Here is a 57671-nt window from a genome sequence, read left to right on the forward strand (position 1 = left end):
GACAGTCCGGATGCCCAGCTCTTTACAGGCACGCAGAATTCGCAGGGCAATCTCGCCACGGTTTGCGATGACAATTTTTTCCAGCATCTTCGCCTCGTTATTCGATGATGACCAGCGGCTCGTCGAATTCGACAGGTTGACCGCTCTCGATCAGGATGGCTTTCACCACGCCCGCTTTATCAGCTTCGATCTGGTTCATCATTTTCATCGCTTCAACGATGCAGAGCGTGTCGCCCACGTTGACTTTCTGGCCCACTTCGCAGAATGCTTTCGCATCCGGGCTCGGGGTGCGGTAGAAAGTCCCGACCATCGGGGAACGTACGATGTGACCACTGATTTGTGCAGGTGCAGATTCCACTACTGCCGGAGCGGCAGACGCTACTGCGCCAGCAAGCGCAGGCGCTGGCTGCTGCATAACCGGTGCCGCATAAGCCTGCTGCATCATCGGATAAGCGGGTGCTACCGGTGCGCGGCTGATACGTACAGACTCTTCGCCTTCAGAAATTTCCAGTTCAGCGATGCCTGATTCTTCAACCAGTTCGATCAGTTTTTTAATCTTACGAATATCCATGAGTGGGTTCCGTACTCTTGTTTAGTTTGATTGTGACAGGCGTTTTACCGCCGTCTGTAACGCGTTTGAATAGCCGCAAGCGCCGGATATACAGGTGGCACTTACAGCGATACCGGAGAGAAGCATGGTGGCAGAGCGGGTGACAATACCGGTTGGCGTCAACGCGGCCGTATTGATCAGGGTAGAGTCGATACCATCTTTAGCCTGATGAATTCGGTCGATGAATACTTACCCGGTGTCGCCTTACCCATGCTTGCCCGTCCCTGACACAATAACGTCAGAAGGCAGGGACGTGCAATCAGCAATTTAGCCGACAACGTGCTGCTATCTCCTGCAAACTTCCGGTAAAATACAAAATATACCTAAGTTGCATGGTTGTCACTCATTCAGGGTCTTAAAAACCCTGACGGGAAAACCAAAGTCGCACATTATAACGATTTCGTAGCATTTGGCAGCTAAATACTGGTCTTATCAGGGAAGATTATCAACCGCCAGCATTACTCTGCCGGTTGAAGAGTACGCATTGAGGGGCCGTCATGCCCCGGCAGGATTATCGCCACCACTGGCGGAACTTCTTGTATCGCCACGCTAAAAGTACAACGGCGAAGGCAGCGTACAGAAGGGGCTGCGGGGATATTATCTTCACGGACCACAGGTAATGGATGGGGGCCAGGATCGCCACCAGATAAACGAAGTTATGCAATTGTTGCCAGCGTTTGCCTAATTTTCGCTGCGCCCATTGGGTTGAGGTGGCGGCTAAAGCAAGCAGTATAAGCCAACTGACAATCCCCAGCATCAGATAGGGTCGTGTGGTCAATTCCTGGGCTAACAGTGTCAGGTTACTGAGGCCAAGCTCAAGCAGAGCATAACTGGTCAGGTGCAGCGTGGCCCAGGCAAAACACCATAAACCGAGTAAACGGCGCGTGCGAATCAGGAGCGGTTGACGACCATAGCGCGCCAGTGGCGTAACCAGAAGCCCCGCAAGAAGAAACTTCAGCGCCATTCGCCCGGTAAAATGCTGAATATCTTTGGCAGGATCGGCACTGAAATAGCCCTGGGAGGCTGCCCAGAACAGCCAGACAACCGGCAGAAATCCCGCAAGATGCAGCGCCACTTTAAGGCAGGTGATGTGCTTCGCTGTTAATCGCACTCAGAAATTCTCCCGCAGATCCAGACCCCGGTAAAGTGAGGCCACTTCATCGGCATAGCCGTTAAACAACAGGGTGGGCTGACGTTTCACATCCAGCACGCCGCCTGAACCAATGAAACGCTCTGTCGCCTGCGACCAGCGAGGGTGATCAACATGCGGGTTTACGTTAGCGAAGAAGCCATATTCGTCAGGTGCCGCAAGATTCCATGTCGTCGGGGGCCGTTTACTGGTCAGTTTAATGCTCACGACAGATTTAATACCTTTAAAGCCATACTTCCAGGGGACCGTCAGACGAACAGGTGCGCCGTTTTGAGGCGGTAGTGCTTTGCCATAAACTCCGACCGATAGTAGCGTCAGAGGATGCATCGCTTCATCTATACGTAATCCTTCCACATACGGGTATTCAAGACCGCCGCCGATGAAACGATCTTTCTGACCGGGCATCACCTCCGGGGAGTACAACGTCTGAAAAGCCACATATTTAGCATTGCTGGTGGGTTCAACCAGTGCCAGCAGTTTGTGAAGCGGAAAACCTATCCAGGGAACGACCATCGACCAGGCCTCCACACAGCGCATCCGGTAGATACGTTCCTCAAGCGCAAAGCGCTTGGTTAAATCATCTTGATCAAGCGTTAAGGGTTTAGCCACCTCACCCTCAATCTTTAGGGTCCAGGGGGATGTTTTCAGGCTGCCCGCATTGGCGGCAGGATCGGCTTTATCCAGACCAAACTCATAAAAGTTGTTATAGCCCGTGACCTTATCTTCCGGCGTTAAGGTCAAGGCATTTTGCCACACCGGAGGTCTGGAGAACGTCAGAGGTTGGCCGGCAGGCGCTTTGGGTCGGTCATTGCCCTTAAACCAGTCCAGCAGATCGGCATGCGCACGGGGAGAGAGGCTGAGTGCCGCCGCTCCGATCCCCAGCGTCTTTAAGATCTGGCGGCGCCGGAGCATAAATACGGATTCCGCCGTTACGTCAGCTTCAGTGAGTTTTTTCTTTGGCATGTGCATGGTGTCCCCCTGTTTTTATTACTTGTAGCACGGGGTGGAGACATGCGGAGGAATATCACGAAAAATTGAACTCCTGATGCTGGTCACCTTCGCTCTTTCATCACTCGTACCGATGATTGGCAAAAATTTTCTGAAGGCTATACTCGCATAGGCGGTGGGAATAGCCATTGCCAGAAACGCTAACCCTGCTAGTATGCCGGGCTCGTTTTGCTCGTGAGCGCTTACTCAGTTTTCACCCGAATAAGTCGCGCCTCGTTCTTTCACACTACGGAGTTAACACAAGGATGCGATTAACGACGAAATTTTCAGCGTTTGTAACCCTACTGACAGGCCTGGCGATATTTGTCACCCTGCTTGGGAGCTCGCTCAGCTTTTATAACGCGATTCAGTCAAAGGTCGCTAATCGTGTGGAATCCGTCGCCGCCGTTGTTGACTCTCGTCTTATCTTTACCTCTCTCCCTGCGCTAAAACCTCAGCTTGATGAATTAATGGTGCCTATTGACATCGTGGGCATTGAGATTCGTCAGGGCAAAAAAACGGTACTTGAGCATACCCGCAAAAGCAGCTATCGCCCGGCGGGCAGCAATTATCAATACCGTGAGCTGAAGATTGGCTCGCTAAAAAATCCCGGTATGACCATTACTATGGTTTATCAGGATCCGATGGCGAACTACTTCCGCTCGCTACTGACCACGGTTCCGCTCACGGCGGCGATAGGCTTTATGGTGGTCATCATTTTCCTCTCCGTGCGTTGGCTACGTCGTCAGCTCGCCGGGCAGGAGCTGCTTGACATGCGCTCGGCGCGGATTCTGAACGGCGAACGGGGAGCAAAAGCGCGGGGGTCCGTTTATGAATGGCCGTCACGCGCCAGCAGCGCACTAGATATTCTGCTGGCTGAGATCCAGTTCGCCAGCGATCAGCGTAGCCATATTGATACCATGATCCGTTCGTACGCCGCCCAGGACACGAAAACCGGACTCAATAATCGTCTCTTTTTTGATAATCAACTGGCCACCTTGCTGGAGGATCAGGAAAAAGTGGGCGCCCACGGCGTAGTGATGTTAATACGTCTGCCTGATTTTGATTTACTCCGGGATAACTGGGGCAGGGCCGTTGTGGAAGAGCATCTGTTTATGCTCATCAACCTGCTCTCTACCTTTATTATGCGCTACCCGGGCTCCCTGCTTGCGCGCTATCACCGTAGCGATTTTGCGGTTCTGCTTCCTCATCGCACGTTAAAAGAAGCGGAGAGCATTGCGGGGCAGATTTTAAGAGCCCTTGACGGACTGCCGCGAAGCAAAATGCTCGACCAGGAGGACATGATGCACATCGGCGTCTGTGCCTGGCGCAGCGGACAATCAGCGGAACAGGTCATGGAACATGCGGAAGTGGCTACTCGCAATGCCGGTCTGCAGGGTGGTAACAGCTGGTCAGTATATGATGACTCGCTGCCGGAACAGGGGCGAGGCAATGTACGCTGGCGGACCCTCATTGAAAATATGCTTAGCCGTGGCGGGCCGCGGGTGTATCAGAAACCGGCGGTCAATCGCGATGGTCAGGTACACCATCGTGAGCTGATGTGCCGGATTTACGATGAGGATCAAGAGGTCATTTCTGCGGAATATATGCCCATGGTTTTACAGTTCGGATTATCAGAAGAGTATGACCGCTTACAGATCGGCCGACTCATTCCCTATCTGGGTTACTGGCCTGAAGAAAACCTCGCCATGCAGATTACCGTTGAGTCCCTTATTCGCCCGCGTTTTCAACGCTGGCTGCGTGACACCCTGATGCAATGTGAAAAATCACAACGAAAACGGATTATTTTTGAACTTGCAGAGGCAGATGTCTGTCAACATATCGGTCGCTTACAGCCCGTTGTACGGTTAGTTAACGCCCTGGGGGCGCGAATTGCTGTTACGCAAGCGGGTTTAACTCTGGTGAGCACCAGTTGGATTAAAGCCCTGGACGTGGAGTTATTGAAGCTTCATCCAGGGCTGGTAAGAAATATTGAAAAACGCACGGAAAATCAATTGCTGGTACAAAGCCTGGTGGAGGCCTGCAAAGGAACGCGTACACGCGTATTCGCCACCGGCGTTCGTTCACGTAGCGAGTGGCAGACATTGATTGAACGTGGGGTTTCAGGCGGTCAGGGCGATTTTATTGCCGCTTCTCAGCCCCTTGATACCAGTGTGAAAAAATATTCTCAAAGTTACTCGGTTTGAACTGCCGTTTAAGTCGTTTTCACGTAGAATAATGCGCGCTGTGTCCAATGGGGGTGTGCTTGCCTGCCCGCCAGAATGTTACAGCACAAACGCGAGTTTTAACCTTTGACAGGTTGCAATCATCGGGCATGGAGTGCTCCCGCTACTGGCAAACCCTGAAGGAGTCAGGTTGTTTGTAACAAAGGAAACAAACTGCACTAATTTTCACCGTAGCAGATGATTTTTGCGCCTTGTCGCTGCTACGTGTGGTTGGTAAAGTAAGCGGATTTTATTTTTCCGCCCCAGCTTTCAGGATTATCCCTTAGTATGTTGAAAAAATTTCGTGGCATGTTTTCCAATGACCTGTCCATTGACCTGGGTACTGCGAATACCCTGATTTATGTAAAAGGACAAGGCATCGTATTGAATGAGCCTTCAGTAGTGGCCATTCGTCAGGATCGTGCCGGCTCACCGAAAAGTGTCGCCGCTGTAGGTCATGACGCGAAGCAAATGCTTGGGCGTACTCCGGGCAATATCGCTGCTATTCGCCCGATGAAAGATGGTGTCATCGCCGACTTCTTCGTGACGGAAAAAATGCTGCAGCACTTTATTAAACAAGTCCACAGCAACAGCTTTATGCGCCCGAGCCCGCGCGTGCTGGTCTGTGTGCCGGTTGGTGCAACCCAGGTTGAACGTCGTGCGATTCGTGAATCTGCTCAGGGCGCAGGTGCCCGTGAAGTCTTCCTGATTGAAGAGCCGATGGCGGCCGCCATTGGTGCAGGCCTGCCGGTTTCTGAAGCAACCGGTTCTATGGTGGTCGATATTGGTGGCGGTACGACTGAAGTTGCCGTTATCTCCCTGAATGGCGTGGTTTACTCCTCCTCCGTGCGTATCGGCGGTGACCGTTTTGATGAAGCCATCATTAATTATGTCCGTCGTAACTACGGCTCTCTGATTGGTGAAGCGACCGCAGAGCGTATCAAGCACGAAATTGGTTCTGCCTATCCGGGCGATGAAGTGCGTGAAATCGAAGTGCGTGGGCGTAACCTGGCAGAAGGTGTTCCTCGCGGTTTCACCCTGAACTCCAATGAAATTCTGGAAGCGCTGCAAGAGCCATTGACGGGTATCGTGAGTGCCGTGATGGTGGCCCTGGAACAGTGTCCGCCAGAACTGGCTTCTGACATCTCCGAGCGCGGCATGGTTCTGACCGGTGGTGGTGCGCTGTTGCGTAACCTCGACCGCCTGTTAATGGAAGAGACAGGGATTCCTGTCGTAGTTGCAGAAGATCCACTGACTTGCGTAGCGCGTGGCGGCGGCAAGGCACTGGAAATGATCGATATGCACGGCGGCGATTTGTTCAGCGAAGAATAATCTGCGTCAGACTCGGGGCGTATCACGTCCCGGGTTTCCCTGGCCTGAGAATACGCAAAGCCTATGAAGCCAATTTTTAGCCGTGGCCCGTCGCTACAGATTCGCCTTTTTCTGGCGGTGATTGTGGCGCTGGGCGTTATCATTGCAGACAGCCGCCTCGGTACGTTCAGTCAGATTCGAACGTATATGGATACTGCCGTCAGCCCTTTCTATTTTATATCTAATGGTCCCCGCGAATTATTAGACAGCATGTCGCAAACGCTGTCCTCGCGCGATCAACTCGAACTGGAAAATCGGGCATTACGTCAGGAGCTACTGCTGAAAAACAGTGAGCTGTTGATGTTAGGTCAATACAAACAGGAGAACGCGCGACTGCGCGAGCTGCTGGGTTCGCCCCTGCGTCAGGACGAACAAAAAATGGTGACCCAGGTTATCTCCACGGTTAACGATCCTTACAGCGACCAGGTGGTGATTGACAAGGGCAGCGTCAACGGGGTGTATGAAGGCCAGCCCGTCATCAGTGATAAAGGCGTAGTCGGCCAGGTTGTTGCGGTGGCTAAGCTCACCAGTCGCGTTTTACTGATTTGCGATGCCACCCATGCGCTGCCTATTCAGGTGCTGCGTAATGATATTCGCGTCATTGCGGCGGGTAATGGCTGTACTGATGACCTGCAACTGGAACACCTGCCTGCCAATACGGATATCCGCGTCGGCGATGTGCTGGTTACCTCAGGGCTTGGCGGGCGTTTCCCGGAAGGCTACCCGGTGGGCGTTGTGTCATCCGTCAAACTGGATACGCAGCGTGCGTATACCGTTATACAGGCGCGTCCAACGGCGGGCTTGCAACGCCTGCGCTATTTGCTGTTGCTCTGGGGAGCCGACCGCAATGGTACCAATCCAATGACACCTGAAGATGTACATCGTGTGGCTAACGAACGCTTAATGCAGATGATGCCGCAGGTGCTTCCGTCTCCTGATGCAATGGGGCCACCGGCGCCGATGCCAGCACCGGCAACGGGTATTGCTGCACCGCCTGCTTCTGGTTCCGGGGGAGGGCAATAGTGGCAAGTTACCGTAGCCAGGGGCGCTGGGTTATCTGGCTCTCGTTTCTTATCGCACTGTTGCTTCAGATTATGCCCTGGCCGGACGACATTCTTGTCTACCGGCCTAACTGGGTCCTGCTGATCTTACTTTACTGGATTCTGGCACTGCCGCACCGCGTAAATGTGGGTACAGGTTTTGCCATGGGTGCCATACTGGATCTCATCAGCGGTTCCACGCTTGGCGTGCGTGCATTGTCTCTTAGCATCGTCGCCTATCTGGTCGCACTAAAATATCAGCTGTTTCGTAATCTGGCACTCTGGCAGCAGGCGTTGGTCGTCATGCTGCTGTCCTTAGCTACTGAAGTGGTGATCTTCTGGGCTGAGTTTTTAGTCATTAACGTCTCTTTTAAGCCCGATATTTTCTGGAGCAGTCTTGTTAATGGCGTGCTCTGGCCGTGGATATTCCTGTTGATGCGTAAGATTCGTCAGCAGTTTGCCGTGCAATAAGGTTTTATATGACAACTCTCTGGCTTGCCTCCGGTTCCCCACGTCGTCAGGAACTGCTCACCCAATTGGGGGTGAGTTTCGAACGTATCATCCCCGGTATTGAAGAGCAGCGTCGGGCGCAGGAGAGCGCCCACCATTACGTGCTTCGACTGGCCCGTGAAAAAGCGCAGGCAGGTGTTGCGATGGCCACGCGCGACCTGCCGGTTCTGGGGGCCGATACCATTGTGATATTTAATGGTGAAGTGCTTGAAAAACCGAATGACTCCTCGCATGCTGCTAAAATGTTACGACAACTCTCCGGTCAAACCCATCATGTGCTGACCGCGGTAGCGCTGGCGGATCGCCAGCATCTGCTGGATTGCCTCGTGGAAACGGAAGTGACTTTCCGTGCGTTATCTGACGATGACATCGCAAACTATGTGGCGAGTGGCGAGCCGCTGGATAAAGCCGGGGCATATGGAATCCAGGGGGCTGGTGGCTGTTTTGTCCGAAAAATTAATGGCAGTTACCATGCCGTCGTCGGTTTGCCGCTGGTGGAAACGTGGGAACTGTTGAGCAACTTTAACGCACTTCGCGAGGGAAAAAAGAATCATGACGGCTGAATTGTTAGTCAACGTAACGCCATCAGAAACACGCGTGGCTTATATCGATGGGGGGATCCTTCAGGAGATCCACATTGAACGTGAAGCGCGTCGCGGGATCGTAGGCAATATCTACAAGGGTCGGGTAAGTCGGGTACTTCCTGGAATGCAGGCGGCATTTGTAGATATTGGCCTGGATAAGGCGGCGTTTCTTCATGCCTCGGACATTATGCCCCATACCGAATGCGTGGCAGGCGAAGAGCAGAAGAACTTCACGGTGCGTGATATCTCTGAGCTGGTGCGTCAGGGCCAGGATCTCATGGTTCAGGTTGTCAAAGATCCGCTGGGGACCAAAGGCGCGCGCCTCACTACCGACATCACGCTTCCTTCCCGCTATCTGGTGTTTATGCCCGGCGCATCACACGTGGGTGTCTCTCAGCGTATTGAAAGTGAAGCCGAGCGTGAGAGGCTCAAGAGGGTCGTGGCGGAATATTGCGACGAGCAGGGGGGATTTATCATCCGTACCGCCGCCGAAGGCGTGTGTGAAGACGATCTCTCTTCGGATGCCGCCTACCTCAAGCGCGTCTGGACGAAGGTGATGGAGCGTAAAAAACGCAACCAGACACGCTACAAACTCTACGGTGAACTGGCGCTGGCGCAGCGTGTTTTGCGTGATTTTGCGGACGCCCAGCTTGACCGTATTCGTGTCGACTCCCGCCTGACCTATGACATGCTGCTGGAATTTACCGCCGAATATATGCCGGAAATGACCAATAAGATTGAGCATTACAGCGGCCGTCAGCCCATCTTTGATCTCTTTGACGTTGAAAATGAAATTCAGCGCGCGCTGGAAAGAAAGGTTGAGCTGAAGTCGGGCGGTTATCTGGTCATTGATCAAACGGAAGCCATGACCACGGTGGATATCAATACCGGTGCCTTTGTGGGGCATCGTAATCTTGACGACACCATTTTCAATACCAACATCGAAGCGACGCAGGCCATCGCCCGTCAGCTACGTTTACGTAATCTGGGCGGGATCATCATTATCGATTTCATTGATATGAATAATGAAGATCATCGTCGCCGCGTGCTGCACTCTCTTGAGCAGGCGCTCAGCAAGGACAGAGTAAAAACCAGCATCAACGGTTTCTCACAACTGGGCCTGGTTGAGATGACACGTAAACGCACGCGCGAAAGCGTTGAGCACGTGCTCTGCAATGAGTGTCCAACCTGCCACGGGCGCGGCACGGTGAAAACGGTCGAAACCGTCTGCTATGAAATCATGCGGGAGATTGTCCGTGTACACCACGCTTACGATTCCGATCGATTCCTGGTCTATGCTTCTCCTGCGGTGGCTGAAACCTTAAAAGGTGAAGAATCCCATGCGCTGGCTGAAGTTGAGATCTTTGTTGGCAAGCAGGTCAAAGTACAAATTGAACCGCTCTATAATCAGGAGCAGTTTGACGTGGTAATGATGTAAAACCCAAGACGGGTTTCAGACGTTTTGCTGACAAGGAGAGGTGCGTGAGGCGATTGCCGGGGATTTTGCTGCTTACAGGGGCAACGCTTATCGTTTTCGTGGCGCTGTTAGTCAGCGGCCTGCGTCTTGTGCTGCCTCATCTGGACAAATGGCGCCCTGAAATCCTTGCCAGAATCGAGGCGCAGGCCGGCGTTGCCGTAAAGGCGAATTATCTGCATGCCAGCTGGGAGAATTATGGCCCTAATCTGGAGGTGCGTGACGTCAGCGCCGCGCTGAAAGATGGGGGCAGTCTGTCGGTTAAACGCGTCACCCTGGCGCTGGATGTCTGGCAAAGCCTGCTGCATATGCGCTGGCAGTTTCGCGATCTCACCTTTTATCAACTGGCGGTGCGCACCAACACCCCTCTGCAACGTAACAACGACGGCGACAGCATTGAAACCAATCGCATCAGCGATCTCTTTCTTCGTCAGTTCGATCACTTTGATCTGCGCGACAGTAGCCTCAGCTTTCTCACCCTTTCAGGCCAACGGGCCGAGCTCTCAATTCCTCAACTGACGTGGCTTAACAGTAACGACAGACATCGTGCAGAGGGTCAGTTAAGTCTCTCCAGTTTGACCGGCCAGCATGGTCTGATGCAGGTTCGTATGGATCTGCGTGACGATAATGGCATTTTAAATAATGGCAGGTTGTGGCTGCAGGCCGATGACATTGATGTTAAACCCTGGCTGGGGAAATGGATGCAGGACAACGTGGCGCTGGACTCCGCCCGTTTCAGCCTGGAGGGGTGGCTGACCCTCAGCAAAGGAGATGTTGAGAGTGGCGATGTCTGGCTGAAAAAAGGCGGCGCCAGCTGGCAGGGCGATAAAAAGGTGCACCAGATGACGGTGGATAATCTCACTGCCCATATCTCGCGTCAGCAGCAGGGATGGCAGTTCGATATTCCACAAACCCGTATTACCCTGGACGATCGCCCCTGGCCTGAAGGGGCGCTGGCGTTTGCCTGGGTCCCGGCGCGAGAAGCCGGTGAGTCTGCCGGGAGCCGTAGTGATGAACTACGGGTACGCGCCAGCCGCCTTGAGCTCGACAGCCTGGAAGGCTTACTGCCGATTGCCGAAAAGATTTCACCGGAGCTGGGCAACATCTGGCGCACCATGACGCCATCTGGGATGCTGGAAAAACTGGCACTCGACATTCCGCTTCAGGCTACGGATAAAACACGTTTTCAGGCGAGCTGGAAAAACATCGCCTGGAAGCAGTGGCAACTCCTGCCTGGCGTTGAAAACCTCGCCGGTACGCTTTCCGGTAGTATGGAAAATGGTCGCGTAACGGTAGAGATAGCCCAGGCAAAAATGCCTTATGCCACGGTTTTTCGTGCCCCTCTGGAGATAGAAAAAGGTGTTGCCACGCTCAACTGGCAGCGAGATGCGCGCGGGCTGCAACTGGACGGGCGCAACATAGATGTTCAGGCCAATGCCCTTCGCGCTCGTGGTGACTTCCGCTATCTGCAACCGGCGGGTGATGAACCCTGGCTGGGTATTCTTGCCGGCATTAATGTCAGCGACGGGGGACAGGCGTGGCGCTATTTCCCGGAAAATCTGATGGGCAAGGCGCTGGTAGATTACCTGAGCGGCGCGATCCAGGGCGGGCAGGCGGAAAACGCGACCCTGGTATATAGCGGTAACCCGAAGCTGTTCCCGTATAAGCACAATGAAGGGCAGTTCGAAGTGCACGTGCCGCTGCGTAATGCGACCTTTGCTTTTCAGCCCGACTGGCCTGCACTGAAGCAGTTCGATATCGAGCTTGATTTCATCAATGATGGGCTGTGGATGAAGACGGACGATGTGGCGTTAGGAGGCGTAAAGGCCAGCAACCTGCGCGCGGTTATCCCGGACTATCTGAAAGAAAAATTGTTGATTGATGCCGATATCAAGGGGCCGGGTAAAGCCGTAGGACCTTATTTTAAAGAGACGCCGTTGAAAGACTCGCTGTCAGCGGCGCTCGATGAACTCCAACTCGATGGAGAGGTGAATGCTCGCTTACATCTCGATATTCCGCTTGATGGTGAAATAACCACCGCGAAAGGTGACGTCACGCTTAATCACAATAATCTGTTTATTAAACCCATTAACAGTACGGTTAACGATCTGCGCGGTAAATTTAGCTTTGTGAATGGCAACCTGAAAAGCGAGCCGCTGCAGGCTACCTGGTTTAACCAGCCGTTAAATATCGACTTTACGACCACTGAGGGCGAAAAGGCCTATCAGGTGGCGGTCAATTTAAATGGAAACTGGCAGCCAGCGCGGACCGGCGTATTACCGCAGCAGCTGAATGATGCGCTCCGCGGCAGCGTGGGCTGGAAGGGGAAGGTGGATATTGAACTGCCTTACCGCTCCGGGGCGCACTATGCCGTTGCGCTGGACGGTGATTTAACCAATTTAACCAGCACATTACCCTCACCGATGGATAAGCAGTCGGGCAAAGCCTTACCGGTGAAGCTTAAGGTTGATGGAAATTTGCACCGGTTTGACCTGACCGGTAACGCGGGAAGCAACAATCACTTCAACAGTCGATGGCTGCTGGGTAACAAGCTGACGCTCGATCGCGCTATCTGGACGTCGGACAGTCATACGGTTCCGCCTCTGCCTGATAAAGAAGGCGTGGAGCTTAACCTTCCCGCCCTGGACGGCGCACAATGGCTGGCGCTGTTTCGTCAGGGGGTCGCCAGCAACGTCAGTAACGCGACCTCATTCCCGTCAAGAATCGCCTTACGCACGCCGCTGCTCCTGCTGGGCGGCCAGCAGTGGAACAACCTTAGTCTGGTCTCGACACCTCAGCCTGACGGCTCGGTCATTGAAGCGCAAGGGCGCGAAATCAATGGTACGCTGACCATGCGCGATAACGCGCCCTGGCAGGCGGCGATCCGCTATCTCTATTACAACCCATCAGCAACGGCTGCGGGCGAGAATGACATTTCGTCACCCACTACCCTGTTACGCGATAATTCGCAGATAGATTTCACCAGCTGGCCTGATGTGCAACTTCGCTGCGCGGAGTGCTGGCTGTGGGGGCAGAAATATGGCCGTATCGATGGCGATGTCAATATCAAAGGAGACACCCTGAGCCTGACCAATGGTCTGGTGGACAGCGGTTTTGCTCGCCTGACGGCAAATGGAGAATGGGTGAACCGCACGGGGGCAGAGCGCACTTCTGTTAAAGGGACACTGAAGGGAGAGAAAATCGATGCGGCGATGAACTTCTTTGGTATCACCACCCCGATGCGAAACGCCTCATTTGATGTGGATTACGATTTACACTGGCGCAGCACCCCCTGGCAGCCGAAAGAGGAGTCTCTGAACGGGATCCTTCGTACCCGTTTGGGTAAAGGGGAGATTACAGATGTCAGTACCGGGCATGCAGGTCAATTGCTGCGCCTGTTCAGTGTCGATGCATTGCTGCGTAAACTGCGTTTTGACTTCAGCGATACCTTCAGTAATGAAGGGTTCTATTTTGATTCGATCCGAAGCGCGGCCTGGATTAAAGATGGCGTGCTGCACACGGATGACACGCTGGTCGACGGGCTTGAAGCGGATATCGCAATGAAAGGCTCCGTTGATTTGGTGCAGCGTCAGCTCAATATAGAAGCTGTCGTTGCGCCTGAGATCTCTGCAACCGTCGGCGTCGCGGCGGCCTTTGCGGTTAACCCTATTGTCGGGGCCGCCGTGTTTGCCGCCAGTAAGGTGCTGGGGCCACTCTGGAACAAAGTTTCCATTCTGCGCTATCAGATAACGGGCCCGGTAGACCGACCGCAGATCAATGAAGTGCTTCGTCAGACCCGCACTGAGAAAAAGCAATGATTTGACGGCATCTAAGAATTGCCTCAATCTTCTTATATGACATTTTACTGCCCCACGGGGCGGCAACAACGAGTAGCTAACGATGAGTCTGAACCTGGTAAGTGAACAATTACTGGCAGCAAATGGCCTGAGCCATCAGGATCTGTTTTCCATTCTCGGCCAGCTGACTGAACGTCGACTCGACTATGGCGATCTCTATTTTCAGTCGAGCTATCACGAGTCCTGGGTGTTAGAAGACAGCATCATTAAAGATGGCTCGTATAACATCGATCAGGGTGTTGGCGTGCGCGCCGTGAGCGGAGAAAAAACAGGCTTTGCCTACGCCGATCAAATCAGCTTGCTGGCGCTGGAGCAGAGCGCTCAGGCCGCACGCACCATCGTGCGTGATGCCGGTGACGGGCGTGTGCAGACACTGGGGGCGGTTGAACATAGCGGCCTCTACGCCAGTATTGATCCGTTACAGAGCATGAGCCGTGAAGAGAAGCTGGATATTCTGCGCCGGGTAGACAAGGTCGCTCGTGCGGCGGATAAACGTGTTCAGGAAGTGACCGCCAGTCTGACCGGCGTTTATGAACTGATTCTGGTTGCGGCAACTGACGGTACGCTGGCTGCCGATGTTCGCCCGCTGGTTCGGCTTTCAGTCAGTGTCCAGGTGGAAGAAGAGGGCAAACGCGAACGCGGCTCAAGCGGTGGCGGCGGACGTTTCGGCTACGACTGGTTCCTGAAGGACGAAGAGGGTGATGTGCGCGCCGATGTCTGGGCGAGAGAAGCCGTGCGTATGGCGCTGGTGAATCTTTCTGCGGTGGCCGCGCCTGCCGGTACTATGCCGGTGGTACTGGGTGCCGGTTGGCCTGGCGTGCTGCTGCATGAAGCGGTTGGACACGGGTTGGAAGGGGATTTTAACCGCCGCGGCACCTCTGTTTTCAGTGGTCAAATGGGCCAGTTGGTCGCCTCAGAACTTTGTACCATCGTGGACGATGGCACCATGGCCGATCGCCGTGGTTCCGTGTCTATTGATGATGAAGGCACGCCGGGCCAGTACAACACCTTGATTGAAAATGGCATTCTCAAAGGCTATATGCAGGATAAGTTAAACGCGCGTCTGATGGGCGTTGCGCCGACCGGTAACGGGCGTCGTGAATCTTATGCTCATCTGCCGATGCCGCGTATGACCAACACTTATATGCTGGCGGGTAAATCGACGCCGCAAGAGATTATCGAATCCGTTGAGTTTGGTATTTTTGCTCCCAACTTTGGCGGAGGCCAGGTGGATATCACTTCCGGCAAATTCGTCTTCTCTACCTCCGAGGCTTACCTCATCGAGAACGGCAAAGTCACCAAACCGGTGAAAGGGGCAACCCTGATCGGTTCCGGTATTGAAGCGATGCAACAGGTATCGATGGTAGGTAACGATCTGAAGCTGGATAAAGGTGTAGGCGTCTGCGGTAAAGAGGGCCAGAGCCTGCCGGTGGGCGTCGGTCAGCCGACGCTGAAAGTCGATAACCTGACCGTCGGTGGTACTGCCTGATTTTCGTTTTACATGCCCTCACCCTGTAGGCTGAGGGAGCCCCCACAAATTAATATGAGCACGGAAAGTCCCCTCTTTGGAGAGAGGGTGAGGGTGAGGGGGAACATGCGGCGCTGAGGGGTATTCCGTTCACCTTATGTTCCTTGCTTTTCTGTAGTGCCAGAACCCGTGAACGTGCCAGGGCGGTTCGCCGCCACCGCCCTGGCGACCCGGGCTCCCGGCCAGGAAAATCGCCGCTGACGCGGTCCACGCAGCTTCTCCTTCAGGCTTATCGGGGACGGGCGAAGGAAACGTCCCTGTAAAGTCGCCCTCGCCGCGCATCCCTGCGCGTCGCCCCGGCCTTACGGATACGCTTCGTCGATTTTCAGCCGGACCCTGTCATCGCTTTAACTGTTGTGTTCTCATTGCGCAGTGTTATCGCTGTAATACGTAATATTACTGGGGATTCCTCAGCCTGTAGGTGAGGGCATTACAGCCCACGCCCCTGCATTCCCTGATACAGCTTCGCCACCTCCACAAAATACTCCGTCAGATAGTTTATACAGACCTGTACCTTCAGCGGCAGCTTGTCCTTTTCAGTATAAAGCGCCCATACCGGACGTGGATCGGACTGGTAGCGGGTGAAAAGGATCTCAAGATTGCTTTTATTGATCTCTTCGATCACCCACATCAGCGGCACGTAGGCGATCCCTGCACCGGCAATCAGCCAGCGTGAAAGCGTCATGGGATCGTTGGTGACAAATCTCCCCTGCGGGATCAATCGCGTTGAGATGCCTTCCGGCGCAATCAGCTCAAATTCATTATCCGGGCGCACGCTGTATTCCAGCCATGAATGATTCACCAGATCGGCCGGTTTTTCAGGCACGCCATAGTGCGCCAGATAGCTTTTGGCCGCGCAGACGACCATCGGCATCGCCCCCAGCCGACGGGAAAAGAGGCTGGAGTCCTGCAATGCGCCCACGCGAATGACCACGTCCAGGCCATCGGCAATGAGATCCGGCGCCGGAATGCCTGTCACCAGGTTTATGGAAAGGCCGGGGTACTCTTTCAGCATCTCGGCGGTCATGTTGGCGAGAACATTTTGTGCCATGGTTGAAGAACAACCGATACGTAACGTCCCGATAGGGGTGTTATTAAACGCGTACAGTTGTTCGTGGACATCCTGCACTTCAAAGAGCATCCGCCGACAGCCCTGATAGTAAATTTTTCCGGCTTCGGTCAGACCCAGGCTACGTGTGCTGCGGTTTAGCAGCTTAACCTGCAGCTCATCTTCCAGCTTAGCAACCGTCTGGCTGATGGAGGAGACGCTCATCTGGAGCTGGCGTGCAGCGGCCGTAAAGGAGCCTTGCTCCACCACTTTGGCAAACACCGACATGCGTTTTAATCGTTCCATTATTCACTCTGGCTTAAAAGTGATTTAGATCACATTATATAGATAACAGCATAACAGTTACGTTAATATACTATTCGCTGAATAATTAACGTATCGCTCTCGCCTGGCCTGCTCACTGCTCCGTAGCGGTACGGATAAGAAATATTGTCGCCTGCATTCTCTCTAATCAAGGTCAACATGAGTCTGTTTCCCGTTATCGTGGTGTTCGGTCTGTCGTTCCCACCGATTTTTTTCGAATTGCTTTTGTCACTGGCGATCTTCTGGCTGGTGCGCCGCATGCTAATCCCGACCGGGATTTATGATTTTGTCTGGCATCCGGCGCTGTTTAATACCGCGCTTTACTGCTGCTTGTTTTATCTGCTGTCGCGTCTGTTTGCTTGAGGTAGAAGTGAAAACACTAACAAGAAATCTCTCTCGTACTGCGATTACCGTTGTGCTGGTCATCCTGGCGTTCATCGCTATTTTCCGCGCCTGGGTTTACTACACCGAATCTCCCTGGACCCGTGATGCCCGCTTTAGCGCCGATGTGGTGGCGATCGCGCCTGACGTGGCGGGATTGATCACCGCGGTCAATGTTCATGATAACCAACTGGTTAAAGCAAACCAGGTACTCTTTACTATCGATCAGCCTCGTTATCAGAAAGCGCTGGAAGAGGCCGAAGCAGACGTCTCTTACTACCAGGCGCTGGCAAGTGAAAAGCGTCGGGAAGCAGGGCGCCGTAATCAACTGGGCGTTCAGGCTATGTCCCGCGAAGAGATTGACCAGGCCAACAACGTACTGCAGACCGTGTTGCATCAACTGGCGAAAGCGCAGGCGACCCGCGACCTGGCGAAGCTTGATCTTGAGCGTACCGTAATACGCGCTCCGGCAGATGGCTGGGTGACTAACCTGAACGTGTATGCCGGAGAGTTCATCACCCGTGGTTCGACGGCGGTGGCGCTGGTCAAACAGAATTCATTCTACGTGCTGGCCTACCTGGAAGAGACCAAACTGGAAGGCGTGCGTCCAGGCTACCGGGCTGAGATAACACCGCTTGGCAGCAATCATGTGCTGAAAGGCACCGTCGATAGCGTAGCGGCCGGGGTGACCAATGCCAGTAGCAGTAGCGACAGTAAAGGCATGGCGACCATTGACTCCAACCTGGAGTGGGTTCGTCTGGCCCAACGCGTGCCGGTGCGTATTCATCTTGATGAGCAGCAGGGGAATCTGTGGCCTGCGGGCACAACCGCCACGGTAGTCGTCACCGGCCCGAATGATCGTGATGAAAGCCATGATTCGTTCTTCCGCAAGCTGGCGCATCGTCTGCGGGAAATGGGTTAATTACGATGGGCCTGTTTTCCATTGCCACCCAGCATATTCGTTTCGCTTTAAAGCTGGCCTGCGCCATCGTACTGGCACTATTTGTAGGATTTCATTTCCAGCTGGAAACACCGCGCTGGGCAGTGCTCACGGCGGCTATTGTGGCGGCAGGTCCGGCCTTTGCCGCAGGGGGTGAGCCCTGGTCGGGGGCTATCCGTTATCGCGGGATGTTGCGAATTATCGGTACCTTTATCGGTTGTATTGCCGGACTCGTCATTATCATGGCAATGATTCGGGCGCCGTTACTGATGCTGGTGGTCTGCTGTATCTGGGCGGGATTCTGTACCTGGCTCTCCTCGCTGGTGCGTGTGGAAAACTCCTACGCCTGGGGGCTGGCCGGTTATACCGCTCTTATCATCGTGATCACTATTCAAACCGAGCCGCTGCTGACGCCACAGTTTGCCGTTGAGCGGTGCAGCGAAATTGTTATCGGGATTGTTTGTGCCATCGTGGCCGATCTTCTTTTTTCACCGCGCTCCATTAAGAAAGAGATAGACCGCGAGCTGGACAGCCTGCTGGTGGCGCAATATCAACTGATGCAGCTTTGCATCCGGCACGGTGAGCCCGAGGATGTCGATAAAGCATGGGGCGCGCTGGTTCGTCGGACGGCAGCGCTGGAGGGCATGCGCAGCAACCTGAAGATTGAATCTTCACGCTGGGGCAAGGCCAACCGCCGTCTGGAGGCGATTAACACTCTCTCACTGACGCTGATAACGCAGGCGTGTGAAACCTATCTTATTCAGAACACCCGCCCGGAGCTGATTACCGGCACGTTTCGGGAGCTGTTTGATACGCCTGTCGACACTATTCAGGACATTCATAAACAGCTAAAACGGATGCGTCGCGTCATTGTCTGGACAGGTGAGCGTGATACGCCGGTAACCATTTACAGCTGGGTAGGAACGGCGACGCGCTATCTGCTGCTCAAGCGCGGCGTCACCAGTAACACCAAAATCAGCGCCACAGAAGATGAGGTGCTGCGCCGTGAAGTGGTGATAAAACCCGCGTCGGCGGAGCGCCACCACGCCATGATTAACTTCTGGCGTACTACGCTCTCCTGTGTGCTGGGCACTTTGTTCTGGCTGTGGAGCGGCTGGACATCCGGTAGTGGAACCATGGTAATGATTGCCGTGGTGACCTCGCTGGCAATGCGTCTGCCCAATCCTAAAATGGTCGCGATTGATTTTCTCTTAGGGACGCTGGTGGCGTTGCCGCTTGGTGCGCTTTACTTCCTGGTTATCATCCCCTCTACGCAACAGAGCATGCTGTTGTTATGTATCAGCCTGGCGGTGCTGGCATTCTTTATTGGTATCGAAGTGCAAAAACGGCGGCTGGGCTCGCTCGGCGCGCTGGCGAGCACCATTAATATTATCGTGCTGGATAACCCGATGACCTTCCACTTCAGCCAGTTTCTTGACAGCGCGCTTGGGCAAATTGTGGGATGTGGCCTGGCGCTGCTGGTTATCCTGCTGGTGCGCGATAATTCGCAGGCTCGCACCGGGCGCATGCTGCTCAACCAGTTTGTGCTTGCGGCTGTGTCAGCCATGACCACCAATACTGCCCGGCGCAAAGAAAACCATCTTCCCGCCCTATACCAGCAACTGTTTCTGTTGCTGAATAAATTCCCGGGCGATCTGGCGAAGTTCCGGCTGGCGCTGACGCTGATTATTGCCCATCAACGTCTGCGGGATGCGCCGATACCTGTTAATGACGATCTTTCTGCTTTTCATCGGCAGCTACGACGCACGGCAGATCAAATTATTTATGCCGGCAGCGACAGTAAGCGGCGGCGCTATTTTTCTCAGCTCCTTGCAGAGTTAGACGTTTATCAGGAAAAACTGCATTACTGGGATGCCCCACCGCAGGTGACGGACCCCGTCCAGCGGCTCACCGGGATGCTGCATAAATATCAGCACGCGCTGACCACCCGTTAAACCTGAAACCGACGCGAAAAGCGTCGGTTTTTTTATGGCTATACTTTATGGGAGCTTTTGTAAAACACCGTTCAGGAGGACAAATGACTACGCAGGCATTGCAGGACAGTGAACTGTTTCAGACGGGCTATCTGGTGGATGGCGTCTGGAAAACACTGGATACGACATTTGACGTCTACAATCCGGCGACGGGTGAAGTGATAGCAAAAGTGGCGAAAGCGGGGAAAAAAGAGACGGAAGACGCTATCGCGGCGGCCAGCAAAGCCTTCCCCGGCTGGCGTGCTAAAACCGCCAAAGAACGCTCTACTATTCTTTATCGCTGGTACGAACTGCTTATCGAAAACAAGAGCTGGCTGGGCCGGCTGATGACCACCGAGCAGGGCAAGCCGTTGAAAGAGGCGGAGGGCGAAGTGGAGTATGCCGCCAGCTTTATTCAGTGGTTTGCTGAGCAGGCAAAACGTGCCAACGGTGAAATCATTCCTCCCGCCAAACCCGGCTCGCGTATTTATGCGACACGGGAACCGATCGGCGTCGTGGCGGCGATAACGCCCTGGAACTTCCCGATGGCGATGCTTACCCGCAAACTGGGGCCCGCGCTGGCGGCGGGTTGCACGGGCGTCATCAAGCCAGCCAATAATACCCCTCTTAGCGCATTTGCCCTACTGGCCCTCGCGAAGAAAGCTGGCGTGCCGGATGGCGTGCTGAATGCGGTTGCCGGGACAACGTCTGAAATCAGCGATGCCATTATGGCCAGTCAGGAGGTGCGTAAAATCTCCTTCACCGGTTCCACTGCGGTAGGTAAAACGCTGGTTCGTAACGCCGCCGACACCATGAAAAAGGTGTCAATGGAGCTGGGGGGAAATGCCCCTTATATCGTGTTTGAGGATGCGGATATTGATGCAGCGGTCAAAGGTGCCATTGCCAATAAATTCCGCAATGCCGGGCAGGTGTGCGTGAGCGTTAACCGCTTCTACATTCATGAGTCGGTGTATGAGACCTTCACGCAGAAACTGGCCAGCGAGGTAAACGCGCTCAACGTCGGCAATGGCCTTGATGACGGTGTGGTGGTCGGCCCGCTTATTGAAGCTTCTGCGGTGGATAAGGTTCGGGAACATGTTGAAGACGCCGTCGCGCATGGCGCTAAAGTGCTGGCGGGGGGGAAAGCGCATGAGCGGGGAGGCAACTTCTGGCAGCCTACGGTGCTGGGTAATTGCAGCGAAGGAATGAAACTTGCGAAAGAAGAGACCTTTGGTCCGGTCGCCGCCTGTTTCCGTTTTACCTCTGAAGATGAGGTCATCCAGCGCGCTAATGCTACGCCCTTTGGGCTGGCTGCCTATTTCTATACTCAGAATCTGTCGCGGGTCTTCCGGGTATCTCAGGCATTAGAGAGCGGTATGATTGGCATCAATGAGTGCGCTGTCTCGACGGAACTTGCCCCGTTTGGCGGGGTAAAAGAGTCGGGTCTGGGGCGCGAAGGGTCGGTACTGGGACTGGAAGAGTTCATGGAAGTCAAAACCCTGCATATCGGGGGATTATAAGCGTACGGGGCGGTATCACCGCCCCTTTGGCAGGATGGCGGATAATGAATATCTACACCTTTGATTTTGACGAAATAGATGACCAGACGGCGTTTTTTCGTGACTTTTCCCGCCAGCTATCTCTTGAGGGTAACGAGGTCAGTGATTTGGATTCACTCTGGAACACTGTGACAAACGGGTTACCCTTGCCGGTGGAAATCGAGTTTATCCATCTGCCCGAGAAATTACGCCGACGTTTTGGGGCGTTGATTCTGTTGTTTGATGAGGCAGAAGAGGAGCTGGAAGGACAGTTGCGTTTCAATATTCGTTGACCGACAGGCATAAAAAAGCCCCTGTCATGCAGGGGCAAGTCGTAGGACATTTACGACGAGGGTTTATTTATACAGTTCAGCTGTGGCGTGCCAGGTGTCGCCTTCCTGCAATTCGGTTACGCGATAGCTGGAAGCGCCTGCCCGATCGGCTTTAGCTGACAGTTGCTCACGGATGCTCATGGGTGAACTGGCCGTCTGGGAGATGGAGACACTGCCCATCGGCTGAAGATTTTGTGCCTGGTCGGCGGAGATCTGCGTTGCGGCGCTGGCACCGAATGAGAGCAGAGAAGCCAGACCAAGGGTAGCGATGATAGTGTTACGTTTCATATTCTTTCTCCTTAAATCCCAACGGCGAGAAGGGTTAAACTGCTATTTTTATGCCTGTGCCGTTGAGCGATCTTTCTTAAAGGTACGTTGGTATAGCGGTGCGTCGGTACAGCTTATTTATAGAGTTCAGCCGTGGCATGCCAGTTGTCACCGGTGCGGGCTTCAATGATGCGGTAAGCTGAGGCACCCTGTTGTTCCGCTTTTTTGTTCAGCTCGGCACGCATATCCATGGGTGAAGAGCTAATCCCACCGACGGAAATGGTTCCCATAGACTCGCGATTCTGCGCTTGCCCGGCACCAATGGAGTCAGCGGCAAAGGCGCCAAAAGAGAGAACGGAAAGAACGCTGAGTGCTGCTACAGTAGATTTGATATTCATGATATTTGCCTCGTCACATTTTCTTTTGGAGAGTCTTATTTCGTGACCCTCATCACAAAATCAAGTATACACTAATCACCCGAAAAATTAATACCAGACTAATTATTTCCAATGTAAGTAAGTGGTAAGGAAACGGTTTTTTATATCAAATAATGTATAAAAATGACTTTTTACGCCGTTAAAAACCAATAAAATCATTAGGATATTAGGATTTGATTTTTTGTGCGGAATGATAGATTTGGTGAATGTGATGTAGCGTAAAATCGCACAATGTGTCAAAAAAATGGCAGGGTGATGACAAAACAGCGATGAACAAGAGGAGCCCCTCGCAGGGGACGAGGGGAGAGAAGTGCCGTGTCAGAGCTCTTGTTCGAATAAAACGAGGATAGCTTCGTAAAGCTCTTTTACCGTAAAACCATTGGCTGGGGTGGTGAAAATGGTGTCGTCCCCTGCAATGGTGCCCAGAATTCCCTCTGCTTTGCCCAGAGAATCCAGCAGACGCGCAATAAGCTGCGCCGCGCCAGGGCTGGTATGAATGACCACAACGGCAGAGTTGTAATCAATGTCCAGCACCAGGTTTTTCAGCGGGCTGGAGGTGGTAGGGACGCCGAGTTCTGCCGGCAGGCAGTACACCATCTCCATTTTGGCGTTGCGTGTCCGTACTGCACCAAATTTGGTGAGCATCCGGGAGACTTTGGATTGATTGATATTGTCAAAACCTTGCTCCTGCAACGCTGAAACAATTTCTCCCTGAGAGCTGAATTTCTCTTCTTTAAGTAGGGCCTTAAAGGCTTTAACTAATTCTTCTTGTTTTGCCGAGCTTCGCATAAGTCACCCGTATCAGGTCGTGAAAACTACATTATTATGCATATGGATGAATTTTTATGCAAATAATCTACCGTGGAAAGATCTAAAATACTGTTATTTAAGAGACAATTATTAATTTCTCTGCACTGCAAGGGATGGGATTTGCTTGTGTCATATGTCGCAAATTTAAGCAAAAGTAAAATAAATGTTATGCATTTGGTGTTATTTTGATGGTTGGCGAGTCTATATTGTAAACACTCAGTGGTAATCGCTGAGTTTGTTTGTCAGTCGATCGGAAAAGCCCATTATAATATTTTAAAAGCGTGCCGTGCCGCAGAATTTTGGTTTGCATGATGCCATAATTATCAGGGTGAATTAAGGTCGCCGCAACGGAGTAACGAAATATTTAGCTAACCATAATAAGGAGTTTATGATGAAAGTTGCAGTCCTCGGCGCAGCTGGTGGCATTGGCCAGGCGTTAGCTCTACTACTGAAAACTCAACTGCCTTCAGGTTCAGAACTCACTCTGTATGATATCGCTCCTGTCACCCCTGGAGTCGCTGTTGACCTCAGCCATATTCCTACCGCGGTGAAGATTGAAGGTTTTTCCGGTGAAGATGCAACGCCAGCCCTCCAGGGTGCAGACGTTGTCCTTATCTCAGCTGGCGTGGCCCGCAAGCCCGGTATGGACCGGTCCGATCTTTTTAACGTCAATGCCGGCATCGTGAAAAATCTGATAGCCCAGGTCGCGACAACCTGTCCGAAAGCCTGTATTGGGATCATTACTAACCCGGTCAATACCACCGTTGCCATCGCAGCAGAAGTGCTGAAAAAAGCGGGTGTGTATGACAAGAATAAGCTGTTTGGGGTCACTACCCTGGACATCATCCGTTCCAATACGTTTGTTGCTGAGCTTAAAGGTAAGCAGCCGACGGATATCGAGGTCCCCGTTGTGGGGGGGCATTCAGGTGTGACTATCCTGCCTTTACTGTCGCAAATCCCGGGCGTGAGCTTCTCTGCGCAGGAAATTGCCGATCTGACAAAACGTATTCAGAATGCCGGCACCGAAGTGGTGGAAGCGAAAGCGGGTGGCGGCTCGGCAACGCTGTCTATGGGGCAGGCGGCAGCACGTTTTGGTCTGTCGCTGGTAAGGGCGTTGCAGGGTGAGCAAGGCGTGGTGGAGTGTGCTTACGTTGAAGGTGACGGGCAGCATGCGCGTTTCTTCTCTCAACCGCTGCTGTTGGGCAAAAATGGTATTGAAGAACGCAAGGCAATAGGCTCATTGAGCGAGTTCGAACAGCAGGCACTGGAAGGGATGCTGGATACGCTGAAAAAAGATATCCAGTTGGGTGAAGACTTCGTTAACAAATAATGACTGCAGCCACCTGGTGTGCCGCTTGCCATCAGGGGTAAGCACAAAAACCGGAGCCGCATGCGCTCCGGTTTTTTTATGCATTAGCTGGTCGCCGGATATTCCTGAATGGTGACCTGCAATTTGAGCTTTTTATCTTCCCGCATGACTTCAACCGGAATTTCTGAACCCGGACGTATCTCTGCAACCTGATCCATGGTTTCCAGCGCGGAAATCGCCGGTTTACCATTTACCGAGACAATAACGTCATTCACCTGAATCCCTGCCTGCGCGGCGGGGCCATCCGGTGCCACCTCATTAACCACGATGCCCTGGATCTGATCGATAGCGCCACCCTGAGCATGCATTGGGGCTATCTCTCTTCCGCCAATCCCAATGTAGCCACGGATCACGCGCCCATCGCGGATAAGCTTATCCATAATCTTCGTGGCAAGCTGGAAGGGGATGGCAAAACCAATCCCTTCCGGCGTTTCACCGTCGTTACTCTTATCAAAAGAGAGCGTATTGATTCCCATCAACTCACCCAACGAGTTGACCAGCGCCCCCCCTGAGTTGCCATGGTTGATCGAGGCATCGGTCTGCAGAAAATTCTGGCGGCCAGAGGGATTCAACCCGATTCGGCCTGTCGCACTGATAATGCCTTGCGTGATGGTCTGCCCAAGGTTGTAGGGGTTGCCAATAGCCAGTACGACATCACCAATGTGCGGGATGCGTTGCGTATTAATCGGTATCACCGGCAGGCCGCTGGGAGCATTGATTTTTAAAACGGCAATATCGGTAAGGGTGTCCGACCCGACCAGCAGGGCTTCAAACACCCGGCCATCCTGCAAGGCGACAATAATCTGGTCAGCATCATTGATGACATGCTTGTTGGTAACAATGTACCCGCGCTGATCCATGATGACCCCTGAACCCAGGGTACGTATCTCAAGACGATTGTGCGAAGCGTTATTCAGACCCCGGTTGTAAACGTAGACTACCGCAGGTGCGGCGCGACGCACTGCCGCATTGTAGCTGGCGGGTGTCTCACCTGAGCTATCAAACTGCGGTGTCGATAACATGATTTTTTGACGTAACGAGGGGACGGCGGCGAGGATCAGGCCACCGACAATCAAACCGATTACTACCGAGCGTAAGAACTTCAAAAACATGATGCGGGCGTCGTTGTTAAGGGATCGGCAGCAGCATAGCATGAGTTATCCGGACATCACATGCAGCGGTGATGTCCGGGATCGCATTTGCTTAACGTAGCAATAAATAAAGCGTTTCGTTGCCGCGAATGATTTGTAACGCGATGATGCCGGGTTTGGTTTCCAGTACTTTTCGCATTTCTGCGATAGATTGCACCCGGATACGGTTAATGCCGATTATCACATCATCTTTATGTAAACCGGACTGGGCTGCGGCGCTGCTCTTCTCAACGTTTTCAATCGTGATGCCTTTAGTGCCATCTTTGAGCTGACCATCACTAAGGGAGGCGCCCTCAAGTGCGGGTGAAATCAGCTCTGCGCTGGCCGACGAAGAGGTGCTTTTGTCCAGCGTAACTTCCACATCCAGTGGCTTACCTTCCCGCAACAGGCCCAGTTTGACTTTGGTCCCCGGCTCAGTTGTCGCGATTCGGGAACGCAGTTCTGCAAAGCTATTCAGAGGCTTGCCGTTAAGGCTCACAATGACGTCACCGGATTTGATGCCCGCCTTCGCTGAACCCGAATTGGGCAGCACTTCGCTCACAAAGGCACCGCGCTGGACATTGAGATTAAAGGCTTTGGCGATGTCCGCACTCATCTCGGTGCCTTTAATACCCAACAACCCACGTTTGATCTCACCAAACTGGATTAATTGCTGAGAGAGGGTCTGTGCCATATTGCTGGGGATAGCAAATCCTATACCTACGCTACCGCCGCCCGGGGCAAGAATGGCAGTATTAATACCAATCAGTTCACCATTAAGATTCAGAAGTGCACCGCCGGAGTTTCCCCGGTTGATGGAAGCATCGGTCTGGATGAAGTTTTCCAGCCCCTCAAGGTTTAACCCGCTTCGTCCCAGCGCCGAGACGATGCCGGATGTGGCGGTCTGCCCAAGGCCAAAGGGGTTACCCACGGCGACAACAAAATCGCCCACGCGCAGTTTGTCTGAGTCGGCGATAGCAATCTGCGTAAGGTTAGTTGGATTCTGTAACTGCAGCAGGGCTATGTCACTCTGATCATCACCACCAATAAGCTTTGCTTCAAATTCACGCCCGTCATTAAGCTGCACATTAATTTTTTGTGCTTCATTGATAACGTGATTGTTCGTCAGTACGTAACCTTTCGCCGCGTCGATGATGACCCCTGACCCCAGACCTTCAAAAGGTTGAGCCTGTTGATCGGGCAACGCTTCACCGAAAAATTTCTTTAACTCCTCAGGGACTTTTTGCCCCTGAACCGCCGTACCTTCCACCTGCACGCTGACCACCGCAGGCAGTACTTTCTCCAGCACAGGCGCAAGGCTTGGCAGCGCCCCCTGGCCTGGAACCTCTGACGGCATTGCCGCCACGGCCGGGAAGGGTGCCGAGAGAGATAACCCGACACTTAACGCTAACGCACTCAACAGCAGGGTTTGTTTCTTCATTGATGCTGGCTCTCGTAACCTAAAGTGAAAGGGGGAAAACGACGTTAAACAGGTTGATGTTATTGAAATTTCAACCTGGTAACAATGCGGATATGCCTAAATAATAGCTGGGTTTATTAAGACAGGACGGGCGCAACATGTGCGCCCGTTAAAAATGCAGGATAAAAGAGGATTATTTACGGGTCGCGCCACCACGCAGTAAACCCGAAGCCCCTTCGGAGTAATCACGCGGGATTTGCACCGGGGCCTGATCGTTACCGGCTTCAGACTCTGCCAGACGGTTACGGAACGGGTTTTCTTCAGCGGACATCTCTGGCAACAGGCTGCTGGAGCTTTTCGCCATGTGCTGATAGAGCTGACGATAATCATCCGCCATGTTATCCAGTAGCTCTGCGCTGCGCGCGAAGTGGCTCACGAGCTCTTCACGGTACTCTTCAAGCTCAGCTTTGTTCTTTTCCAGCTCGTATTGCAAAGCCTGCTGCTGACGTAATTTCCGGTTTCCAAAACGCATGGCCACGGCACCAATTATGATACCGACAACTAACCCAATTAGCGCGTATTCCCAGGTCATGTACTTCTCCCATTGTCTTATGATTCCGTAGGGTGGTGGCTGCAAGCGCCTTGCCCACGCCTGATTATGCCACTATAACCGCTAATCGCGCAGAAGTGGAATCCCGGCGCGGCATCGCGTAGGGTAGAGCGACCTTTTTTTGGTCAACCCTGTGGGCAGGATCGATTTTCAAGGAACAACTTTAACGATATGCAGAGTCTTTCCCCAACATCGCGTTATATCAATGCCCTGAACGAGGGTAGCCATCAACCGGATGATGTGCAAAAAGAGGCTGTCACCCGGCTGGATGAAATTTATCAACAGATTGTGACTAAAACAGCGGTCGCGCCGGAACCTGGTGGTTTATTGGCAAAATTTGGCAAGCTACTGGGTAAACGTGAACCTGTTATGCACGCGCCGGTGCGCGGGTTATATATGTGGGGTGGGGTCGGGCGTGGTAAAACCTGGCTGATGGATCTCTTTTACCACAGCCTGCCAGGAACGCGTAAACAGCGGCTTCATTTTCACCGTTTTATGCTGCGTGTGCATGAAGAACTTTCAGAATTACAAGGGCATAGCGATCCGCTGGAGAGTATTGCCGATCGCTTTAAAGCCGAAACGGATGTGCTCTGTTTTGATGAGTTTTTTGTATCAGATATCACGGATGCCATGCTGCTGGGCGGCCTGATGAAAGCGCTGTTTGCCCGTGGTATCACTCTGGTGGCGACGTCAAACATTCCTCCTGACGAACTTTATCGTAACGGTTTGCAACGGGCGCGTTTTTTGCCGGCCATTGACGCAATTAAACAGCATTGCGACATCATGAATGTGGATGCCGGCGTTGATTATCGTCTGCGCACTCTGACGCAGGCGCATCTGTGGCTTTCACCGCTCAATGACGACACCACCCAACATATGGATACGCTCTGGCAGGCCCTGGCGGGAACGCCGCGCGGGGAGGCTCCCACGCTGGATATTAACCATCGACCTCTGGCGACATTGGGTGTCGAAAATCAGACGCTGGCCGTCTCTTTTACCACCCTGTGCGTAGAGGCTCGCAGTCAGCATGACTATATTGCCCTCTCTCGCCTGTTCCATACGGTGATGCTGTTTGATGTCCCTGTGATAACGGCGCGAATGGAAAATGAAGCGCGCCGATTTATCGCTCTGGTTGATGAATTTTATGAGCGCCACGTGAAACTGGTCGTCAGCGCACAAGTGTCATTACATGAGATTTACCAGGGCGAGCAGCTTAAATTTGAGTTTCAGCGCTGCTTATCGCGTTTGCAGGAGATGCAAAGTGAGGAGTACCTCAAGCTTCAGCATATGCCATAACTGCCACGCTCTCTTTGGGGAGAGCCGCAGCGGCTGAGGCACCAGGCCGCCCTCCTTGCCTGGCGTAAAAACCCGCTTCGAATCACAATTAGGGGTCGATCTTTGACCCCGACTTCTCTATAATCTTGCGACCCCACGTTACGAGAAGGTTTTTTTCCCGAAACTTTCTAGTGTCGGCATTGGCTATTCGAAGGGGTAGGTTTGCCGGACTTTGTCGTGTGAACCTCAACTGACTAAACGTTTGGGTGTTCACCAACGTGTAACTTATTTATTTGGGTAAGCTTTTAATGAAAACTTTTACAGCTAAACCAGAAACCGTAAAACGCGACTGGTATGTTGTTGACGCGACCGGTAAAACTCTGGGCCGTCTGGCTACCGAACTGGCTCGTCGCCTGCGCGGTAAGCACAAAGCGGAATACACTCCGCACGTTGATACTGGTGATTACATTATCGTTCTGAACGCAGAAAAAGTTGCTGTAACCGGTAACAAGCGTTCTGACAAAATGTACTACCACCACACCGGCCACATCGGTGGTATCAAAGAAGCGACCTTTGAAGAGATGATTGCCCGCCGTCCTGAGCGTGTGATTGAAATCGCGGTTAAAGGCATGCTGCCAAAAGGCCCGCTGGGTCGTGCTATGTACCGTAAACTGAAAGTTTACGCGGGTAACGAGCACAACCACGCGGCACAGCAACCGCAAGTTCTGGACATTTAATCGGGATTATAGGCAATGGCTGAAAATCAATACTACGGCACTGGTCGCCGCAAAAGTTCCGCAGCTCGCGTTTTCATCAAACCGGGCAGTGGCAAAATCGTTATCAACCAACGTTCTCTGGAACAGTACTTCGGTCGTGAAACTGCCCGCATGGTAGTTCGTCAGCCGCTGGAACTGGTCGACATGGTTGAGAAACTGGATCTGTACATCACTGTTAAAGGTGGTGGTATCTCTGGTCAGGCTGGTGCGATCCGTCACGGTATCACCCGCGCTCTGATGGAGTACGACGAGTCTCTGCGTTCTGAACTGCGTAAAGCTGGCTTCGTCACTCGTGACGCTCGTCAGGTTGAACGTAAGAAAGTCGGCCTGCGTAAAGCACGTCGTCGTCCGCAGTTCTCCAAACGTTAATTTGTTCTGCGCAGGCAGAGCGATTGGCGCAAAAACCCGGTTTATGCCGGGTTTTTTTATGGATAAAAATCACGTTATCCACAGTAACGAGTTGATTCCCTCTTCTTTTTCAGCATTTCCGGAATCCCCTCACCACAAAGCCTTCAAAATCTGGTAAACTATCATCCAATTTTCTGCCCAAATGCCTGGGATTGTTCATTTTTTGTTTGATTTTTGAACGAGAGTGACGGTGCGCGTGGGTAGGTAACTAACATCTGGCCAGTCGCAGTAGGGCTGGTAGCAGTAAAATTCTGAATATACCTGGAGGTTTTCATGGCTGTCGCTGCCAACAAACGTTCGGTAATGACGCTGTTTTCTGGTCCTGTTGATATCTATAGCCATCAGGTCCGTATCGTGCTGGCCGAAAAAGGTGTCAGCTTCGAAATTGAACACGTGGAAAAGGATAATCCTCCGCAGGATCTGATTGACCTCAACCCGAATCAAAGCGTACCGACTTTAGTCGATCGTGAACTCACTCTGTGGGAATCACGCATTATCATGGAATACCTGGATGAGCGTTTCCCGCATCCACCTTTAATGCCGGTTTACCCGGTAGCCCGTGGCGAAAGCCGTCTCTACATGCACCGTATCGAGAAAGACTGGTACTCCTTGATGGAAGTCATCAAGAATACCAGCGGTGCGCAGGCTGATAACGCCCGTCGCCAGCTGCGTGAAGAACTGATGCAGATTGCCCCGGTGTTTGGTCAGAAGCCTTATTTCCTGAGTGATGAATTCAGCCTCGTGGATTGCTATCTGGCACCGTTGCTGTGGCGTTTACCGGTTCTGGGTATCGAATTGAGCGGTGCAGGTTCTAAAGAGCTGAAAGGGTATATGACACGCGTATTTGAGCGTGACTCCTTCCTCGCCTCTTTAACTGAACCAGAGCGCGAGATGCGCCTTGGCCGGGGTTAACTGATGGACTTGTCGCAACTGACACCGCGTCGTCCTTATCTGCTACGCGCATTTTACGAGTGGCTGCTGGACAACCAGCTCACGCCGCATCTGGTCGTGGACGTCACCTTACCTGAGGTGCGCGTGCCGATGGAGTATGCGCGTGACGGGCAAATCGTTCTCAACATTGCGCCACGCGCAGTCGGTAATCTTGAGCTGGCCAACGACGAAGTGCGCTTTAACGCGCGCTTTGGCGGCGTTCCGCGTCAGGTTTCCGTCCCGCTTGCTGCGGTACTGGCGATTTATGCGCGAGAAAACGGTGCCGGTACGATGTTTGAGCCGGAAGTTGCCTACGACGAAGACGTGGTCAGCCTTAACGATGAAAACGATGCCACGCTCTCTGAAGACGAGGCGGTAACATCGGTAATGTCAGTGATTGATGGTGATAAACCCGATCACGAAGACAACAACGATCCTGATGATGATCCCCCACCCCGTGGTGGACGCCCTTCGTTACGCGTCGTGAAGTAAAATCCAGGCAGGGCCAGCAGGCCCTGCTTTTTTTATGCCTGCGCGCCTGGCATCAGCCAGCAGGCAATGGTCTCCCGCATCACCTTCCTTCGGACCGCCAGTGCTTCCGGTCGTTTCAAATCCTGCTGATAAATAATCGATAGCGTTGACTGGTTAATAAGATAGAAAAATCCCAGTGCCGACATAGTGATATTAAGCTGCATCGCGTCAATTCCGGGCCTGATCGTGCCATCTTCCTGCCCGCGATCGAGAATACGTTGGGTGATCGCAAGCCAGGTGCTGTTAATCGGCACGATGGTATCCACCTCTTTGAGGTGGCGAGCTTTCAGCTGGTTCTCGCTGTTAAGCAGCTGAATAAATTCCGGATTTTCGAGGTAGTAATGCCAGGTAAAATCCATCAATTCGAGTACCGCATCGCGGGCCGGCAAATGATCCAGCTCCAGTGCCGCCTCTTTGGTACGAATATCCTGATATGCCGCCTGTAAAACATGGGTAAAGAGGGTGTCTTTGTTGTCGAAATAGTAATAGATCAGCTGCTTGTTCACTTTTGCCGTGGCAGCAATCTGATCAATCCTCGCGCCATCGAAACCCTTTTCGGCAAACTCCTTCTTCGCCGCGTTCAGGATCAGGCATTTTGTGAGATCAGGATCATGTCTGCGCTTTGTTCTTGATTCCCCTTTCATAGAATCTCCATTCAATTTCTTGTTTTAATTGTAGTTTTAAATAAATCAACCATCTGGTTGATTTTGCGAAGTCGATCATGATTTTAATTTTTGACTCTTCCTATACTGATTTGGCAGTTTCAACTGATTAGTTGAAATCCATCGTTCTCAGCAGGGAGTATCCACATGATCCATTCGCAGCGTCCGGTAGCACTGGTAACAGGCTCGACACGGGGAATTGGTAAAGCCTGTGCGCTCGCGCTGGCCAGAGCCGGGTTTCATGTCGCCATCAACGGACGTGATACCGAAGAAGGCCGTGCCCGGCAACAAGCCATGGTAGCGGAATTAGAGGGATTTGGCATTGAAGCACTGGCACTGCCAGGCGATGTGGCCGACTTACCCCTTCAGCAGCCTATGTTTGACAAGGTGTTAGCCCGCTGGGGACGGCTGGATTGCGTTGTTAATAACGCCGGAACTGCGGCGAAGCAGCGCGGCGACCTGCTGGAGGTGACGCCAGAGAATTATCAGTATTGTCAGGATGTTAACACCACGTCCATGTTCTTTTTCTGCCAGAAGGCAGCGCGTGCCATGCTGCAACAGGGGGAACTGAACGGGCAGCACCGCTCTATTATTAACATCACTTCCTGTAGCGCCCATAGCCTGTCGATATCGCGTGGGGAATATTGCGTATCAAAAGCGGCGGCAAGCATGGTGACGCAACTGTTCGCGCTACGTCTGGCTGAAGAGGGGGTGGGCGTATACGAACTGCGCCCCGGCATTATCGCCACCGACATGACCAGCGGCGTAAAACCTAAATATGACCAGCTTATTAATGACGGCCTGGTACCCATGAAGCGCTGGGGTCAGCCGGAAGATATCGCGACTGTCGTTGATGCACTGGCAGGCGGCAAACTCCCCTTCACGGTCGGCCAGATTATTGATGTGGACGGCGGCCTGAACAAATCCCACTTTTAATCACGAGGCACAGCAATGGCTACCATTTCCGTTGGCATTATCATGCATGGTGTAACTGGCCGGATGGGTAAAAATCAGCACCTGATCCGTTCGATCGTCGCGATTCGCGAGCAGGGGGGCGTGCTGCTGGCAAACGGCGATCGTTTGCTGCCGGATCCCATCCTGATTGGTCGTAATGAGGAAAAAATTGCCGCGCTGGCACAACAGACCGGCATTACCCGCTGGGGCACCGACCTTGATGCAGCGCTTGCCAATCCCAACGACACTATTTTCTTCGACGCGGCGACCACCCAGGCGCGCCCCACATTGCTGAAAAAGGCGATTGCCGCCGGGAAACATATCTATTGCGAAAAGCCGGTGGCGGTCAGCCTGTCCGAAGCGATGGAGCTTTACCACTATGCGGAACAGCAGGGGGTATGCCACGGCGTGGTGCAGGACAAACTCTGGTTGCCGGGGCTGCGCAAACTGCAGATGCTCAATCAGGCGGGCTTTTTTGGGCAGGTGCTGTCGGTGCGCGGTGAGTTTGGCTACTGGGTATTTGAAGGGGATTTGCAGCCCACCCAGCGTCCGTCCTGGAATTACCGCCAGGAAGATGGCGGCGGCATCATCCTCGACATGATTTGCCACTGGCGCTACGTCGTCGATAACCTGTTTGGTGAAATCAAGAGTATCAGTTGCCTGGGCGCAACCCACATTCCTGAACGTTTTGACGAGCAGGGCAACGCTTATAAAGCCACCGCCGATGACGCAGCCTACGCCACCTTTGAACTGAAAAACGGCACCATTGTGCAGATTAACAGCTCTTGGTGCGTACGCGTGCGCCGTGACGATCTGGTGACCTTCCAGGTGGATGGCGTAAACGGTTCTGCGGTGGCGGGCCTCACCGACTGCCTGACGCAATCCCGCGTCAATACCCCGAAACCGGTCTGGAACCCCGATGTTCGCCAGACGCATAACTTCTATGAAGACTGGTCGCCGGTGCCGGATACCACGACTTACGACAATGCTTTCAAAGTGCAGTGGGAGCTTTTCCTGCGCCACGTGCATGGAGAGGGTGATTTCCGCTGGAACCTGCTTGAAGGGGCGAAAGGCGTGCAACTGGTTGAGCTTGCCCTGCAGAGCTGGAAAGAGCGTCGCTGGGTTGATGTTCCATCGCTGGTGCGTTGAGGAGGCGTTATGCAACAACCGGATCCACGGCGTTTATCGCTGAACACGGCTACCGTCCGCCAGCAATGGACGCTGGATAAGATTATCGAGGGTTGCGCCCGCCATGAAATTCGTGGCATCTCGCCCTGGCGCGATCAGGTGCAGGCGCTCGGGCTTAAGCGTACCGCTGAGCTTATCCGCACAAATGAACTCACCGTCAGCGGCTACTGCCGTGGCGGGATGTTCCCCGGTATCGACGAGGCGGCAAGGCGTGCGGCCGACGACGACAACCGACGGGCCGTTGATGAAGCGCTGGCCGTTAACGCTGCCTGTCTGGTACTGGTGGTTGGAGGGCTGCCGGGCGGGTCAAAAGATCTCGCCGGCGCACGCAGTCAGGTGCGCGACGGGTTGGGACGCTTACTGGAATATTCGCGCAGCGCGGGAATGCCGCTGGCCATTGAGCCGTTGCACCCGATGTATGCTGCCGATCGTGCCTGTATAAACACGCTGGAACAGGCAAACGATCTTTGCGATGAGCTGGGAGAGAACGGGCTCGGCATGGCGGTCGATCTCTACCACACCTGGTGGGATCCCAAATTTTTCCAGCAAATTAGCCGCGCCGGTCGCAAACGGATCCTCGGATTTCATATTTGCGACTGGCTGGTGCCAACCAATCATCTGCTGCTCGATCGCGGCATGATGGGCGATGGTGTGATTGATATACGTGCCGCCCGTCAGGCCGTCGAAGCGCTCGGCTACGACGGGGCGCATGAGGTGGAAATTTTCTCTGAACATAACTGGTGGCAGCGCGACCCGGATACGGTGCTGGCTACCTGCAAAGCGCGTCATATGACGCATTGTTAATCAGATTTTGGCTGTATCTGATGTCTCGTCAGTCTTACCAGGTTAGTCGAGGGAAATATGAATACAGATACAAAAAAGATGATACTGGTGTCGGTTCTCTGCGGGCTGGGCTACATGATGTACTCCGTGGATCGCATGACCGTCTCCTCTGCAATCGGCCTCATCGCAACAGATTTCGGGCTGGGTAAAGGCCAGTCCGGCATTCTGATGAGTTCGTTCTTCTACGGTTTTATCGGTTTTCTTTTCCTGTCAGGCATTATCGCCGACAAGCTCAGCGGTAAACCGGTGCTGATTTTAGGCCTGGTCATGTTCTCCGTGGCCACCATGCTTACCGGGATTGCCGGAAGCCTGACGTCGCTGATTTTTTATCGTGTGATGACCGGCATCGGGGAAGGGGTGTTCTGGCCTGCCGCCTCGCTGGAGGTGGCGAACGTCACCACTGAAAAACAACGCACCACCGTAATGTCCCTCTACTGGATGGGCTACCCCATCGGCGGCTTTTTTGGCACCTGGCTCGGAGCGGTTCTCGGCCCGGAATATGGCTGGCGCGTGGTGTTTTATGTTGCCGGGGGGCTGGGTATCCTGGTCGCTATTGCCTACGCGATGCTGGTGAAGTCTGAACCGAAAAAAGCAGTCGCCGTTGCGAAACACGAGAAAGTGCCGTTGAAGCAATTGTTTAAAAACCAATCCGTCATGCTGATGGCGTTTTACTACTTCCTGCTGCTGAGCGGCTGGTGGATTGTACTGCTCTGGGCACCGACATTCCTGATGAATGTTAAACAGCTCACTATCGGCACCGCAGGAACGATTGCCAGTCTGCTGGGGTTAACAGGGGCATTGGGCGGCTTTTTGCTGGGCCGCATTTGCGATGGCGGCGATTTTTCCCGTAAACGCAGCATCCTGATAGGCATCACGGTGGCCAGTAGCCTGTTGATGGCGGCAATGGTGTTACAGCTGCCCGTTTTTGCGGTGGTTATCCTGGTTCTGCTGCTTGGCCTGCTGGGTTATCCCGTCACGCCGCTGGTGCTCTCATTTACCGCAGAACTGGTGCCACCGCAGCTGCGCGGTTCAGCCATTGGCTTTGTGATGAATGTCGGCATGACCGCAGGGGGGATCTCGCCGGTACTGGCCGGATATTTTGCCGACAAATACTCCATGTCAGCGGTGTGGTTTGTGGCGGCCTGCGTCATGGTGGTGAGCTCGGTGTTACTGCTGGGCGTACGTAAAGCACCTAAGCCTGTCAAAGAGATGGGCATGTCCGGGCTGTCATCACGTATTTAAGGAAGGAAAACATGGCAATAACGATCCCGCAGTCAATCCTGGAAAATCTGACCAACGTGACCATGCCGCGCCATGTTTTACAGGCGGAGCCGCAGCAGCGCATTGAGATTGATGGATTTCGCATTCCGGTTTATGAGAGCGATGCGCTGGTGGTCGGTAGCGGTGCGGCCGGGCTACGTGCCGCTGTAGAACTGAAACGCAGAAAAATGGATGTGCTGGTGGCGACACAGACCTTATTCTGGGGCACCTCAGCCTGTTCCGGATCGGATAAACAGACGCTGCACACCGCCTCAACCAGTTTCAGAGGTGACAATTTCACGGCGCTTGCTACTGCCATTGGCGCGGGCGGGGCGATGGATGCGGACACGGCCTATGTCGAATCGGTGGGGTCGGTGGAGGCCTTTATCGGCCTGAAGAGCATCGGACTGCCGTTGCCGGAGGACAAATATGGCGCGGTATTGCGTTATCAGACGGATCACGATGAGGTGGGACGAGCCACCAGCTGTGGCCCACGCACCTCAAGACTAATGGTTAAAGTTCTGGCAGAAGAGGCGGTACTGCTGGGCGTGCCCTTTGTTGACCATGCTACGGCGGTCAGGCTACTGACAGAAGGAGAGGGTGAGCAGCGACGGGTGGCGGGGATCCTCGCCATTGTCAAAGGGGCAAGAGCGGAGGATAACCCGTGGGGGCTGTGCCTGATGCGTAGTCCGACCGTGGTGCTCGCGGCAGGTGGCCCCGGGGAGCTCTTCAGGGACAGCGTCTACCCGAAACGCTGCTTTGGTTCACTCGGACTGGCGCTGGAGGCCGGGATTGCCACCGTCAATCTGACGGAGCATCAGTTTGGCATTGGTACCCGTCGCGACGAGTTTCCCTGGAATCTCTCCGGCACTTACGTGCAGAGCATGCCCTACATCTACTCTATGGATGCGCACGGACAGGAGCACAATTTCCTTGCACGGTACTACCGCACCACCCGCGAGCTGGCCTCAAACATTTTCCGTAAAGGATATCAGTGGCCCATTCACGCCACGCGTATGCTGGACTTTGGCTCAAGCCTGGTGGATCTGGCGATTTATAACGAATCTCAGGCCGGGCGAACCATTCTGATGGATTTCAACCGCAACCCGTTGCCGGTGCCGGGCGATGAGCCTTTTGCCATTGGCAATCTGGATGAAGATGTTTATCACTACCTGCGCAACAACGATGCCTGCCTTGAATTGCCCATCGCACGTCTGCAGCGCATGAATCCGCTGGCTATCGAGCTTTATAAGCATCACGGGCACGATCTCACCACCCAGCCGCTGCCTTTTAACGTCAACCATCAGCATATGAATGGCGGTATCGCGGTGGATGTCTGGGGGCAATCATCGCTCAACGGCTGCTACGCGGTGGGGGAAGCGGCGGGAACGCATGGCGTGACGCGCCCCGGCGGGGCCGCACTGAATGCCGGGCAGGTGTTTGGTTTGCGCTGTGCAAAGCATATTGCAGCGACGCCGCGCAGCCCATCAACGGCTTTATTCGAAACACAAACGGCAGCACTGCTGCGCCAGATCCAGCAGGACAGTAGCCATCCTCAGGCGTTATCCATCAACGATGTGCGCGCTGAAATTCAGCAGCGCATGAGTGAGCGGGCCGGGTTTATCTGTGATGCAGCACGTGTGCCGGGGGCGCGTCAGGCCGCCCATCGTCTGAATCAGCGTATTGCCCAAAGTGGCATCGCCATCACGCACCCCCATCAGGCAGCGTTCAGTTTGCAATGGCGTCACATGGCGCTGGCATCAGAGGCACTGCTCGTGGCGCTGGAGGTTTATATTGCCAACGGCGGCGGCAGCCGGGGAGCGCGCATGCTGTGTTCGTCGCAGGGGGATGTGGTACCGCAAACCCGTGAGGGCGAGCTGTCTGCCTTTCGTTTTCTGTCGGAGAAGCCTGAACACCGGCAGGAACAATTGCAGGTCGTCTGGCGGCATGGCGAATTCCAGGTAGAGACCAAGCCGCTACGCACGCTCGACGATCTTTCAGCCATTTTCTTTGAGAAAAACTGGCCGGCGTTTCTCACGGATGAGATCTATCGGAGCTAAGCGTGGAAGCGGGATGCTTCAGGAAGCGACGGGAGAGAAAAGAGGGCTGTACCAGCGTTAGCCGGATGACGGGATAGCCCCTCATCCGGCACGCTGTTTTACACTTCCAGCCAGTTCATAATGCCATCGGCCGCTTTACGACCTTCAGCAATCGCAGTCACCACCAGATCGGAACCGCGCACAATATCGCCACCGGCAAAGATCTTCGGGTTGCTGGTCTGGAACGCATTGTCGCTACCTTCCGGCGCAATGATGCGGCCCTGAGAATCCAGCTCCACGCTATGTTTCGCCAGCCATTCCATGCTGTGCGGACGGAAACCAAACGCCATCACGACCGCGTCTGCCGGTACCACATGCTCGGAGCCAGGCACGATTTCTGCGCGACGACGGCCTTTCGCATCCGGCTGACCCATTTCGGTACGCGCCATTTTTACGCCGCATACTTTACCGTTGGCGTTGATTTCCACACCGAGCGGCTGCACGTTGAACTGAAACTCGACGCCTTCTTCACGCGCGTTTTTCACTTCACGACGGGAACCCGGCATGTTTTCTTCGTCGCGACGGTAAGCACAGATAACGTGCTTCGCGTTCTGACGGATGGAAGTACGCACGCAGTCCATCGCGGTATCCCCACCGCCCAGCACCACGACGCGTTTGCCTTCCATGCTGGTGTATGGCGCTTCTGCGGAGTCGCCAAAGCCCATGATCTGGCGGGTGTTGGCAATCAGGAACGGCAGCGCATCAAATACGCCATCGGCGTCTTCATTTTCCAGACCGCCGCGCATGGACTGATAAGTACCCACCCCCAGGAAGACGGCGTCGTAATCGTTCAGCAGGTCGTCGAGCTGCACATCACGGCCCACTTCAGTGTTCAGGTTGAACTCGATCCCCATACCGGTGAAGATTTCGCGACGACGGGTCATCACCTCTTTCTCCAGCTTGAAGGCCGGGATACCAAAGGTCAGCAGGCCGCCGATCTCCGGGTGACGGTCAAACACCACGGCTTTTACGCCGTTACGGGTCAATACGTCCGCGCAGGCAAGGCCTGCCGGGCCCGCACCGATGATGGCAACACGTTTGCCGGTTTGCTTCACGCCGGTCAGGTCAGGACGCCACCCCATTTCAAACGCTTTATCGTTGATATAGCGTTCGATGTTACCAATGGTCACTGCGCCAAACTCGTCGTTCAGGGTACAGGAGCCTTCACACAGTCGGTCCTGAGGGCAGACGCGCCCACAGACTTCCGGCAGGGTGTTGGTCTGATGCGACAGCTCTGCCGCCTCAAAAATACGCCCCTCGTTGGCCAGCTTCAGCCAGTTCGGGATGTAGTTGTGTACCGGACATTTCCACTCGCAGTACGGGTTACCACAGGAGAGGCAGCGATCTGCCTGCGCCTTGGCCTGGCCTTCTGAAAACGGCTCATAGATTTCTACAAATTCAATTTTACGGATCTTCAGCGGTTTCTTCGGCGGATCGACACGCTGTAAGTCTATAAACTGGTATACGTTCTGACTCATTGCTACCCCTTACTGCGCCTGCACCCGCAGCTCAGCTGCGGAACGACTACGGTGACCTAACAGAGCTTTCACATCGCTGGATTTTGGCTTCACCAGCGCGAACTTCGTTGAGAAGGTCGGCCAGTTCGCCAGAATCTCTTCACCACGTGAAGAACCGGTATGTTGTACGTGCTCGGTGATAAGACCGCGCAGATGTTCTTCATGGATAGCAAGGTCATCAACGCTCAGGACTTCCACCAGTTCCGGGTTCACGCGTTTGCGGAATTCACCGTCTTCATCCAGTACGTAGGCGAAGCCGCCCGTCATGCCTGCGCCAAAGTTGACGCCCGTTTTGCCGAGGATACAGACGATACCACCGGTCATGTATTCGCAGCCGTTATCACCAATACCTTCAACCACGGTAATCGCGCCGGAGTTACGCACGCCAAATCGCTCACCTGCGCGGCCTGCGGCGTAGAGTCGACCGCCGGTTGCGCCATAGAGACAGGTGTTACCGATAATGCTCGCTTCATGGCTACGATAAGCCGAGCCCACTGGCGGACGAACCGCCACTAAACCACCTGCCATGCCTTTACCCACATAGTCGTTGGCATCGCCGGTCAGATACAGTTCTACGCCGCCCGCGTTCCACACGCCGAAGCTCTGGCCTGCGGTGCCGCTGAAGTGCGCGGTAATCGGGTCAGACGCCAGACCCTGATCGCCATGATGCTGCGCGATATAGCCGGACAGCGATGCACCGACGGAGCGGTCCGTGTTGCGAATGTCAAACCAGAAGGTTTTGCTCTGGCGTTCGTCCACAAACGGTTTTGCCTGTTGCAGCAGTTGCGCATTGAGCACGCCATTATCAAACGGCGGATTGTTCTCGGTGCAGAACAGCGCTTTGCCCGGATGCGGTTCGGCGGTTTCCAGCAGTTTCGACAGATCCAGTTTCTGCTGTTTGGCGGTGAAACCGTCCAGCTCTTTGAGCAGATCGGTACGACCAATCAGATCGACCAGACGTTTGACACCCAGCTGCGCCATTAACTCACGCACTTCACGGGCGATAAATTCAAAGTAGTTGGTCACTTTGAACGGCAGGCCGTGATAGTGGTTTTTACGCAGTTTCTCGTCCTGAGTTGCCACACCGGTTGCGCAGTTGTTGAGGTGACAAATACGCAGGTATTTACAGCCCAGCGCCACCATTGGACCGGTACCGAAGCCGAAGCTCTCGGCACCTAAAATAGCCGCTTTAATGATGTCCTGGCCGGTTTTCAGCCCGCCATCGGTTTGCAGACGGATCTTGTGACGCAGGCCGTTGGCGACCAGCGCCTGTTGGGTTTCCACCAGCCCCAGTTCCCACGGGCAACCGGCATATTTCACGGAGGAGAGCGGGCTTGCACCCGTACCACCGTCATAACCGGCAATGGTTATCAGATCGGCGTAGGCTTTTGCCACACCGGTCGCGATGGTGCCGACGCCCGGTTCAGACACCAGCTTCACGGAGATCATCGCTTTCGGGTTGACCTGTTTAAGGTCGAAAATCAGCTGCGCCAGATCCTCGATAGAGTAAATATCGTGGTGTGGCGGAGGAGAAATCAGGGTCACGCCCGGCACCGAATAACGCAGTTTGGCAATGTACGGGGTCACTTTGTCACCCGGTAACTGACCGCCTTCACCCGGTTTTGCGCCCTGAGCCACTTTAATCTGGATAACGTCAGCGTTGACCAGGTACGCCGGGGTTACACCGAAGCGACCGGACGCAACCTGCTTAATGCGTGACACTTTATTGGTGCCATAGCGCGCCGGATCTTCACCGCCTTCGCCGGAGTTTGAGAAACCACCGAGGCTGTTCATGGCTTCTGCCAGCGCTTCGTGGGCTTCCGGGCTCAGTGCGCCGATGGACATCGCCGCGGTATCAAAGCGTTTGAACAGCTCACTTGCCGGTTCAACGTCGTTGATGCTGACGGTTTCGCCGTTCGGCGTGATGGCCAGCAGGTCCCGCAGCGTTGCAGCCGGACGCTCATTCACCAGTTTGGCGTACTGCTGATAATCGCTGTATTCGCCACTCTGCACCGCCTGTTGCAGGGTGCGCACCACGTCCGGGTTATAGGCATGGTATTCGCCGCCGTGGACGTACTTGAGCTGTCCACCCTGATCCAGCGGCTTACGTGCCAGCCAGGCGCGTTTTGACAGGTTCAGCAGGTCCTGCTGGAAATCAGAGAAGCTTGCACCGCTGATACGGCTGACCACGCCCTGGAAGCACAGACCCGACACATCTTCATGCAGGCCGACCGCTTCAAACAGTTTTGAACAGCGGTAGGAGGCAATGGTCGAGATGCCCATTTTGGACATGATCTTATACAGACCCTTATTGATGCCGTTACGGTAGTTCAGCATCACGGTACGGTAGTCTTTCTCGATAGCCCGGGTGTCGACCAGTTTTGCCAGGGTTTCATAAGCCAGGTACGGATAGATGGCGGTGGCACCGAAGCCCAGCAGCACGGCAAAGTGGTGCGGGTCGCGGGCACTCGCTGTTTCTACGATGATATTGGCATCGCAGCGCAGGCTCTTATCCACCAGACGGGTCTGAATCGCGCCCACGGCCATTGGCGCCGGCACCGGCAGGCGGTTTTTAGCAATTGCACGGTCAGACAGCACCAGCAACACGGTGCCGTCGCGGACCATCTGCTCGGCTTTATCGCACAGCGCTTTGACGGTCTCTTCCAGCGTGGTTTGGGTCACGTCGAAAGTAATATCCAGCACATCCGCACGATAATGCTCCTCTTTCATCGTGGTGAGCTGAGTGAAGTCGGAGTACAGCAGGATGGGCGATTTGAAGCTCAGGCGGTGTGCCTGACCTTCCGCTTCGCAGAAGACGTTCATCTCACGGCCAATGCTGGTCGCCAGCGACATCACGTGGGCTTCACGCAACGGATCGATAGGCGGGTTGGTCACCTGCGCGAACTGCTGACGGAAGTAATCGTAAATGATACGTGGCTGGCTGGAGAGCACGGCAAACGGGGTATCGTCACCCATTGAACCCACCGCTTCCTGGCCATTTTCGCCGAGCACACGGATAACGGAGTCCAGCTCTTCAAAACTGTAGTTAAACTGCTTCTGGTAGCTGGCGAGCAGGTCGTCATCCATTTCACGGGTGCCAACCTGATCGTCTGCCAGCTCTTCGAATGGCACCAGCCGACGAACGTTTTTCTCCATCCACTCTTTATAAGGATGGCGGCTTTTCAGATCGTTGTCGGTTTCAGCGGAGTGCAGAATTCGACCACCACGGGTATCAATCACCATCAGCTCGCCCGGCCCAACGCGGCCTTTCTCGACCACTTCGTCAGGCTGATAATCCCAGATCCCGACTTCGGAGGCGCAGGTGATCAGTTTGTCTTTAGTGATGACATAACGCGCCGGGCGCAGACCGTTACGGTCCAGGTTACAGGCGGCGAAACGTCCATCGGACATCACGATACCGGCCGGGCCATCCCACGGCTCCATATGCATGGAGTTAAAGTCGAAGAAGGAGCGCAGGTCGGGGTCCATATCCGGGTTGTTCTGCCATGCAGGCGGAACCAGCAGACGCATGGCACGGACGATGTCCATACCACCTGCCAGCAGGAGCTCAAGCATGTTGTCCATTGAGCTTGAGTCTGAACCCGTTTCGTTCACGAAGGGTGCAGCATCGTGCAGGTCCGGGATCAGCGGCGTCTGGAACTTATAGGTACGGGCACGCGCCCACTGGCGGTTACCGGTAATGGTGTTAATCTCGCCATTGTGCGCCAGGTAGCGGAACGGCTGTGCCAGCGGCCAGCGCGGCACGGTGTTGGTGGAGAAGCGCTGGTGGAAAAGGCAAATGGCCGATTCCAGACGCAGATCCGCCAGGTCCAGGTAGAAGCGCGGCAGGTCAGCCGGCATACATAGACCTTTATAAATATTGACCAGGTTCGAGAGGCTACAGACGTAGAACTCTTTATCCTCCTGGAGGCGTTTTTCAATGCGGCGGCGGGCGATGAACAGACGGCGTTCCATATCACGCGGACGCCAGCCCGCAGGCGCGTTAACAAAAATCTGTTCTATACGAGGCAGCGAGGAGAGGGCGATTTCACCGAGCACCCCTTCGTTCGTTGGCACATCACGCCAGCCAACAATCGACAGGGTTTCGCGCTGAAGTTCTTCTTCAACGATACGGCGTGAGGCGGCCGCTTTTTCAGGATCCTGATTCAGGAACAGCATACCGACAGCATAGTTCTTGGCTAAACGCCAGCCGCGTTCCTGCGCAACGATACGAAAGAAACGATCGGGTTTTTGCAGCAGCAAACCACAGCCGTCACCGGTTTTACCATCGGCGAGGATAGCACCACGGTGCTGCATACGGGCCAGTGCGTGTATAGCGGTGCGCACTACCTTGTGGCTAGGTTCGCCTTCTATGTGGGCGATCAGGCCGAAACCACAGTTATCCCTCTCAAGGGATTTATCGTACAACATATCAGTGAACCTCCCCAGGCTCTACGGGACCCCCTCCTGACCGACGCGCACAGGCGCAAAAAGAGCATGGCGACGGGGCATATGCCTCGAATGTCGCCCTCTTTAATTTCCTTTTCGCATCGGTACACAAGTGTTGAGGACTTGCTTAAGAGGGAATCACAATAACTGCATAAATATGATGAGCAGACCGCTCATCCAGAAAGCTTCCAGCGGATTTCCAACTTATCGGGAATCCTTATTCAGGTCAAATGCCAGGCTTATTTATACAAAAATGTGCTATGAGTTAGTTAATTATTTGAAATATAAATATATTTAACCTTTTTTACATTGCCAGAGCGCAGCGATAGCCCATTTCTTTCTGTGATCTGACTCACTATTGAAAAGCCCGCTTAATGCGTTACCGTACTAACTAAAGGGGTCATAGCAGATTTTTATGCTACTGAAGGGGTTGCGGTCGCATAAACTCACTGTTTTTCACAGCCGCTACTATTTTTGCAAAATAGAGGCCGAACATAAGGAAAAGTAATTGGCATCAGCGTGAATGAAAGTGCGGTAATAATGATTTTTTATGCAGTAAATAAAAGCGTTGCCGGGCGATTGATCCACATCATCGCCGTCGAAAGCTAAAAATGGCAGGCTTGGCCCCTTTCAGAGCACGGCCTCTCAGATTATGCAGTTACAGAAATTAGTCAATATGTTTGGTGGGGATCTTGCCCGCCGTTATGGTGAAAAAGTCCATAAGCTGACCTTACATGGCGGTTTTAGCTGCCCAAACCGCGACGGCACCATCGGGCGCGGGGGGTGTACCTTTTGTAACGTAGCCTCTTTTGCTGACGAAGCGCAGCAGCACCGTTCCATTGCCGAACAACTTACCCATCAGGCCCATCTGGTTAATCGCGCAAAGCGTTATCTTGCCTATTTTCAGGCCTATACCAGTACCTGGGCGGAAGTTCAGGTGTTGCGGTCTATGTACCAGCAGGCGGTAAGCCAGGCCAGTATCGTGGGTTTATGCGTGGGCACGCGGCCAGACTGCGTGCCGGAAGCGGTGCTTGACCTGTTAAGTGAATACCATGAGCAGGGTTTTGAAGTCTGGCTCGAACTGGGGTTACAGACGGCACATGATAAAACGCTGCATCGCATTAACCGTGGCCACGATTTCGTCTGCTACCAGCGTACCACCCGGCTTGCCCGCGAGCGTGGCCTGAAGGTCTGTAGCCATCTGATTGTCGGCCTGCCGGGAGAAGGTCAGGCTGAATGCCTGCAAACGCTCCAGCGCGTCGTAGATACCGGTGTGGACGGCATTAAGCTGCATCCTTTGCATATTGTTAAGGGCAGCATTATGGCGAAGGCCTGGGAAGCGGGCAGGCTAAGCGGCATTGCGCTTGAGGATTACACGCTGACCGCCGGGGAGATGATTCGCCATACGCCGCCGGAGGTGATTTATCACCGTATTTCCGCCAGCGCCCGCCGCCCTACGTTGCTGGCGCCGCTGTGGTGTGAAAACCGCTGGACGGGGATGGTGGAACTTGACCGCTATCTGAAGGCGCACGGGGTGCAGGGATCGGCGCTGGGACAGTGCTGGACGCCTGAATGCACCGCCGCCTCCAAATCATTCGCTGAATGAATGCCAAATCTCAATGATTGCCGCATTTTTCGCACAACCTTCAACGCCTTGCTCAGAATTGAGTATTATTGAGCGGAATCGTTTGAGGAAATCGTTATGAAGCAAATCCGTTTACTGGCGCAATATTACGTCGACCTGATGATGAAGCTCGGCCTGGTACGTTTCTCCATGCTGTTAGCACTGGCGCTGGTGGTGCTGGCCATTGTGGTACAGATGGCGGTAACGATGGTGTTGCAAGGCCAGGTGGAAAATATCGACGTTATCCGCTCAATTTTCTTTGGCTTACTGATAACCCCCTGGGCGGTCTACTTCCTGTCGGTGGTGGTAGAGCAACTTGAAGAGTCTCGTCAGCGGCTGTCCCGACTGGTTGATAAGCTTGAAGAGATGCGTAACCGCGACCTTAAACTCAATATACAGCTTAAAGAGAACATCACCCGACTCAACCAGGAGATGGCCGACCGTGAGAAAGCCGAAGCTGAGCGGCAGGCTACCTTTGAACGGCTCAAGATTGAGATGCAGGAGCGTGAACAGACGCAAATACAGCTCGAACAGCAGTCGACCTTTTTGCGCTCTTTTCTCGATGCCTCGCCCGATCTGGTGTTCTATCGTAATGAAGATAAAGAGTTCTCAGGCTGCAATCGGGCGATGGAACTGCTGACCGGGAAAAGTGAGAAACAACTCATCAACCTCAAGCCGCAGGATGTCTATTCAACTGAAGCGGCTGAGAAGGTGAACGAAACTGATGAGAAAGTATTTCGCCATAACGTCTCGCTTACCTACGAACAGTGGCTGGATTACCCGGACGGGCGCAAGGCCTGTTTTGAAATTCGTAAGGTTCCCTATTATGACCGCGTAGGCAAGCGCCACGGGCTGATGGGCTTCGGGCGCGATATTACCGAGCGTAAGCGCTATCAGGACGCCCTTGAGCGTGCCAGTCGCGATAAGACGACCTTTATCTCCACCATCAGCCACGAGCTACGCACGCCCCTGAATGGCATCGTTGGCTTAAGCCGGATCCTGCTGGACACCGATTTGACCAGTGAACAGGAAAAATACCTCAAAACTATCCATGTCTCGGCCGTGACGTTGGGCAATATCTTCAATGACATCATTGATATGGATAAAATGGAGCGCCGTAAGGTTCAGCTTGATAACCAGCCTGTCGACTTCACCAGCTTCCTGGCCGACCTTGAGAACCTCTCCGGATTGCAGGCTCACCAGAAGGGACTGCGGTTTGTGATGGAACCGACGCTACCGTTACCGCATAAAGTGGTCACCGATGGTACGCGGCTGCGGCAGATCCTCTGGAATCTGATTAGCAACGCCGTCAAGTTTACCCGCGAAGGCCAGGTGACGGTGCGTGTGCGCTATGAGGCGGGAGATATGCTGCGCTTTGAGGTCGAAGATTCTGGTATCGGTATTCCGCGTGAAGAACTCGATAAAATCTTCGCCATGTATTATCAGGTAAAAGACAGCCAGGGCGGGAAACCGGCGACCGGAACCGGGATTGGCCTTGCGGTCTCCCGACGCCTCGCAAAAAGCATGGGAGGTGACATTGTGGTCACAAGTGAGGCGGGCAGAGGCTCTCTGTTCACCCTTACCGTACATGCGCCTGCGGTTGCAGAAGAGGTGGAAGATGCCTTTGAAGATGATGATATGCCGTTACCAGCCCTTCATGTGCTGCTGGTGGAAGACATTGAACTTAACGTCATTGTCGCCCGTTCCGTGCTGGAAAAACTGGGCAGCAGCGTGGATGTGGCGATGACGGGTAAAGAGGCGCTGGAGATGTTCAGGCCCGGTGAATATGACCTGGTGTTACTGGATATTCAGTTGCCTGACATGACAGGGCTTGATATCTCCCGCTTACTCACCAGTCAGTTTGCCCGTGAGGAACTGCCTCCGCTGGTGGCGTTGACGGCTAACATGCTGAAAGATAAAAACGAGTATCTGGAAGCCGGAATGGACGATGTGCTGAGCAAACCCCTGGCGGTGCCCGCCCTGACCGCCATGATTAAGAAATTCTGGGATACCCGCGACGATGAGGATGAAACGATGACTGCAACGGATAACAAATCACAAAACCTGCTGGACGTAGCGATGCTCGAACAGTACCTCGAGCTGGTGGGGCCAAAACTCATTACCGATGGACTGGCGGTCTTTGAGAAGATGATGCCGGGCTATCTTAGCGTGCTGGAGTCGAACCTGACGGCGCGGGATCAGAAAGGGATCGTGGAAGAGGGGCATAAGATCAAAGGGGCGGCAGGATCGATCGGACTGCGTCATCTTCAACAGCTAGGTCAGCAGATCCAGTCTCCCGATCTTCCTGCATGGTGGGATAATGTCGGTGAATGGATCGAAGAGATGAAACAGGAGTGGCAGCATGATGTGGCGGTGCTGAAAGCCTGGGTAGCGGACGCTGGAAAAAAATGACCCCGGATAAACCGGGGTGCGCGAATACTGCGCCAACACCAGGGAAAACGTGGCTGCGCCGTGAAGTTATAGTTTTTTTACAAGGGCGCAGTCTGAAAATTTGAACTGCACGCACATAAGATAGCAAATCTTAAATGATTTGTTACGTCAATCAATGAAATGTGTGAAGCATAGCGCCCTTATCAAAATTTTTAATTATCTACATGACATTGCATAAAGGATGAGCAGAATGAAAAAAGTCGGTGTCGTTCTCAGCGGAGCAGGGGTGTATGACGGTTCTGAAATCCATGAAGCGGTGCTTACGCTGCTTGCGATCGCCCGCGAAGGGGCCGAGGCCGTCTGCTTTGCACCGGATAAGATCCAGACCGATGTGATTAATCATCTGACCGGGGAGCCGATCAATGAGAGCCGCAATGTATTGATCGAAGCGGCACGCATTGCCCGTGGATCCATCCAGTCGCTCGCGCATGCATCAGTAAAGGATCTGGATGCCCTCATCGTTCCCGGAGGATTTGGTGCGGCAAAGAATCTCAGTAACTTTGCCAGTGAGGGGAGCGCATGCGCCGTTGATGCGCAGCTAAAGCATCTGGCGCAGGAGATGCACCAGGCGGGTAAACCGCTTGGTTTTATCTGTATCGCGCCGGCAATGTTGCCAAAAATTTTTGATTTCCCCCTGCGTCTGACCATAGGTACGGATATTGATACCGCTGAAGTCCTGGAGGATATGGGGGCTGAACATGTCTCCTGCCCGGTAGACGATATTGTGGTCGATGAGGAGAACAAAGTTGTCACCACGCCTGCTTATATGCTGGCGCAAAACATCGCCGAAGCGGCCACCGGTATCGAAAAGCTGGTGGCACGCGTGCTGGTGCTGACGGAATGAAAGTGCGGCGTGGTCCACTAAAAGTTCGTCTTAAGCGACTGATTTTACGGGCGGTGCTGGCACTTGCCATTTTTTGGGGTGGCGGCATTGTCCTGTTCAGCTTTCTGCCGGTACCCTTTTCTGCGGTCATGGTAGAGCGGCAGTTGGGTGCCTGGCTTACCGGCGATTTTGGCTATGTTGCGCATTCTGACTGGGTCGGCATGGATGATATTTCCCCCTGGGCTGGGCTGGCGGTCATTGCCGCTGAAGATCAACGATTTCCCGAGCACTGGGGGCTTGATTTTGGCGCGATTGAAAAGGCCCTGTCTCACAATGAGCGGCATGAAAACCGGGTCCGTGGCGCATCGACAATTTCTCAGCAAACGGTAAAGAATCTGCTGCTGTGGGATGGCAAAAGCTGGGTGCGTAAAGGGCTGGAAGCGGGGCTGACGCTCACGACGGAGGTCATCTGGACGAAGCGCCGGATACTCACCGTATACCTGAACATTGCGGAGTTTGGGGAGGGGGTGTTTGGCGTTGAGGAGGCTTCACAGCGCTATTTTCACAAGCCAGCCAGCAAACTCACCATGTCGGAAGCGGCGCTGCTGGCGGCTGTTTTGCCTAACCCGTTGCGGTTTCGGGTTGACGCGCCCTCGGGCTATGTTCGTAGCCGGCAGGCGTGGATCCTGCGTCAGATGCACCAGTTAGGCGGGGAATCATTTCTGGAGAGTAACAGGCTGCACTGACACTCCTCTCCTGGGCGGGAGAGGATTACTCTTCGTCAAATCCGGCGTTAAACAGCGCGATAACTGCTGCCAGCGCCTCTTCTTCCTGCGGACCATTGGCTTCGATTTCGATTTGACGCCCTTTGGCTGAATCCAGCATCAGCAACGCAATGACGCTGCTGGCTTCAGCCTCGGTTCCTTCATCATTGCGTAACAGCACCTCTGCATCAAACCCCTGAACCAGTTCGAACAGCTTCATTGCCGGGCGCGCATGCATCCCCAGCTTATTGGTGATTTCGACGGTCTGTTTTACGGTCATGTTTTACGTTTTTCCAGCGTACGATGACGGGACTGAACATTTTTCCCGCGTGAGCGGAAATAATCAGCCAGTTGTTCAGCAACATAGACGGAGCGATGTTTACCACCGGTACAACCAATCGCGACGGTCAGGTAGCTGCGGTTATTGGTTTCAAGCATCGGGAGCCAGAGCTCAAGATAGCTGCGGGTCTGGTAAATGAAGTTGTGGACTTCAGTATGCCTGTCCAGGAAAGCCGCTACGGGTTTGTCGAGGCCGGTCATCGGGCGCAGCTTGGGGTCCCAGTGCGGGTTTGGCAAAAAGCGGACATCGAAAACGTAGTCGGCATCGATGGGAATACCGTGCTTAAAGCCGAAAGACTCGAAGACCATCGTCAGCTCACGTTCACGCTTGCCGAGCAGTCGGGTACGCAGCATTTCAGCCAGCTCATGGACTGACATTTCAGAGGTATCAACAATGAGGTCAGCGCGTGAGCGTAAAGGTTCGAGTAAATTACTCTCTTCATCAATGGCGCTTTCCAGCGATAAATTTTTACTGGAAAGGGGGTGCAGACGGCGGGTGTCGCTGTAGCGACGAATTAACGTGTTTCGGTCTGCGTCGAGGAAGAGGAGCTGGGGAGAGAACTCTTCGGGCAGGTTACTCATCGCCTGTTCAAAGATTTCCGGTGATTCTGGCATATTACGCACGTCGATGCTGACGGCTGCGGAAGTCTGTCTGTCGGCAAGCGTTCTCGCCAGCTCAGGAAGCAACACGACCGGCAGGTTGTCGACACAGTAAAATCCCATGTCTTCCAGCGCACGCAGGGCGACTGATTTGCCGGAACCCGAACGACCACTCACGATCATCAGGACCATGGAAAGTTTCTCCTCACAGCGCCTGGCGCAACAGTGAATACAATGTTATGCATCGTCCTGTTCGCCTTCTGTCAGCGTGATGATCTTATACAGTTCTTCGTCGCTTTGTGCAGAACGCAGGCGACGACAAATCGTTTTATCCGCCAGTCTTTTCGCCACTAACGACAGCGTGTGCAGGTGCGTTTTGGTCTGGTCGGCAGGAACAAGCAGGGCAAACAGTAAATCAACCGGTTGATTATCAATGGCATCAAAGGCAATCGGCGTTTCAAGCTGTACGAACACGCCTACCGCGCGAAGGGTGTCTTCTTCCAGTTTGCCGTGAGGGATAGCTATCCCGTTGCCAATACCGGTACTGCCCATTTTCTCGCGTGTGAGAATGGCTTCGAAAACGACCTGGGGCGGCAGACTCAGCTGTTTTGCGGCAAGTTCACTGATTATCTCCAGGGCACGTTTTTTGCTCTGGCAGTGAACGCCACTTCGGGTACATTCCTGGTTAAGGACATTGCTCAGTTGGAGAGCGGAATCGTTATTCATCATAATTTCACCTAAGCGTCGTCGGAGATAAGCCCCCGACCGGGTTGCGGTAGGGGGCTACGCGCCAGACGACCGCCCGGACAATTAGTGTTGTTTCAGTTTATCTTTATGTTTTGTCAGCTGACGCGCCAGTTTATCAATTAAACCGTCGATGGCAGCGTACATATCCTGACCTTCCGCACTGGCGTGAATTTCACCACCATTGACATGCAAAGTCGCATCCGAGGTATGAGTCACTTTCTCCACTTTCAACACAATATAGACCTGATTAATCCTCTCGAAGTATTGTTCGAGTTTCGCGAATTTGGTGTTAACAAAGTCACGCAGGGCTTCGGTGATCTCGACGTTTTGTCCTGTGATGTTAAGCTGCATAGTGTCTTCCTTATCGGTTGGGTCAGACCAGCTGTTTACGCTGATTTGACGGCGGAATGGATAAAGACTCTCGGTATTTTGCAACGGTTCGCCGCGCTACCATGATACCTTGATCGGACAGCATGGAGGTTAATTTGCTGTCGCTCAATGGTTTCGCAGGATTCTCTGCGGCGATTAATTTCTTCACCAGTGCACGTATGGCCGTTGAGGAGGCTTCCCCTCCGCCTTCGGTACTCACGTGACTGGAGAAAAAATACTTGAGTTCAAAAATACCCCGTGGACTATGAAGGTATTTCTGAGTTGTGACACGGGAGATGGTCGATTCATGCATCTCCACCGCCTGGGCAATATCAGCCAGCACCATGGGTTTCATGAACTCTTCTCCCTGTTCGAAGAAGGCTTGCTGCTGTTCGACGATACAGCGACTGACCCGTAACAGAGTATCGTTACGGCTCTCCAGGCTCTTTATAAGCCACTTGGCATCCTGCAAATTACTGCGAATAAACTGGGTATCCGCATCGTTTCGTGCCCCACCACACATGGCGGCATAGTGCTGGTTAATTTGCAGACGCGGAATACTGTCGGCGTTCAGTTCGACGACCCAGCGCGTATTATGTTTGCGAACCAGCACATCCGGAATGACATACTCAGGTTCCCCTGTCTGGATCGACTGACCTGGACGCGGATCGAGCGACTGAATCAGATTCACCGCTTCTTTCAGTACGTCCTCTTTCAGGCGAGTGACACGCATCAGGGTGCGGAAGTCATGGTTCGCAAGCAGATCAAGGTGATTGCTGATAATGAGCTGAGCTTCCTCGCGCCACGGTGTCTCTTTTGCAAACTGGGAAAGCTGGATAAGCAGGCAGTCACGCAGATCTTTTGCCGCTACCCCTACCGGGTCGAAACGCTGAATGCGCTTAAGTACCGCTTCGACTTCATCAAGGCCTATGTCCTCGTCGCCCATACTGTCGAGGATATCTTCCAGTGACACGGTCAGGTAGCCAGTGTCATCTACGGCATCGACAATCGATGTTGCGATGGCCCGGTCTGTGTCTGAAAAGGGGGTGAGCTCCACCTGCCACATCAGGTAATCCTGCAATGACTGCGTGGTTTCACCCTGATAAACCGGTAATTCATCGTCAATGTAATCGGTACTGCTGCCGGAAGGTGTGCCCGCCGTGTAAATCTCATCCCAACTGGCGTCGAGGGGCAATTCGTCGGGCATCTCTTTTTGTTCGAGTGCGTCTACGGTGTCGAGACTTTCGTTATCCTGAGACTGTTGTGTATCCACTTCTTCATGAAGATCGGTTTGTTCCAGCAATGGGTTACTCTCCAGCGCCTGCTGAAGTTCTTGCTGAAGTTCCAACGTAGACAGCTGTAACAGACGAATAGCCTGTTGCAGCTGCGGCGTCATGGCCAGCTGTTGGCTAAGCCTTAATTGCAAACCTTGCTTCATATTCAGAGCAGTCTTCTCCGACTAAACACGTCAATAAACTCTACCCTATCAGAGTCTGAAGTCTTCCCCAAGATATACGCGCTTAACGTGTTCGTCTTCAAGGATTTGCTGCGGCGTACCGTGGGCGATTAAGTGGCCCTGGCTTACGATATAAGCACGCTCACAGACCGCCAGAGTTTCTCGTACGTTATGGTCGGTAATTAACACGCCGAGCCCACTATCACGCAAATGCTCGATAATGCGTTTGATATCAATAACGGAAATCGGGTCGACGCCTGCAAACGGCTCATCCAGCAGAATAAATTTAGGATTGGCCGCCAGTGCGCGGGCGATCTCTACGCGACGACGCTCACCGCCGGATAATGCCTGCCCCAGGTTATTGCGAAGGTGCTCAATGTGGAACTCTTCCATCAGCTCATTGGCTCTGTCCATACGCTGTTCTGCGCTGAGATCATCGCGAATTTGCAGCACTGCCATCAGATTATCGAAGACACTGAGGCGGCGGAAAATAGACGCCTCCTGAGGCAGATAGCCAATACCGCGACGCGCGCGCGCATGCAGCGGTAACAGGCTTATGTCTTCATCATCGATAATGATGTTGCCAGCATCCCGCGGCACAATACCCACGACCATGTAAAAGGTGGTGGTTTTACCCGCCCCGTTCGGGCCAAGCAGGCCAACAATTTCACCTGAATTCACGGTCAGGCTCACGTCTTCCACAACACGGCGGCCTTTATAGGCCTTAGCGAGATTCTTTGCAGTTAATGTTGCCATAACGAATTAATTACTCTTTTTTTGCGCCGGGGCCGGATTCTGATTGTTGCTCTTATCCTGCAACTGAGACGGTACCAGAACCGTTGTCACGCGTTTACCTTTCTCGCTAAACGCCTGCATTTTTTGTTCTTTCACCAGATAGGTGATTTTGTCGCCTTTAATGTTGCTATCAAGCTGCTCGAGATAAGCATTACCCGTCAGAATCACAAAGTCTTTTTCCAGTTCGTAATGCATCTGCGAGGCATGGCCTTTCACGGGTTTGCCATTGTCCTGCAACTGATAAAAGGTGGCAGGGTTGCCGAAGCCATCAATGACCTCTTTACCTTGCTGTCCACCGGGCCGGGTCACCACCACTTTATCGGCGTTGATCTTGATAGTACCCTGGGTGACGATAACATTACCGGTAAAGGTCACCACATTGCCTTGCATGTCCAGCGACTGTTGGTCCGAGTCGATGTGAATAGGTTGATCGGTGTCGCCGGTCACTGCCAGCGCCGGTAGGCTGGCAGCAAAGAGGGCACTGGCCAGGACAACATTAAGGCTGAGTTTGTTTGTTTTGAATTTCATATGAGCTTCTAACCTTTTCAATCAGCTCTGCGGTTTTGCTGCGTAAGTTGCCGCGCATTTTCAGGCCGGTGGAATTAAATGTTGTTCCGTATAACGTCACCTGGTCATCGGAGGTCACATCCTGCGTGACCAGATTTATCTGGGCGTTATCCGTCGTAATTTTTTGCAACTGAGCGTCTGGCGTCAGCGCGTTAACTTCAACATGGCCATAAAGATAAAGCATTCGGTCATTGGTTAACTTTGCTTTATCGGCCTTAATGGACCATCCTGGAATTTTATCTTTATCAAATGTCGTCAATACAGGTTGGGTGAACCATGTGATGGCTTCAGCAGAAAAATACTCTACATGCTCGGCAATCAGTCGATAATTCAGTGCACCCTCGGGGCTGTATACCACCGTGTCGGTGTGCTCACTTTTATAAGTTGGATCGCTGCTGTTTGTGCTCACCGGCGCCAGAGATTCCCGGTCAGCCAGATTCACACCAATCAGTACCAGGACGATAAGTGCCAGCAAAATGATGACCCAACGTCGGGTTTTACTCATATCGATTGCCCTTTGGCCTCATCAAGTTTACCTTGCGCGAGTAATAATAAATCGCAGACTTCACGTACAGCCCCCCGCCCACCAGCGATACGCGTGACATAGTCCGCGCGCGGAATCAAAAGCGGATGGGCATCGGCGACGGCAACGCTCAGACCAATTTCCGCCATGACCGGCCAGTCGATCAGATCATCGCCCACATAAGCAATCTGCTCAGGTTGTAAGGAAAGTTTGGTTAAAAGCTCGCGGTACGCCAGCAATTTGTCCGATTGCCCCTGGTAAAGATGTGTAATGCCCAGGGTTTCACAGCGATTTTCTAACAGTTTAGCTCTACGCCCGGTAATGATGGCTACCTCAATGCCTGACGTTAATGCACAGCGGATGCCATACCCATCACGAACATTAAACGCCTTTAACTCTTCACCGTCGTTTCCCATGTAGATGAGACCGTCAGATAAAACACCATCAACATCAAGAATTAACAGCCTGATTTTTTCTGCCTTCGCCATAATCTGTGTGCTAACGGGACCGTAGCAGGTTGCAAGCGACGCACCAACATTACTCATTATTTCATCCTTTTTTATACTACGCCCGCGCGCAGCAAATCATGCATATGTACCACACCCAGCAGTTGGTCGCCATCGGCAACCAGGACGGAGGTGATATGGCGGGATTGCATCAAATTCAGGGCTTCAACAGCCAACATATCAGGTCTGACGCGTATGCCGCCTGGGGTCATCACGTCAGCGATGCCGAGGTTACGGACGTCTGCACCTGTATCAAAGACGCGCCGTAAATCACCATCAGTAAAAATGCCTTCGATTTTCATCAGGTCGTTGCAAATGACCGTTAAGCCAAGATTTTTACGGGTAATCTCCAGCAACGCGTCACGAAGCGATGCCTCTTTGCTCACATGAGGGATTTCATCACCCGTGTGCATAATATCGTGAACGCGCAGAAGCAGTTTACGACCCAACGCCCCGCCGGGGTGCGAAAGGGCAAAGTCCTCGGCAGTGAATCCACGTGCTTTCAGCAGTGCGACTGCGAGTGCATCACCCATCACTAAAGCGGCCGTGGTGCTGGAGGTAGGTGCCAGGCCAAGCGGGCAGGCTTCTCTGGGTACTTTTACGCACAAATGGATATCCGCAGTCCGACCCATGCTGCTGTCCGGTCGGCTGGTCATGCAAATCAGATAAACGTTCAGTCGCTTTAATACCGGAATAAGGGCAAGAATCTCATTTGACTCACCCGAATTAGAGAGCGCAATTACCACATCCTGTGCGCCAACCATGCCCAAATCGCCATGTGCGGCTTCGCCGGGATGCACAAAAAACGAGGGGGTGCCCGTACTGGCAAAAGTGGCCGCCATTTTTCTGCCGATATGACCGGATTTACCCATCCCCATCACTACCACTTTGCCGCTGCAGTAGAATATTTTCTCGCAGGCTAATGCAAAATCCTGATTGATGTACTGATCGAGATGCGCAAGGCCTTCACGCTCAACGTTAAGAACGTCTCGCCCGGCTTGCTGAAAATCAAACCCTGGTTCCAGATCAATAAGCGACATAATGCGTCTCCACCTAGCCCGTCAACCGTGGCGTTACCCAGAACAACAACGCCAGCCATATAAAGAATCCTGCCAACAACAGTGCCCCCGGCCCTCTGCCAGACTGTTGCTTACGTCGCCAACAGATAAAGGCGAAGATAATGCTCACCAGCAGCATGACGCCGTAATCCCGCGAAAAGGCGAGAGGGCTAAATGTGCCAGGGGCAATCAAGGCGGGCAGCCCCAGCACTAACGTGATGTTGAATATATTCGAGCCGATG

Annotated in this window: 53 protein-coding genes (1 of these 53 running past the window's edge); 28 read left to right on the top strand and 25 right to left on the bottom strand. The window is 53.5% G+C overall.

Annotation, left to right across the window (positions count from 1 at the left end; genetic code table 11):
* The 4 genes from KXR87_RS07625 to msrP all read right to left on the bottom strand — a co-directional run.
* A partial coding sequence (locus KXR87_RS07625) for a biotin carboxylase N-terminal domain-containing protein (RefSeq protein ID WP_437431796.1) occupies positions 1-87 on the bottom strand: 87 nt, incomplete at its 3' end.
* Between the two features lie 10 nt (positions 88-97).
* Entirely contained in the window at positions 98-571 is a 474-nt protein-coding gene (gene accB / locus KXR87_RS07630) for an acetyl-CoA carboxylase biotin carboxyl carrier protein (RefSeq protein WP_437431667.1), read from the bottom strand.
* A 550-nt stretch (positions 572-1121) separates the two neighbouring features.
* Complete coding sequence (gene msrQ, locus KXR87_RS07635) at positions 1122-1721, bottom strand: protein-methionine-sulfoxide reductase heme-binding subunit MsrQ (protein ID WP_437431668.1); 600 nt, start codon at positions 1719-1721, stop codon at positions 1122-1124.
* Positions 1722-2723: a protein-methionine-sulfoxide reductase catalytic subunit MsrP gene (gene msrP, locus KXR87_RS07640; protein WP_437431797.1), complete on the bottom strand. Its 1002-nt coding sequence runs from the start codon at positions 2721-2723 to the stop codon at positions 1722-1724. It abuts the gene before it with no gap.
* 290 nt (positions 2724-3013) lie between these two features.
* Here msrP and csrD point away from each other — a divergent pair, with 290 nt between their 5' ends.
* The 8 genes from csrD (at position 3014) to tldD (ending at position 15297) form a co-directional block, all read left to right on the top strand.
* Complete coding sequence (csrD, locus tag KXR87_RS07645) at positions 3014-4954, top strand: RNase E specificity factor CsrD (RefSeq protein ID WP_437431669.1); 1941 nt, start codon at positions 3014-3016, stop codon at positions 4952-4954.
* Between the two features lie 306 nt (positions 4955-5260).
* Positions 5261-6304 carry a rod shape-determining protein MreB gene (gene mreB, locus KXR87_RS07650; RefSeq protein ID WP_000913396.1) on the top strand — a complete coding sequence of 348 codons (1044 nt, stop codon included), beginning with the start codon at positions 5261-5263 and terminating at the stop codon, positions 6302-6304.
* Between the two features lie 63 nt (positions 6305-6367).
* Complete coding sequence (gene mreC / locus KXR87_RS07655; protein ID WP_437431670.1) at positions 6368-7366, top strand: rod shape-determining protein MreC; 999 nt, start codon at positions 6368-6370, stop codon at positions 7364-7366.
* On the top strand, positions 7366-7854 hold the full coding sequence (gene mreD / locus KXR87_RS07660) for a rod shape-determining protein MreD (RefSeq protein ID WP_437431671.1): 489 nt from the start codon (positions 7366-7368) through the stop codon (positions 7852-7854). Before mreC ends, mreD begins: the two co-directional genes overlap by 1 nt.
* An 8-nt stretch (positions 7855-7862) precedes the next feature.
* Positions 7863-8456: a Maf family protein gene (locus KXR87_RS07665; protein ID WP_437431672.1), complete on the top strand. Its 594-nt coding sequence runs from the start codon at positions 7863-7865 to the stop codon at positions 8454-8456.
* Positions 8446-9915: a ribonuclease G gene (rng, locus tag KXR87_RS07670; protein WP_437431673.1), complete on the top strand. Its 1470-nt coding sequence runs from the start codon at positions 8446-8448 to the stop codon at positions 9913-9915. The genes KXR87_RS07665 and rng overlap by 11 nt, the downstream gene beginning before the upstream one ends.
* Positions 9916-9959: 44 nt before the next feature.
* Positions 9960-13769, top strand: coding sequence for an AsmA2 domain-containing protein YhdP (yhdP, locus tag KXR87_RS07675; RefSeq protein WP_437431674.1), 3810 nt, complete (start codon positions 9960-9962; stop codon positions 13767-13769).
* 82 nt (positions 13770-13851) lie between these two features.
* The gene (gene tldD / locus KXR87_RS07680) at positions 13852-15297 is read left to right on the top strand and encodes a metalloprotease TldD (protein ID WP_437431675.1); all 1446 of its coding nucleotides are present in this window, start codon (positions 13852-13854) and stop codon (positions 15295-15297) included.
* Positions 15298-15766: 469 nt separating this feature from the next.
* Here tldD and aaeR read toward each other — a convergent pair whose 3' ends face one another.
* Positions 15767-16690: an HTH-type transcriptional activator AaeR gene (gene aaeR / locus KXR87_RS07685; protein WP_437431676.1), complete on the bottom strand. Its 924-nt coding sequence runs from the start codon at positions 16688-16690 to the stop codon at positions 15767-15769.
* Between the two features lie 177 nt (positions 16691-16867).
* On the opposite strand from aaeR, the gene aaeX reads away from it, so the two are divergent.
* From aaeX to KXR87_RS07710, 5 genes are all read left to right on the top strand, one after another.
* A complete protein-coding gene (aaeX, locus tag KXR87_RS07690; protein ID WP_437431677.1) occupies positions 16868-17071 on the top strand; it encodes a p-hydroxybenzoic acid efflux pump operon protein AaeX in 204 nt (67 codons plus the stop codon).
* Between the two features lie 7 nt (positions 17072-17078).
* A complete protein-coding gene (aaeA, locus tag KXR87_RS07695) occupies positions 17079-18011 on the top strand; it encodes a p-hydroxybenzoic acid efflux pump subunit AaeA (protein WP_437431678.1) in 933 nt (310 codons plus the stop codon).
* 5 nt (positions 18012-18016) lie between these two features.
* Entirely contained in the window at positions 18017-19984 is a 1968-nt protein-coding gene (gene aaeB / locus KXR87_RS07700; protein WP_437431679.1) for a p-hydroxybenzoic acid efflux pump subunit AaeB, read from the top strand.
* A gap of 83 nt (positions 19985-20067) precedes the next feature.
* Complete coding sequence (locus KXR87_RS07705) at positions 20068-21522, top strand: NAD-dependent succinate-semialdehyde dehydrogenase (RefSeq protein WP_437431680.1); 1455 nt, start codon at positions 20068-20070, stop codon at positions 21520-21522.
* Positions 21523-21566: 44 nt separating this feature from the next.
* Positions 21567-21833 carry a barstar family protein gene (locus tag KXR87_RS07710; protein ID WP_437431681.1) on the top strand — a complete coding sequence of 89 codons (267 nt, stop codon included), beginning with the start codon at positions 21567-21569 and terminating at the stop codon, positions 21831-21833.
* A 63-nt stretch (positions 21834-21896) separates the two neighbouring features.
* On the opposite strand, the gene yhcN (KXR87_RS07715) is transcribed toward KXR87_RS07710, so the two are convergent.
* From yhcN (KXR87_RS07715) to argR, 3 genes are all read right to left on the bottom strand, one after another.
* A complete protein-coding gene (gene yhcN / locus KXR87_RS07715) occupies positions 21897-22160 on the bottom strand; it encodes a peroxide/acid stress response protein YhcN (RefSeq protein WP_437431682.1) in 264 nt (87 codons plus the stop codon).
* Positions 22161-22273: 113 nt separating this feature from the next.
* A complete protein-coding gene (yhcN, locus tag KXR87_RS07720) occupies positions 22274-22537 on the bottom strand; it encodes a peroxide/acid stress response protein YhcN (protein WP_437431683.1) in 264 nt (87 codons plus the stop codon).
* 357 nt (positions 22538-22894) lie between these two features.
* Positions 22895-23365, bottom strand: coding sequence for a transcriptional regulator ArgR (argR, locus tag KXR87_RS07725; protein ID WP_437431684.1), 471 nt, complete (start codon positions 23363-23365; stop codon positions 22895-22897).
* 412 nt (positions 23366-23777) lie between these two features.
* Here argR and mdh point away from each other — a divergent pair, with 412 nt between their 5' ends.
* Positions 23778-24716, top strand: a complete 939-nt coding sequence (gene mdh, locus KXR87_RS07730; RefSeq protein ID WP_437431798.1) for a malate dehydrogenase — start codon at positions 23778-23780, stop codon at positions 24714-24716.
* An 83-nt stretch (positions 24717-24799) separates the two neighbouring features.
* Here mdh and degS read toward each other — a convergent pair whose 3' ends face one another.
* From degS to zapG, 3 genes are all read right to left on the bottom strand, one after another.
* Positions 24800-25867: an outer membrane-stress sensor serine endopeptidase DegS gene (gene degS, locus KXR87_RS07735; protein WP_437431685.1), complete on the bottom strand. Its 1068-nt coding sequence runs from the start codon at positions 25865-25867 to the stop codon at positions 24800-24802.
* Between the two features lie 91 nt (positions 25868-25958).
* Positions 25959-27326, bottom strand: coding sequence for a serine endoprotease DegQ (gene degQ, locus KXR87_RS07740; protein ID WP_437431686.1), 1368 nt, complete (start codon positions 27324-27326; stop codon positions 25959-25961).
* A gap of 172 nt (positions 27327-27498) precedes the next feature.
* Entirely contained in the window at positions 27499-27897 is a 399-nt protein-coding gene (gene zapG / locus KXR87_RS07745) for a Z-ring associated protein ZapG (protein WP_437431687.1), read from the bottom strand.
* Positions 27898-28086: 189 nt separating this feature from the next.
* Here zapG and zapE point away from each other — a divergent pair, with 189 nt between their 5' ends.
* The 5 genes from zapE to sspB all read left to right on the top strand — a co-directional run bounded on the left by zapE (position 28087) and on the right by sspB (position 31796).
* Positions 28087-29211: a cell division protein ZapE gene (gene zapE / locus KXR87_RS07750; protein ID WP_437431688.1), complete on the top strand. Its 1125-nt coding sequence runs from the start codon at positions 28087-28089 to the stop codon at positions 29209-29211.
* Positions 29212-29498: 287 nt separating this feature from the next.
* Positions 29499-29927 (top strand): 50S ribosomal protein L13, encoded by a 429-nt coding sequence (rplM, locus tag KXR87_RS07755; RefSeq protein WP_002437467.1) that lies wholly within the window; start codon positions 29499-29501, stop codon positions 29925-29927.
* Positions 29928-29942: 15 nt separating this feature from the next.
* Complete coding sequence (gene rpsI / locus KXR87_RS07760) at positions 29943-30335, top strand: 30S ribosomal protein S9 (protein ID WP_003860436.1); 393 nt, start codon at positions 29943-29945, stop codon at positions 30333-30335.
* 312 nt (positions 30336-30647) lie between these two features.
* Positions 30648-31286, top strand: coding sequence for a stringent starvation protein SspA (gene sspA, locus KXR87_RS07765; protein ID WP_437431689.1), 639 nt, complete (start codon positions 30648-30650; stop codon positions 31284-31286).
* Between the two features lie 3 nt (positions 31287-31289).
* Positions 31290-31796, top strand: coding sequence for a ClpXP protease specificity-enhancing factor (gene sspB, locus KXR87_RS07770; protein ID WP_437431690.1), 507 nt, complete (start codon positions 31290-31292; stop codon positions 31794-31796).
* A 32-nt stretch (positions 31797-31828) separates the two neighbouring features.
* Here the strand turns inward: sspB and KXR87_RS07775 are convergent, their stop codons facing one another.
* Entirely contained in the window at positions 31829-32479 is a 651-nt protein-coding gene (locus KXR87_RS07775) for a TetR/AcrR family transcriptional regulator (RefSeq protein ID WP_437431691.1), read from the bottom strand.
* 165 nt (positions 32480-32644) lie between these two features.
* On the opposite strand from KXR87_RS07775, the gene KXR87_RS07780 reads away from it, so the two are divergent.
* Genes KXR87_RS07780 through KXR87_RS07800 form a run of 5 tightly spaced genes read left to right on the top strand, consistent with a single transcriptional unit; the run spans position 32645 to position 38802 of the window.
* The gene (locus KXR87_RS07780; protein WP_437431692.1) at positions 32645-33433 is read left to right on the top strand and encodes a 3-ketoacyl-ACP reductase; all 789 of its coding nucleotides are present in this window, start codon (positions 32645-32647) and stop codon (positions 33431-33433) included.
* 15 nt (positions 33434-33448) lie between these two features.
* Complete coding sequence (locus KXR87_RS07785; protein WP_437431693.1) at positions 33449-34600, top strand: Gfo/Idh/MocA family protein; 1152 nt, start codon at positions 33449-33451, stop codon at positions 34598-34600.
* 9 nt (positions 34601-34609) lie between these two features.
* A complete protein-coding gene (locus KXR87_RS07790) occupies positions 34610-35443 on the top strand; it encodes a sugar phosphate isomerase/epimerase family protein (protein ID WP_437431694.1) in 834 nt (277 codons plus the stop codon).
* 57 nt (positions 35444-35500) lie between these two features.
* On the top strand, positions 35501-36724 hold the full coding sequence (locus KXR87_RS07795; protein WP_437431695.1) for an MFS transporter: 1224 nt from the start codon (positions 35501-35503) through the stop codon (positions 36722-36724).
* Between the two features lie 11 nt (positions 36725-36735).
* Positions 36736-38802, top strand: a complete 2067-nt coding sequence (locus KXR87_RS07800; RefSeq protein ID WP_437431696.1) for an FAD-binding protein — start codon at positions 36736-36738, stop codon at positions 38800-38802.
* A 98-nt stretch (positions 38803-38900) separates the two neighbouring features.
* On the opposite strand, the gene KXR87_RS07805 is transcribed toward KXR87_RS07800, so the two are convergent.
* Together KXR87_RS07805 and gltB are read right to left on the bottom strand one after the other, a co-directional pair.
* Entirely contained in the window at positions 38901-40319 is a 1419-nt protein-coding gene (locus KXR87_RS07805; protein WP_437431697.1) for a glutamate synthase small subunit, read from the bottom strand.
* Between the two features lie 9 nt (positions 40320-40328).
* Positions 40329-44789, bottom strand: a complete 4461-nt coding sequence (gltB, locus tag KXR87_RS07810) for a glutamate synthase large subunit (protein ID WP_437431698.1) — start codon at positions 44787-44789, stop codon at positions 40329-40331.
* A gap of 670 nt (positions 44790-45459) precedes the next feature.
* Between gltB and KXR87_RS07815 the strand changes: the two genes are divergently transcribed.
* From KXR87_RS07815 to mtgA, 4 genes are all read left to right on the top strand, one after another.
* Entirely contained in the window at positions 45460-46413 is a 954-nt protein-coding gene (locus KXR87_RS07815) for a TIGR01212 family radical SAM protein (protein ID WP_437431699.1), read from the top strand.
* 96 nt (positions 46414-46509) lie between these two features.
* Positions 46510-48843, top strand: a complete 2334-nt coding sequence (arcB, locus tag KXR87_RS07820; protein ID WP_437431700.1) for an aerobic respiration two-component sensor histidine kinase ArcB — start codon at positions 46510-46512, stop codon at positions 48841-48843.
* A gap of 229 nt (positions 48844-49072) precedes the next feature.
* Positions 49073-49726: an isoprenoid biosynthesis glyoxalase ElbB gene (gene elbB / locus KXR87_RS07825; protein WP_437431701.1), complete on the top strand. Its 654-nt coding sequence runs from the start codon at positions 49073-49075 to the stop codon at positions 49724-49726.
* On the top strand, positions 49723-50451 hold the full coding sequence (gene mtgA, locus KXR87_RS07830; RefSeq protein ID WP_437431702.1) for a monofunctional biosynthetic peptidoglycan transglycosylase: 729 nt from the start codon (positions 49723-49725) through the stop codon (positions 50449-50451). Before elbB ends, mtgA begins: the two co-directional genes overlap by 4 nt.
* 25 nt (positions 50452-50476) lie before the next feature.
* Here mtgA and npr read toward each other — a convergent pair whose 3' ends face one another.
* The 11 genes from npr to KXR87_RS07885 all read right to left on the bottom strand — a co-directional run.
* A complete protein-coding gene (npr, locus tag KXR87_RS07835) occupies positions 50477-50749 on the bottom strand; it encodes a PTS phosphocarrier protein NPr (RefSeq protein ID WP_437431703.1) in 273 nt (90 codons plus the stop codon).
* Positions 50746-51600: an RNase adapter RapZ gene (gene rapZ, locus KXR87_RS07840; RefSeq protein ID WP_437431704.1), complete on the bottom strand. Its 855-nt coding sequence runs from the start codon at positions 51598-51600 to the stop codon at positions 50746-50748. Before rapZ ends, npr begins: the two co-directional genes overlap by 4 nt.
* 45 nt (positions 51601-51645) lie before the next feature.
* Positions 51646-52137 carry a PTS IIA-like nitrogen regulatory protein PtsN gene (gene ptsN / locus KXR87_RS07845; protein ID WP_437431705.1) on the bottom strand — a complete coding sequence of 164 codons (492 nt, stop codon included), beginning with the start codon at positions 52135-52137 and terminating at the stop codon, positions 51646-51648.
* Positions 52138-52218: 81 nt separating this feature from the next.
* Positions 52219-52506, bottom strand: coding sequence for a ribosome hibernation promoting factor (gene hpf, locus KXR87_RS07850; RefSeq protein ID WP_437431706.1), 288 nt, complete (start codon positions 52504-52506; stop codon positions 52219-52221).
* Positions 52507-52528: 22 nt separating this feature from the next.
* Positions 52529-53962: an RNA polymerase factor sigma-54 gene (gene rpoN / locus KXR87_RS07855; protein ID WP_437431707.1), complete on the bottom strand. Its 1434-nt coding sequence runs from the start codon at positions 53960-53962 to the stop codon at positions 52529-52531.
* A 48-nt stretch (positions 53963-54010) separates the two neighbouring features.
* Positions 54011-54736 carry an LPS export ABC transporter ATP-binding protein gene (lptB, locus tag KXR87_RS07860; RefSeq protein ID WP_437431708.1) on the bottom strand — a complete coding sequence of 242 codons (726 nt, stop codon included), beginning with the start codon at positions 54734-54736 and terminating at the stop codon, positions 54011-54013.
* A 6-nt stretch (positions 54737-54742) separates the two neighbouring features.
* On the bottom strand, positions 54743-55303 hold the full coding sequence (gene lptA, locus KXR87_RS07865; RefSeq protein WP_437431709.1) for a lipopolysaccharide ABC transporter substrate-binding protein LptA: 561 nt from the start codon (positions 55301-55303) through the stop codon (positions 54743-54745).
* A complete protein-coding gene (gene lptC, locus KXR87_RS07870) occupies positions 55272-55847 on the bottom strand; it encodes an LPS export ABC transporter periplasmic protein LptC (protein WP_437431710.1) in 576 nt (191 codons plus the stop codon). Before lptC ends, lptA begins: the two co-directional genes overlap by 32 nt.
* On the bottom strand, positions 55844-56410 hold the full coding sequence (gene kdsC / locus KXR87_RS07875; RefSeq protein WP_437431711.1) for a 3-deoxy-manno-octulosonate-8-phosphatase KdsC: 567 nt from the start codon (positions 56408-56410) through the stop codon (positions 55844-55846). The genes lptC and kdsC overlap by 4 nt, the downstream gene beginning before the upstream one ends.
* Positions 56411-56424: 14 nt before the next feature.
* Entirely contained in the window at positions 56425-57411 is a 987-nt protein-coding gene (gene kdsD / locus KXR87_RS07880) for an arabinose-5-phosphate isomerase KdsD (protein ID WP_437431712.1), read from the bottom strand.
* Positions 57412-57424: 13 nt separating this feature from the next.
* Positions 57425-57671 carry the final stretch of a calcium/sodium antiporter gene (locus tag KXR87_RS07885; RefSeq protein ID WP_437431713.1) on the bottom strand. The gene runs 731 nt beyond the window's last position, so the window shows 247 of its 978 coding nt (coding positions 732-978); its start codon lies beyond the right edge, outside the window — the gene reads right to left on this strand; its stop codon occupies positions 57425-57427.

The sequence above is a fragment of the Yokenella regensburgei genome (assembly GCF_051486985.1).
In the GTDB taxonomy this organism is placed as follows: domain Bacteria; phylum Pseudomonadota; class Gammaproteobacteria; order Enterobacterales; family Enterobacteriaceae; genus CBFFRJ01.

Bases quoted from the DNA above. Each gene is read 5' to 3' on its own strand.
- KXR87_RS07805 (WP_437431697.1), bottom strand. From the start codon at position 40,319: ATGAGTCAGAACGTATACCAGTTTATAGACTTACAGCGTGTCGATCCG.
- kdsD (WP_437431712.1), bottom strand. From the start codon at position 57,411: ATGTCGCTTATTGATCTGGAACCAGGGTTTGATTTTCAGCAAGCCGGG.
- elbB (WP_437431701.1), top strand. From the start codon at position 49,073: ATGAAAAAAGTCGGTGTCGTTCTCAGCGGAGCAGGGGTGTATGACGGT.
- gltB (WP_437431698.1), bottom strand. From the start codon at position 44,789: ATGTTGTACGATAAATCCCTTGAGAGGGATAACTGTGGTTTCGGCCTG.
- aaeB (WP_437431679.1), top strand. From the start codon at position 18,017: ATGGGCCTGTTTTCCATTGCCACCCAGCATATTCGTTTCGCTTTAAAG.
- KXR87_RS07705 (WP_437431680.1), top strand. From the start codon at position 20,068: ATGACTACGCAGGCATTGCAGGACAGTGAACTGTTTCAGACGGGCTAT.
- mreB (WP_000913396.1), top strand. From the start codon at position 5,261: ATGTTGAAAAAATTTCGTGGCATGTTTTCCAATGACCTGTCCATTGAC.
- KXR87_RS07665 (WP_437431672.1), top strand. From the start codon at position 7,863: ATGACAACTCTCTGGCTTGCCTCCGGTTCCCCACGTCGTCAGGAACTG.
- KXR87_RS07710 (WP_437431681.1), top strand. From the start codon at position 21,567: ATGAATATCTACACCTTTGATTTTGACGAAATAGATGACCAGACGGCG.
- sspB (WP_437431690.1), top strand. From the start codon at position 31,290: ATGGACTTGTCGCAACTGACACCGCGTCGTCCTTATCTGCTACGCGCA.
- KXR87_RS07790 (WP_437431694.1), top strand. From the start codon at position 34,610: ATGCAACAACCGGATCCACGGCGTTTATCGCTGAACACGGCTACCGTC.
- ptsN (WP_437431705.1), bottom strand. From the start codon at position 52,137: ATGATGAATAACGATTCCGCTCTCCAACTGAGCAATGTCCTTAACCAG.
- zapE (WP_437431688.1), top strand. From the start codon at position 28,087: ATGCAGAGTCTTTCCCCAACATCGCGTTATATCAATGCCCTGAACGAG.
- KXR87_RS07800 (WP_437431696.1), top strand. From the start codon at position 36,736: ATGGCAATAACGATCCCGCAGTCAATCCTGGAAAATCTGACCAACGTG.
- tldD (WP_437431675.1), top strand. From the start codon at position 13,852: ATGAGTCTGAACCTGGTAAGTGAACAATTACTGGCAGCAAATGGCCTG.
- mdh (WP_437431798.1), top strand. From the start codon at position 23,778: ATGAAAGTTGCAGTCCTCGGCGCAGCTGGTGGCATTGGCCAGGCGTTA.
- lptA (WP_437431709.1), bottom strand. From the start codon at position 55,303: ATGAAATTCAAAACAAACAAACTCAGCCTTAATGTTGTCCTGGCCAGT.
- lptC (WP_437431710.1), bottom strand. From the start codon at position 55,847: ATGAGTAAAACCCGACGTTGGGTCATCATTTTGCTGGCACTTATCGTC.
- hpf (WP_437431706.1), bottom strand. From the start codon at position 52,506: ATGCAGCTTAACATCACAGGACAAAACGTCGAGATCACCGAAGCCCTG.
- kdsC (WP_437431711.1), bottom strand. From the start codon at position 56,410: ATGAGTAATGTTGGTGCGTCGCTTGCAACCTGCTACGGTCCCGTTAGC.
- KXR87_RS07775 (WP_437431691.1), bottom strand. From the start codon at position 32,479: ATGAAAGGGGAATCAAGAACAAAGCGCAGACATGATCCTGATCTCACA.
- yhcN (WP_437431683.1), bottom strand. From the start codon at position 22,537: ATGAATATCAAATCTACTGTAGCAGCACTCAGCGTTCTTTCCGTTCTC.
- rapZ (WP_437431704.1), bottom strand. From the start codon at position 51,600: ATGGTCCTGATGATCGTGAGTGGTCGTTCGGGTTCCGGCAAATCAGTC.
- aaeX (WP_437431677.1), top strand. From the start codon at position 16,868: ATGAGTCTGTTTCCCGTTATCGTGGTGTTCGGTCTGTCGTTCCCACCG.
- lptB (WP_437431708.1), bottom strand. From the start codon at position 54,736: ATGGCAACATTAACTGCAAAGAATCTCGCTAAGGCCTATAAAGGCCGC.
- KXR87_RS07785 (WP_437431693.1), top strand. From the start codon at position 33,449: ATGGCTACCATTTCCGTTGGCATTATCATGCATGGTGTAACTGGCCGG.
- accB (WP_437431667.1), bottom strand. From the start codon at position 571: ATGGATATTCGTAAGATTAAAAAACTGATCGAACTGGTTGAAGAATCA.
- arcB (WP_437431700.1), top strand. From the start codon at position 46,510: ATGAAGCAAATCCGTTTACTGGCGCAATATTACGTCGACCTGATGATG.
- KXR87_RS07780 (WP_437431692.1), top strand. From the start codon at position 32,645: ATGATCCATTCGCAGCGTCCGGTAGCACTGGTAACAGGCTCGACACGG.
- npr (WP_437431703.1), bottom strand. From the start codon at position 50,749: ATGACCGTAAAACAGACCGTCGAAATCACCAATAAGCTGGGGATGCAT.
- rpsI (WP_003860436.1), top strand. From the start codon at position 29,943: ATGGCTGAAAATCAATACTACGGCACTGGTCGCCGCAAAAGTTCCGCA.
- sspA (WP_437431689.1), top strand. From the start codon at position 30,648: ATGGCTGTCGCTGCCAACAAACGTTCGGTAATGACGCTGTTTTCTGGT.
- csrD (WP_437431669.1), top strand. From the start codon at position 3,014: ATGCGATTAACGACGAAATTTTCAGCGTTTGTAACCCTACTGACAGGC.
- KXR87_RS07815 (WP_437431699.1), top strand. From the start codon at position 45,460: ATGCAGTTACAGAAATTAGTCAATATGTTTGGTGGGGATCTTGCCCGC.
- yhcN (WP_437431682.1), bottom strand. From the start codon at position 22,160: ATGAAACGTAACACTATCATCGCTACCCTTGGTCTGGCTTCTCTGCTC.
- aaeR (WP_437431676.1), bottom strand. From the start codon at position 16,690: ATGGAACGATTAAAACGCATGTCGGTGTTTGCCAAAGTGGTGGAGCAA.
- degQ (WP_437431686.1), bottom strand. From the start codon at position 27,326: ATGAAGAAACAAACCCTGCTGTTGAGTGCGTTAGCGTTAAGTGTCGGG.
- mreC (WP_437431670.1), top strand. From the start codon at position 6,368: ATGAAGCCAATTTTTAGCCGTGGCCCGTCGCTACAGATTCGCCTTTTT.
- rplM (WP_002437467.1), top strand. From the start codon at position 29,499: ATGAAAACTTTTACAGCTAAACCAGAAACCGTAAAACGCGACTGGTAT.
- degS (WP_437431685.1), bottom strand. From the start codon at position 25,867: ATGTTTTTGAAGTTCTTACGCTCGGTAGTAATCGGTTTGATTGTCGGT.
- argR (WP_437431684.1), bottom strand. From the start codon at position 23,365: ATGCGAAGCTCGGCAAAACAAGAAGAATTAGTTAAAGCCTTTAAGGCC.
- mtgA (WP_437431702.1), top strand. From the start codon at position 49,723: ATGAAAGTGCGGCGTGGTCCACTAAAAGTTCGTCTTAAGCGACTGATT.
- KXR87_RS07795 (WP_437431695.1), top strand. From the start codon at position 35,501: ATGAATACAGATACAAAAAAGATGATACTGGTGTCGGTTCTCTGCGGG.
- rng (WP_437431673.1), top strand. From the start codon at position 8,446: ATGACGGCTGAATTGTTAGTCAACGTAACGCCATCAGAAACACGCGTG.
- zapG (WP_437431687.1), bottom strand. From the start codon at position 27,897: ATGACCTGGGAATACGCGCTAATTGGGTTAGTTGTCGGTATCATAATT.
- rpoN (WP_437431707.1), bottom strand. From the start codon at position 53,962: ATGAAGCAAGGTTTGCAATTAAGGCTTAGCCAACAGCTGGCCATGACG.
- msrP (WP_437431797.1), bottom strand. From the start codon at position 2,723: ATGCCAAAGAAAAAACTCACTGAAGCTGACGTAACGGCGGAATCCGTA.